Origin of the sequence: Streptomyces sp. NPDC002994, assembly GCF_040611155.1 — a bacterium.
Taxonomy (GTDB): Bacteria; Actinomycetota; Actinomycetes; order Streptomycetales; family Streptomycetaceae; genus Streptomyces.
Genome location: NZ_JBEXNQ010000010.1, coordinates 1 through 55,023 on the forward strand (window position 1 = coordinate 1; position 55,023 = coordinate 55,023).

The window sequence follows — 55,023 nt, forward strand, 5'->3', positions numbered from 1 at the left end:
CTGGGTTTTGTACCTTATCTTCTCGGTGTTGTTGTCGTGTTTTTCTAACAGTTGTTCCCTTGTATCGCCCGTGTTTTGTTTCGTTTCGGGGTGGGTGGGGGGGGGGGGGGGGGGCCCCCCCCCCCCACCCCGGTCCTCAATCGCCGGACGGGCTTGATTTGGCTGGTCCAGGTGGTGACGGCTCGGGTTGGGCCGGGCTGCGGTCCGGGTTGTCCTCAAGCGCCGGACGGGCTTGAGCTGCTGCCGTCAGGTCCCTCTCCAGTACGGTCGCCAGCCTCGCGCCCGCGCCCCTCCTCGCCCGCGCCTGGTCCAGCCGCAGCACCGCCGAACGGCCCCGCAGCGTCAGTGTCATCAGCTGGTTTCCGAACCACGGGCCCGACGTCTTCCGCCAGCCGATCCGCGGCTCCCCGGCCCGCCCGTGCCGTGCCAGGAAGCGGCCGAGGCGCCGCCCCGTCCTGCTCCAGCCGAAGCGGAAACCGAGGCGTATCGAGGCGGGAATGCTGTTGTGGACCGGGGAGCAGGTCAGTTGCAGCACCCGCGCCGACGGGCCGCCCGCTCCGCGCCAGTCCGGTTCGGCGACGTACGCGTGATGCACATCGCCCGACAGCACGCACACCGTGGCCGGGGCCGCCGGTCCCGAACCCGCCTCCGCGATCAGATCCGTCAGCTGGTCGAAGGACGCCGGGAACGCCGCCCAGTGCTCCAGGTCGGAGCGTCTGCGCAGGTCCTCGGCGAAGCGCGCCCACCGGCCGCCCGGCCCGCCCCGCTCGCCCCGGCACAGCGCCGCGTTCCAGCCCTCCGCGTCATGGATGAGCGGCGGCAGGAGCCAGGGCAGCGAGGTCCCGATCAGCAGGTGGTCGTACGAGCCCGGGCCCTCCAGCGCCTGCTCGCGCAGCCACCGCGCCTCGGCGTCGTCGAGCATCGCGCGCCGGTCCTCCTCCAGGACGCGGGCCGCCCGCGTGTCGACCATGAGCAGCCGCACCCGCCCGAAGTCGCGCCGGTAGCTCCAGCGCACGCAGGCCGGGTCGGCGTCGGCCCGCGCTGTGAACTCCCGCAGGCGGTCCGTCCCGTCGGGCAGCGTCCGTACGGCCGCGTACAGCTCGTCGGCCGCGAGCTCGGACGGCGAGAGGTTGCCGAGGTGCTGGTAGACCCAGTACGACATCAGGCCGCTGAGGACCCGCTCCCGCCACCAAGGCGTGGCGCGCATCTCCGTCAGCCACGAAGCGCTGGTGTTCCAGTCGTCTATCACGTCGTGGTCGTCGAAGATCATGCAGCTGGGGACGGTGGAGAGCAGCCAGCGCACCTCCGGGTCCAGCCAGGACTCGTAGTACAGGCGCGTGTATTCCTCGTAGTCCGCGACCTCCGCGCCCGGCGGCTCGCGCAGGTCGCGCCGCGCGGCCAGCCAACTCCGCGTCGCCTTCGATATCTCGTCGGCGTACACCTGGTCGCCCAGCAGGAGCAGCACGTCGGGGCGTATCGCCGTCGGGTCGGCCGCGAGGCTCATGGCGAGCGTGTCCAGTGCGTCGGGGCCCACGGGGTCGTGCTCGCCCTCGGCCGGTGCGGCCCAGCGGCACGAGCCGAAGGAGACACGCACCTCCTCGCTGCCGACAGCGGGTGTACGGATGGTGCTCGGCGGGAAGCGGGATCCTTCCGGCGGCCACACCCGCTGCCCGTCGAGCAGCACTTCGTACGCCGTCTCCGAGCCGGGGCGCAGCCCGGTCACGGTGACCAGCGCGTAGTGGTGCCCGGCGATCTGGAACGTACGGGACGAACCGCCCGAATCGCCCCCCTCGCACCGCACTTCCGCCGTGCACGGCCGGTTCGTCTCGACCCACACGGTCGCGGTGTCACCGGCCTCGCGGTCGACGTACCGCAGTAGTGGTCCCAGGCGCAGCGCGGCCATAAGTCGTCCTCCTCTGTCGCCCCGTACGGTACGGAACGACAGGGGAGGGTGGCGAGGTTCCTGGTCAGCGGTTTCAGCAGTTGTTGAGCACGCCCTGGAGTGCGCTCTTCTCGGCCGAGTCCACGGTCAGGTTCCAGTGGTGCTTCACGTGCACCCACATCCGGGCGTACATGCAGCGGTAGGCGGTGCGCGGCGGGAGCCATTCCGCCGGGTCCAGGTCGCTCTTGGCCTGGTTGACGTTGTCGGTGACGGCGATGAGCTGCGGGCGCGTCAGGTCGTTGGCGAAGGACTGCCGCTGGGCGGTCGTCCAGCTGCTCGCGCCGGAGCGCCAGGCCTCGGCGAGCGCCACGACGTGGTCGATGTCGACGTCGGAGGCGGCGCTCCAGGTGGCGCCGTCGTACTCGGAGTACCAACTGCCGCTGACCGCCGCGCAGCCGGCGTCCTGCTGGACGTTCGTACCGTCGCGCTTGAGGACGACCTCGCGGGTGTTGCAGGTGCCCGACTGGGTGCTCCAGTGCGGGAACAGGTCGCGGCTGTATCCGGAGGACGAGCCTTCGGCCCGTTGGGTCAGCTGGCCGAGGTAGGTGCGGGCGGTGGCGGCGCTCACGGGGGTGGGCGGGGACGCCTGGGCGGTGGGGGCCGTGAGCAGGATGCTCGTGCCCGCGAGGGCGGCGGAAGCGGTGAGGACGGCTATTCGGCGGGCGGCGGGGCGGGCGGTTCGACGGGCGGTTCGACGGGCGGTTCGACGCGCGTAGACACCTGACATGCGAACTCCTCTGATGTGGGGGGCCTGACCGGATGCCCGTCGCCATCCCGGGCTCGGTCATGGTGGCGGCGCCAGATTGCCGGGGGATGGGCGCCAGGTAACAGCGTGACGACATGAGCACGTCACATCAAGGGTTCTGACATCCCGACACCGTTCCTCCACCGCCCTAGAGTTGAGCGGTGCCCGCCCCGCCAGCGAGGTCTCTCGCCGCCGAAGCCCAGGTCCTGCTGCCCGCCAACCTCACGCTCGGAGCTGTTCTCGCCGTGCTGCTCGCGGTCGCGGTGACCGTCGTCGCCTGCGCCCGCCTCTCCGGCGACGGGTCCCGCCGCCGGGGCCGCTCCGTCGCCGTCGCGGGCCTGCGGGCGGCCGTCCAGCTCGCCGCCGTGTCGCTCCTGATCGGCTGGGTCGTACGCTCCGGATGGCTGCTGCTCGCGTTCCTCGCCCTGATGTACGCCGTCGCCGTACGCACCGCGGGACGGCGCGTCACCCCCAACGCCACCTGGTGGTGGGCCGCCCTGCCGATCGGCGCGGGCGTCTTCCCCGTCGTCGCCGCACTCCTGCTCACCGGGCTCGTACCGGCCGTCGGCATCGCGCTCGTTCCCGTCACCGGCATCCTCATCGGCGGCGCGCTGACCGCGACGGTGCTGGGCGGCCGCCGGGCGCTCGACGAGCTCGCGACGCGGCACGGGGAGGTGGAGGCGGGCATGGCGCTCGGCCTCGTCGACCGCGACGCCAGGCTGGAGATCGCCCGCCGCGCCGCCTCCGACGCGTTGTTGCCCGGCCTCGACCAGACCAGGACGGTGGGCCTGGTCACACTCCCGGGCGCCTTCGTCGGCATGCTGCTCGGCGGCGCGTCACCGCTGCTCGCCGGGGTGGTGCAGCTGTTCGTACTGGTCGCGCTGCTCGCGGTGCAGGCGGTCGCGGTCGCGGCGGTGCTGGAACTGGTGGCGCGGGGGCGGCTGCACCGGGACGAGGGGGAGGAAGGGGTGGCTTCCCGGGACCAAGGACCCTGACCGGGTCCGGATCCGGTCGCGTACCCTGTACGGAGCAGAAGGGGAGTAGCTCTTCGCCGGACCGTCGACATACTGCTGAGCACGCCTCAGCCGGCGCCCGGAGGCGGACCCAGGGATCCCGTAGGACTCCAGCCCGCCAGCGAGACCTTCGGCCGCAGTGTTGTTGTTTTTTACGACGCTGCCGTGCCGAAGCGACCCCTGATTCACGCAGGTTTCTCTCGGTGCGGGCAGCCCGACCGATTGAGGAACCCAACCCCCATGATCAGTTTCACCATCATGGCGATCACCTTCGGCACCGTCTTCCTCGCCGAACTCCCCGACAAGACCGCCCTGGCCGGCCTCATGCTCGGCACCCGCTACCGCGCGTCGTACGTCTTCGCCGGCGTCGCCGCCGCCTTCGCCGTGCACGTGGCCCTCGCCATCGCGGCGGGCAGCGTACTGACCCTGCTGCCGCACCGGCTGGTGCAGGCCGTCGTCGGTGTCCTCTTCCTCGCGGGCGCGCTGGTGCTGCTCTTCAAGAAGGACGAGGGCGAGGAGGAGATCAAGGCCCCCGCCGACCAGTCCTTCTGGAAGGTCTCGGGCGCGGGCTTCATGCTCATCCTGGTCGCGGAGTTCGGCGACCTCACGCAGATCATGACGGCCACCCTCGCGGCCCGCTACGACAATCCGGTGTCCGTGGGCCTCGGCGCGGTGCTCGCCCTGTGGGCGGTCGCGGGCCTCGGCATCGTGGGCGGCCGGACGCTGATGAAGTACGTACCGCTGAGCCTGATCACGAAGGTGGCGGCGGCGCTGATGCTGGCGCTGGCGGCGTTCAGCCTGTACGAGGCGATTGCCGGCTGACCGCGCGACCTTCAGTACCTCTGGTGGCGGCGCTCTCTGTGCACCCCCTTGCGGATGCTGGTCGACTGGGTGGCGGGGACGGCAGTCAACCAGAGAGGGAATCCGCCATGGCGGTCATCGTTGTGCACGATCTTCCGGGAGCCACCCAGGCTCAGTACGAGCAGGTCACGAACACCATGACCGGTGGGCGCGGCATGGTGAAGACCAGCTCCGACTGGCCGGTACCCGGTTTGATCTCGCATGTCACCGGGCCTACTCCCACCGGGTGGATCGTGGTGGACGTCTGGGAATCCGCGCAGGCATGGCAGCAGTTCGCGGAGAAACTCATGCCGTTGACGCGTGAGGCCGGGCTTCCGGAGGTCGAGCCGAAGGTGTACGAAGCCGTCAACCTGGTGATCGCCTAGACCGGCCTCGTCGGCCCGAGCAGCGCGATGCGCACCCGCGCACGCTGCTCAGGCGGTGATGTGCAGCCGCACCGTGCCGTCGGGCAGGGCCTCGATCCGTACCTGCGTGAGGTCGTCCACGTGCACCGTCGGCGCGTGGACGGCCGCGCGGGGTCCCACGCCCACCACGCGCATCCCGGCCGCCTTGCCCGCCGTGATGCCCGCCTCCGAGTCCTCGAAGACGACGCAGTCCGCCGGGGCGTGGCCGAGTTCCGCCGCGCCCTTCAGGAAGCCCTCGGGGTCCGGCTTGCTCGCGCCGACCAGCTCGGCCGTGACGCGCGTGGTCGGCATCGGCAGCCCGGCGGCCGTCATGCGGGCCTGGGCCAGCGCCTCGTCGGCGGAGGTGACCAGGGCGTGCGGGAGGGCGGCGATCGCGGCCATGAAGGCCGGGGCGCCGGGGACAGGTACGACGCCGTCGACGTCAGCGGTCTCCTGGGCGAGGAGCTCGCGGTTGTCGGCGTAATTCCGCTCGACGGGGCGGTCCGGGAGGAGCACGGCCATGGTGGCGTACCCCTGGCGGCCGTGTACGACCTTGAGGGCGGCCTCCGGGTCCAGGCCGTGCGCGGCGGCCCAGCGACGCCAGACCCGCTCCACCACCGCGTCGGAATTGACGAGCGTGCCGTCCATGTCCAGCAGGAGCGCGTTGGCGTTCAGAACGGTGGTGGCTGCCGGCATCGGCGTACTCCAGAGCGCGGGAGAAAGAGAACAAGCGGCCCCGCCCGCCGGTCAGGGAAAACGGGCGGAGGCCACTTTGTTCCACCACGATACAAAACGAAACGGGGGAACGCCAGCCCGCCCCCTTCACGGCATCGGCAATGCCTCCGCGACGGCCGGCGGAGAGGGCTTGGGCCGACGCGGTTCGCGGACGCCGGAGGGCGGTGGTCCGCCGTCGGGACCGTTCCAGGTGCCGGCGGTACGGCGGCGGAGCAGCCGGAAGATCAGGAGTAAGGGCAGGAGTGGAAGAAGCGGCAGGGCCAGCAGCAGCCAGTTCTTGTTCATCCTTTGACATTCCGCCTCGGGTGGCGCGAACGCCATAGCCCGTCAGGACCCGTCAGGACCTGTCAGAGCCCGTCAGGGCCCGTCTGACGGCCGTCTCAGGGCTCCTGCGTCTGCGCCTCCAGCGCACGGCGGGTGTTGGGGCCGTAGGTGCCCTCGGGATCGCCCTGGATGTTGTACGACGACTGGTAGTCGCGCAGAGCCTGCTCCAGACGGTCGTTGAACCGGCCGTTGTCGGGGCCGTCGTAGAACTGCGCCTGCGCCAGCCTGTTCTGCAGTTCCACCACCTCGGGCCCCCGGTCGCCCCTGCTCAGCACCGGGCCGTCGGCGGCGGGCTGCTCGGGCGCCTGCTCCACCGCGTCCGCGGTGGCCTCCGCCGTGGGGGCTGCCGCCGCCGAGGCCGCCGTGGTCGGCTCCGACGAGCCGGGCAGGGCGGCCAAGGACGCGTCGGCCGACCGCGACGCCGAGGCGGACGCCACCGCGGATCCCGACGTGGAGGCGGATGCGGAAGGGGCCGGAGCGAACGACGCGGCGCCGGACTCGGTCGCGGACGCCTTCGATGCGGAAGCCTCGGGGGAGCCGCTCGGTGCCGGTGGGCCGGTCGCCAGGTCCGGCAGTGCGAACTCCTGCTCGTCGCTGCCCGAGAACAGCCCGCCGGCGAACGCCGCTGTGCCCACCACCGCGACGACGGCCGCACCCACCGCGAGCCACAGCGCCGGGCCCTTGCGCTGCTGCTCCCGGCGGCGTGCGACACGCCCCTGAGCGGAGCCCAGTGCGTAAACGGCGTCGCTTTCGCCCGCGTCGTCAGGGCTCCCGTACTGCGAGCCCTCCTGCCAACTGCCCGGCTCCGGCCCACTCCCGGGCGGCCCGCTGAGCACCCCCAGGGGCCTCGTCACCGCCACGCCGCCGTCCTGCTCCGGGTAGGGAGGGACCGCTCCCGCCTGCGACTCCGGCTGCCCGTGCAGCGTTACGTACGGACGTATCCGCAGCGGACTGAAATCCTCCGCCGTCGGCTCGCCGCCGCACCCGCACCCGGGTCTGCCGTCGTCGGACGCGGCACCCCGGTCCGTACCGCACTCGGGACATGTGTGTCCGTTCACCGTGGGTCCCCTCCCTCGAACTGCCAGCGATTATGCAGACCGGCCGACCCGATGCCCAGCGGGGTCCCCGGCCCGGCAGGCCTGGGGCAGGCCATTCGGCAGGCCATATCGCCCCACAACGATCAGGATGGAAGAGGTGTACGACTCCCAGGGGACCCGAGGAGTAGTCCATGGCCCAGCAACCGAGCGGCGCCCCCGCCGCGGCCCCGGCCGCCGGCCCCGGCACAGACACAGGCACCGGAGGAAGCCGGCGGACCGTTCTCGTAGCCATCGGAGCGCTGCTGCTCGGCATGCTGCTCGCCGCGCTCGACCAGACCATCGTCTCGACCGCCCTGCCGACGATCGTCAGCGAACTCGGCGGCATGGAACACCTGTCCTGGGTCGTCACGGCGTACATGCTCGCCGCGACCGCCGCCACGCCCCTGTGGGGCAAGCTCGGTGACCAGTACGGCCGCAAAAAGCTGTTCCAGGCCGCGATCGTCATCTTCCTGATCGGCTCCGCACTGTGCGGCGTCGCGCAGGACATGTCGCAGCTCATCGCCTTCCGCGGGGTCCAGGGACTGGGCGGCGGCGGCCTGATGGTGCTGTCCATGGCGATCGTCGGTGACCTCGTGCCGCCGCGCGAACGCGGAAAGTACCAGGGCCTGTTCGGGGCCGTCTTCGGCACGACGAGCGTCCTGGGACCCCTCCTCGGCGGGCTCTTCACCGAACACCTCAGCTGGCGCTGGGTCTTCTACATCAACCTACCCATCGGCGTCGTCGCCCTCCTCGTGATCGCCGCCGTACTGCACATCCCGGTCCGCGCCTCCCGCCACACCATCGACTACCTCGGCACCGCCCTGATCGCCTCGGTCGCCGTCTGTCTCGTCCTCGTCGCCTCCCTGGGCGGCACCACCTGGGCCTGGGGCTCGGCGCAGATCATCGGGCTCGCGGTTCTCGGCGCCGTACTGCTCGTCTGGTTCATCCGCGTCGAACGGCGAGCCGCCGAGCCGGTCCTGCCCTTGAAGCTCTTCAAGCTCAGGACGTTCACGCTCGTCGCGGTCATCAGCTTCATCGTCGGCTTCGCGATGTTCGGCGCGATGGTCTATCTGCCGACGTTCCTCCAGGTCGTCCAGGGCGTCACCCCCACCATGTCCGGCGTGCACATGCTGCCGATGGTGCTCGGCATGCTGCTCACCTCGACCGCGTCCGGCCAGATCGTCAGCCGCACGGGCCGCTGGAAGGTCTTCCCGATCGCCGGTACGGGCATCACCGCCCTGGGCCTGCTCCTCCTGCACCGGCTGACCGAGACCACCGGCGACTGGGAGATGAGCGCCTTCTTCTTCGTCTTCGGCGCCGGACTCGGCCTGGTCATGCAGGTGCTGGTGCTCGTCGCCCAGAACGCTGTGAGATACGAAGACCTCGGCGTCGCCACCTCCGGCGCGACCTTCTTCCGCTCCATCGGCGCGTCCTTCGGTGTCGCGATCTTCGGCACCATCTTCACCAACCGGCTGATCGACAAGCTCGACAACGCCCTGGCCGGCCAGCCGCTGCCACCCGGCATCGGCCCCGACCAAATCGCCGCCGACCCCCGTGACATCGCCCTGCTGCCGCCGGGGCTGCGTCCCCCGGTGCTGCACGCGTACTCGACATCCATCACCGACGTCTTCCTGTACGCCGTGCCGGTCGTCCTCGTCGCCTTCGTGGTCGCCTGGTTCCTGCGGGAGGACAAGCTGCGCAGGTCGGTGACGGCGCCCGACGCGGGCCAGACGCTGGCGTCCAACCCCGTCGAGCGTTCGTCGTACGACGAATGTGTCCGCGCCCTCTCGGTGCTCGCCACGCGTGAAGGGCGCCGCAGGATCTACGAACAGATCACCGCGAGGGCGGGCTACGACCTGCTGCCCGCGGCGAGCTGGCTGCTGCTGCGCATCAAACGCGCGGGCGCCGTCGAACCCGCCCTGCTCGCCGACGTCACTCCCGTTCCGCTGCGGGTCATCACGGACGCGTCCCGGCAGGTGGAGGAACGCGGGCTCGCCCGGCGCGAGGGCCTGCGACTGGTGCTGACCGAGAAGGGGACGGCGGTCGCGGCGCAGCTCGCCACAGCGCGCGAGGAGTCGCTGGCGGAGCTGCTCGGCGACTGGTGGGGCCCGGACCGGCCGACGGATCTGATCAAGTTGGTCCAGGAGTTGAGCGCCGAGCTCAGCGGCACCGACCAGGACCGCCCGTACACCCCGGGGCCCACGCCCGACCACCATCTGTGAAGGCCGTGGTCGTGCGAAACGCCGTGCGGCTCACAGCGACTTGGCGAACCAGTGCTCGGCGTACGGGCCCTGGTTGAACGCCGGGACCTCGACGTACCCATGCCTGGCGTACAACGCGCGTGCCTCCACCAGGTCGTTGCGGGTGTCCAGCCGGATGCGCTTGACCCCGAGCTCGCGCGCCGCCGTCTCGATCGCGGCCAGCAGCAGCCCGCCGCCGCCGCTGCCGCGGAAGGCGGGGCGTACGTACACCCGCGTCAGCTCGGCGGTGTCCGGATCGACCACGCGCAGCCCGGCGCAGGCGGCGGCCTTGCCTTCGTACCGGCCTACGACGAACTCGCCCGTGGGCGGCAGGAGGCGCTCGACGCCGTCGTCGGTGAGCCCCTCGTCGATCTCCCGCGTCGTCGCCGGGCGACCCCAGTAACGGCTGGCCACCTCGTCGTAGTAGTCGCGGCGCAGGGCCGTCGACTCGGGGGTGTCGTAGCGCTCGGGGGTCACGTTCCAGGTCATGGTCATGTCTGTACCGGTACGCCGGACCGTTTGGCCAGCGAATTAGTGGCTACCCGAAGCGCGACAAGCCGTTGCAGGACCAACAGCACCGGGAAGGCAGTCATGTCCACAGTCTGGATCATCGTTCTGATAGCGGTGGTCGTCATTCTCCTGGCCGCCGTGTTCCTCGTCGCCGGACCGGGCAGGCGCGGTGGCGGGCGCGGACTGAAGAGGCGGTTCGGTCCCGAGTACGACAGGGTCGTCGCCCACCACGACGGTGACACCAAAGCGGCTGAGCGCGAGCTCGACGAGCGCGTGAAGCGGCACGGGTCACTCGAACTGCGGCCGCTGACCCCCGAGACGCGCGCGCGGTACGTCGACGCCTGGGCAGCGATCCAGGAGCAGTTCGTCGACTCCCCGCAGCACGCCGTCGTCGAGGCGGACCGGCTGCTGGCGCGGCTCGCGGCCGACCGGGGCTTCCCGGCCGACCAGCAGTACGACGAGCAGGTCTCCGCGCTCTCCGTGCACCACGCGGACAAGGTGCAGGGCTACCGCAGGGTGCACCGCGCGGCGAACACCGACAGCAGTACGGAGCAGATGCGCGAGGCCATGCTCGACGCGCGTGAGCTCTTCGAGACGCTGGTCAGCGCCAAGCCGGCGGACAGCGGCAGGCACCGTCCGCAGCGCGCCGACGACCGCCACGGCCGTAGCCACGCCCCGTGGTCGCTGGGCCGGGGCCACCACCCGAAGGGGAGTGGCGCGTCATGACGTACGACGCCGATCCGGGCACCGGGGCGCGCACTCCCGCGACCACCCCCGCGACCCCTTCCGAGGCCCCGCTGATTCCGCAGGGTGAGCGCGACAAGCTGGCCCTGCGCCTCCAGCAGGCCGTCAACACCTTCGTGGACGGCCCCCGGCGCGCGGTCGAGGAGGCCGACAGCGTCTTCGAGGAAGCCGCCCGCTGCCTGACCGACGCCCTGGCCGACCGGAGCGGCTCGCTCCGCTCGACCTGGGCGGGCACGGACCGGGAGACCGAGGCCGAGACGGAGGAACTGCGGGTCGCCCTGCGCACGTACCGCGAGGCGACGGAGCGCCTGTTGCGGATGTGACGCGGGCCGGAGGGAAGCTGATCAGCCGTTCTTCGGAGCGGCCTGCTGGACCACCTCGAACGACCACAGTGTGGAGCCGGAGGCGGCGGGCTTGGGACGCTCGCCGCCTTCACCCGCGCCCGGACCCTGGTGAGCGGCCTTCATCGGCCCCTCCATCCACGCCTGGAACGACGCCTCGTCGGCCCACCGCGTGTAGACGAGGTACTGCTCGGTCCCCTCGACGGGCCGCAGCAGCTCGAACCACTCGAAGCCGTCGGAGTTCTCCACGGACCCGGCCCGCGCCGAGAACCGCTTCTCCAGCACCTCACGCTGCTCGGCCGGCACAGTCAGCACGTTGATCTTCACGATACTCATGCGCCCATCCTGCCGTACGCCGCCCGTAGTTCCCGGACTTGCGGTTGCCGGAGTCGCGCCCCCATGGCGGAACGGGGATCGTGGAAAGAAAGGCCCTTCGGGCAAAACCGGATGACAGTCAGGCGAATCGGGGGTTCCCTGCGTCTTCCGTACAGGTCAGTGCGAGGCTCTACGCACCGGGCACCGGTGCGGGGACAGGCGGGGAGGGTCGGGCGCGACGTGGCGAATGCGGAGCGGGGCGGACCGGGCGGCGCGGGCGGGGCGATCGGCGCCGGAAACAGGGTCGCGGCGGTGCGGATCGCCCTCTGGGGCGTCGTAGCCGCACTGGCCGGGCGGCAGATCACGATGCTGCTGCGTACGCCGCCGGGCGAGCGCCTCACCGACCTGGAGACCTGGATCGGCGACCAGGGCGTCCTGCACGTCACCGGCTCCCTCTACGACGCCGGCCGCTTCACCGGCACCCCCTTCGCAGGCCTCGTGCTGAAGCCGCTGGCCCGCTCGGCCGAGGAAAGCCTCGGCGTGGCCTGGACCTTCGGGACGCTGCTGCTCGTCGCCGTACTGGGCGTGGTCGTCGCCCGCGCGATGCCGGGGCCCGTCTCCCGGCGAACCGCGCTGCTCGGCGCGCCCGTAGCCATCAGCCTGCTGATGCTGTCGCTGCCTGTGCGCAATACGTTCCACCTCGGCCAGACCAGCATCATCCCCGTCCTCTTCGTTCTCCTCGGCTGCTTCCAGGCGCGCGGTGAACGCAGCTCCGGCGTCCTCATCGGCATCGCCGCGGCCCTTCAGCCCACCGTGCTGCTGTTCGCGCCCCTGCTGTGGCTGACGGGCCGAAGACGCGCCGCGCTCACCACCGGCGCCACGTTCGCCGCCTGCTCGGCCCTGGCGTGGGCCGCGCTGCCGCAGGACTCGTGGGCGTACTGGGTGCACCATGTGGCCGGCGCGGGGCTCGGCGCGCGCCCCGACAGCCTCGCCAACCAGTCGCTGCACGGCGCGCTGCTCCGGTTCGGCCTGGAGGGCCCGCTGGAGATCGCCCTCTTCCTGCTCCTGGCCGCGACCGTCGCCGTACTCGGGCTGCGGCGCGCCGTCCGCTACGCCCGGGACGGCCAGTTGCTTCTCGCCGTCGCCCTGACCGGCTGCGTCGCCGTCGCCGTGTCGCCGACGGCCTGGCAGCACCAGCTGCTGTGGGTGCTGCTCGCGGTGGTCGGCCGGGTCGGGAAGCGGTCGTCGGACCGCAGGGTGTGGCCCGCCGCCGTCGTCCTGGTGATGACGCTGCCCGGCACGATGCTGCTGCCGAACGTCGCGCCGCTCATCCCGGTCCGCGACAACGCCCTTCTGGTGGCGGCGCTCGCGGCGGCCTGCGCGGTGCCCTTCGTGTCGCGCACCTCGCCGTACTGGCTCCGGCCCCTCCCCACCGCCTACGCGAAACCGGCAGCGGGCCGCTGGAGACGGGTGCCGCTGCTGCCGTTCTGGCGCCGGGTCCTCACCCGCCCGAACCTGCTCCTCGAACTCCTGCTGATCCGCGCCGGCTACTCCGCGTACTCCGAGGTGCGCACCGCCGCGGCGGGCGGGCGCACCGCCGCCGAGGAAAACGCGCGGCAGATCGTCTCGGCGGAGCAGTTCCTGCACCTCGACATCGAGCGCCGGATCAACCACGCGGTGGCGGAACTCGACCCGCTGGAAGCCTTCTTCAACTTCTACTACTCGTCGTTCCACTTCTTCGTACCGCTGACGATCCTCGCTCTGCTGTACGTCCGCCGCCCCGCCGACTACCGCTGGGCCCGCAGCTCGCTCGGCTTCGCGACCGTGCTCGCGCTGGTGGGCTTCTGGCTCTATCCGCTGGCCCCGCCGCGCCTGATGCCCGGCCTCGGCTACATCGACACGGTCCACGGCGCGCAGGACCTCGCGAGCCCCGAGTACGGCGCGCTGACGGCGCTGACGAACCAGTACGCGGCGATGCCCTCACTCCACTTCGGCTGGTCGCTGTGGTGCGGCCTGGTGGTCGTCCTGATCGCGCCGAAGCTGTGGATGAAGCTGCTCGGCCTGCTCCACCCCTTCTTCACCGTCTGCGCGATCGTCGCCACCGCGAACCACTGGGTGCTGGACGCGGTCGGCGGGGCGGCGGTGGTCGCGGCGGGCCTCGGTCTGACGTACGTCCTGGCCGGCCCGCGCAAGCTCCTTCAGCCCGCGTCGGCCACCGACCAGCCCGCGTCGGCCGCCGAACGCGAACCGTCGCTCCCCAGAGCCGATATGTGCGAGGGCGGCGAAATGCCGGCGGGCAGTGCCGGATCAGGCTCCGGTACGCCGAAGTAGGTGCCCATCGGCACGACCCCGGCCCACAGCCCCCGCTCCCCGTCGGGCCCGTCGCCGTCCTCGGGCGGCCCGGACGCCACCTTCACCGAGGCCTCGTCGAGCGGCAGCGCGAGCAGTGAAGTGGCCGCCAGTTCCTTGGCGTTGGGGCGGCGGGCGTAGTCCCACTGGCCGGGCGCGCAGTGTTCGGTGACGACGCGCAGGCCGTGCAGGAGTGCGTCGGGGTCGGTGCGCCGCGTGATGAGCCGCGGTACGCCGAAGACCATGGCGCTGCGGTAGTTGACGCCGTGCTCGAAGACGGAGCGGGCGAGAACCAGCCCCTCGACGTGGGTGACGGTGACGCTGATGGTGGTGTCGTGCCCCGGGCTGAGACTGCGGCTGGCGACGGACCCGTGGACGTACAGCGTGCGGGTCTCGAAGTCGACGCCGTACACGGTCGGGACGGCCATGGGCGCTCCCTCGACGACGACCGCGAGGTGGCAGATGAACCCGGCCCGCAGGACGGCGTCGAGTTCGTCGCGTCCGGTACGCCCCTGCTCGCGCAGCCGGCGGTGCCGCGTCCGCTCGGTGACAGTCAGCTGCTGATTCTGTTCCGTAGAGGCCATTTCTCCACCGATTCAGTCGGGTAGGTATGTCCACTCGACTATTTCAGTCGGCCAGGCAAAACGGAATGATCTCCGCAGATGCTGGAGGCAATGACCGGGGGCGGCCCCTGTCGCATCACGTTCCGTGGTTACCATGGCCAAGGCCCAGCGGAACATCACCGTCGTCAACTCTCCCCGGTCCGCCACCACATGTGGCTCTGCTGCCGGCCGGCCAGCCCGCACACCGTCTGAGGGACCCGTGCTATGACAACGCCTGCCGCAGCCCGCCCGCGCCGCGTATCGAAACGGCGGCCGCCCTGGACTGCGCCGGCGGCCGCCCTGGTCGTCGCCTCGGCCGCCGGGGGCACCGCGGTGGCGCTGGCGCCGGACGCGGCACGCTCATGGGTGCTCGGTACGGTCGTCGTCGGCGGCCTGTGCGTCCTCGCGCTCGCCGTCACGGCCACTGTGCTGGCCGGCCGGCTCGCCACCGCCAGGCGGGTGGCCCAGGAGGAGACCACGGCCCTGCGCGAGCGGATCGCCCGCAGCGCCGGGGACACCGCGCACCTGGTGAACGTCACGCTGCCCCGGATGGTCCAGCGCCTGCGCGACGGTTCGGACGTGGAAGAGGCACTCGCGTCCGCCCAGCGGCCTGCGGACCCCCAACTGGATGGCGTGCTGCGGGTCTTCACCACCGAACTGGGTGAAGCGGCCCGGCGCGCGGCAGCGGCGGAGGCCGACCAGCTGGCGACCGTACGGCAGATGAGCCGGGGGGCCGAAGACCTCGACCGCCTGACGACCACCGCACTGCCCGCCGCCGTGGCGGCGCTGCGCCAGGGCGCGTCCGCCGATACGGTCCTCGCCGGCCTGGAGATGCCCGGCGAACGGCGCGTGGTCGCGCTGCTGGAGCAGATGGTGCGGGAACTTGGCGTCAGCGAGCGGCGCGCGGCCGCCGCACAGGCCGCCAGCGCCAAGGCGCTCGGCCGCGTGCAGGCCAAGGCTGTCAGCATGCTGGCCGACCTCCGCGAGATGCAGGACCGGCACGGCGCCGACGTGTTCAGCGACCTGCTCAGGCTCGACCACAGCACCTCGCAACTCGGCCTGCTCACCGACCGCCTGGCCATTCTGATGGGCGGCCGGGCGAGCCGGGCGTGGAACAAGCCGATCGTCATGGAGAGCATCCTGCGGGGCGCGGTCGGCCGTATCGCGGACTTCCGGCGGGTGCGGCTGCACAACGCGAGCACCGCCGCGATAGCCGGGTTCGCCGCCGAGGGCGTCATGCACCTGCTGGCCGAGCTGATGGACAACGCGGCGAACTTCTCGCCGCCCATCGACGAGGTCCACGTGTATGTGGAAGAGCGCAGCGCCGGCATCGTCGTCACCGTCGAGGACAGCGGCCTGCGGATGGCCGACGCGGCGATGCGGCGGGCCGTGGAAGCGGTCTCGGGCAAGTCCACCGACCTGGCCACCCTCCAGGGCACCCGGCTCGGACTGGCGGTGGTCGGGATCCTGGCCGCCAAGTACGGCATCTCCGTGAACTACCGGCCGTCCTCGCGCGGCGGCACGGGCGTGGTGGTGCTGCTCCCGCTCCAGCTGATGGCCCAGCAGCGCGGTCCGGTCCCGGCCGCGGCTCAGACGCGTACGGCAGCAGTCCAGGCGCCCGAGCCCGCGCACGCGCGCGCACTCCCGCCGGTGCCCGTGCGCGCCGCCGACCTCCCGCCGGGTGCCGCGACGGTGGGCGGCCTTCCGGTACGGCCGCCGGGACGCACGATGGCCGACGCGGAGCGGGGCCGGCCCGACGCCGGGGCCGACTCCCCGGACCCCAAGGACATCCCGCCCGCCCCGCGCGGCCGGAACGCCGGCACGAGCTTCGGAGCCTTCCACCAGTCCCAGCGCCGTAAAGACCCACAAGACTCATAAAGATCCGCACCCACCTGACCGATCAACCGGATTGGAGGCACGGGCCGACCGTCGCACCGCGCTGAACCGGCCCATGACCACCGTGCAGACCACCGACACCAGCCTGACCTGGCTCCTGGACAACCTCGTGGAGCACACCCCCGGCACCCGGCACGCCCTGGTGCTCTCCCGCGACGGCCTCAAGCTGTGCCGCAGCAGCAACCTCACGCTCGACCAGGCCGACCAACTCGCCGCCATATCCTCCGGGATGCAGTCCCTCGCCCACGGCGCCTCGGTGGAGTTCGGTGACGGCACCGGTGGCGTCAACCACCTCATGGCGGAGTTCCACGGCGGGCTGCTGCTCATCGTCGAGGCCGGCGAGGGCGCGCACCTCGCCGTCGTGGCCGCGGACGGCGCCGATCCGGGCGTGGTCGGCCACAACATGAGCGAGATGGTCGAGCAGATCGGCGAGCACCTGCGCGCCGAACCCCGCAACAGTGCGCAGGACAGTCCGACGTCATGACCCGCCGCCCCGTCGACACCGGGTCGCCGGACCGCCTCTACACGGTGACCGGTGGCCGCAGCCGCACCGCGGACGCCACGGTGTTCGATCTGGTCACCCTGGTGGTCAGCGAGTGCGCCCCGACGCCGGGCATGCAGTCGGAGCACGTACGCATCCTCACGCTGTGCCGTCACCCCGCCGCAGTGGTGGAGATCGCCGCCGAACTGCGGCTGCCCATCACCGTCGTACGGATCCTCCTTGAGGACCTGCTGGACGCGGGACGGATCACCGCCCGGCGGCCGCGCGCCGCCGCGGCCGCCGCCGACCTGCCCGAATCCGCCCTGCTGAAGGAGGTGCTGCATGGACTCCGCAATCTCTGAGGCGCCGACGCCGACGCCGACGCCGACGCCGACGCCGACGCCTGCGCCTACGCCTGCCCAGGCGCCGGAGCGCACGCCGCTCGCCGATGCCGCCGACACCGGCCTGAAGATCGTCATCGTCGGCGGTTTCGGCGTGGGCAAGACGACGCTCGTCCGGTCCGTGAGCGAGATCCGCCCGCTCAACACCGAGGAGTACATGACGCAGGCGGGCGTCGGCGTCGACGAGACGACGGGGCTCGCCCACAAGACCACCACGACGGTCGCCTTCGACTTCGGCCGGATCAGCCTCAGCGAAACCAAGGTGCTGTACTTGTTCGGCGCTCCCGGGCAGGAACGTTTCTGGTTCCTGTGGGACCGGCTGTTCTCCGGCACCCTCGGCGCGGTCGTCCTGGTCGACACCCGGCGTATGAGCGATTCCTGGTACGCCATCGACCGCCTCGAACACCACAAGACCCCCTTCGTCGTCGCCGTGAACCGGTTCGACGACGACGCCGCGTACTTCTCCCTGGCCGAGATCCGCCAGGCACTCGCCCTGCCCGACCACATCCCCCTGCTCGACTGCGACGCGCGGGTGCGAAGCGACGGCAAACACGTCCTGATCACCCTCGTCGACCATCTCTACAAGCTGGCCCTGGCACAGGAGACGACCCCATGAGCGACGACCTCACCGCCTCCGCTGCCGCCTCCGGGGTTACGCCGCCGCCGGGCTGCCCCGCGCACGAGGGCGGCGCGATCCGGCTCAGCGGCCTCCAGTACCAGCAGACCCCCGCGGAGCTGTACCGGGAGATGCGCCGCGAACACGGGGCGGTGGCCCCCGTACTGCTCGACGGGGACATCCCGGCCTGGTTGGTCCTCGGCTACTCCGAGGTCTCCTACGTGACCACCCACGACGAGCTGTTCGCCCGCGACTCCCGGCGCTGGAACCAGTGGGACAACATCCCGGCCGACTGGCCGCTCCTGCCGTACGTCGGCTACCAGCCGTCGGTCCTGTTCACCGAGGGCCTGGAACACCAGCGTCGCGCCGGGGTCATCAGCGAGGCCCTGGAAGCCGTCGACCAGTTCGAACTCGGCTACAACTGCCGGAAGATCGCCGACGAGCTCATCGACGGCTTCGCGGGCAGCGGCCAGGCCGAGCTCATGTCGGCGTACGCCCATGCCCTGCCGATGCGCGCGGCGGTCCAGATGTGCGGAATGCCGGCCCACGGCACCGACACGGACGACCTGGTGGAGGACCTGCGGATGACCCTGGACGCGGCGGAGGGCGACGACCCGGTCGGCGCGTACGGACGCGTGGGCGCACGCCTCCAGCAGCTGGTCAAGGAGAAGCGGTCGGCGCCCGGCCCGGACATCATCTCCCGCATGTGCGCCCACCCGGCGGGCCTCGCGGACGAGGAGATCGTCCAGGACCTCATCTCCATCATCGCCGCCGCGCAGCAGCCGACCGCGAACTGGATCGGCAACACCCTGCGCCGGCTGCTCACCGACGACCGGTTCGCCCTGAACGTATCCGGCGGGCGGCTCAGCGTCGGTCACGCCCTCAACGAGGTCCTCTGGCTGGAAACCCCCACCCAGAACTTCATCGGCCGCTGGGCCGACCGCGACGTCCAACTCGGCGGCCGCCACATCAAGGCCGGCGACTGCCTCGTGCTCGGCTTCGCCGCCGCCAACACCGACCCGCAGATCTGGCCGGAGGGACACGTCGGCGCGGAGGGCAATTCCTCACACCTCTCCTTCAGCAACGGCGAACACCGCTGCCCCTACCCCGCCCCGCAGCTGGCCGACGTCATGGCGCGCACGGCCATCGAAGCGCTGCTGGAGCGCCTCCCCGACGTCATGCTCGCGGTCGACCCGGAGGAACTCGCCTGGCGCCCCTCCATCTGGATGCGCGGCCTGACCACCCTGCCGGTGTCCTTCACCCCGGCGTCCCACTAGACGAGCTGGGCCCGGCCGTCCCAGCGGCCGCACCCTGTCTCTGTCAGACGATGGTCCGAGGCTTGCCTTGGCCGTCACACGGAAGCCGGCCTTCGCCATAGACCTCGGTGAAGTCCTCACTGATGTCGTCCTCCACCGCCGTCATCGCGGCAGGCGTGACCTGGATGACGCCGCTGAATGGGCGCTCGACGTCACGGATGACGAGCAGCACGGTGGTCAGCAGCGCGGTCAGGACCACAAGGCCCATCGTGACGAGTGCGGTGTTCCGGCGTGGCAGGCACAGAGCCAGGGTGATCACCAGGAACGCGAGCGCGGCGAGCATGAGCCAGTACACGGCACTGGGGATGGCCGGGGTCGACTCCGCAATCCGTGTCTGCCGTGCCTCGGACCGTTCCTTGTCGGCGGAGACGAGCATGCCGAAAGCAGAGGCCCCGTCGCCCATCTGCCGCAGGCCCGCACGGAAATCGGTGCTCCACGTATTGGGCACCTTCGAGCCGCGGCCTTGCGCCATGGCCGGCCACTCCGCGGCTCGCACCGCGCGCACGTAGCAGACGACGTCAGCCTGCAGGCGCTGGCGCTGAGCGGACGGTGCGTAATCAGCGACCTCGAACATGTGGTCCACGACGCCCGCCTCGTTACGAACTGCTTCATCCGCCTTGCCGTTGGACGTCGAAGCCGTCACCAGAACAAACGCGAGTACAAAAACGGTCAAGGTCTGCAACGGCAGCACGAAATCACGGATCGTGAGGGAAGGCGTCTCCTCGGCTTCCAGCCGGCCTCGCAGAAACCAGTGCCCCGCCACTCCCGCGACCAGTGCCAGCCCCGCAACGACGACAGTGGTGATCAAGATACGATCCGCCTCCACAGCTAACCGGCCGTCGCCGTGATCCTGATCACCACTGGCGGCAGGCGCGCCCTGGCCTCGGATTCGACAACGGCACCCAGCCGAGCATCGCTCCAGATCCGCTACGAGTGGTGAAGCCTCACCGGTTCAGAAGCCGATGCGGCCCTGATGGGCCCAGCCCTCGCCGCGTCACGGCCGGGGTGGGCCGACGCCCGGCCGGACAGCGACGCCGGATGCGGCGAGATGGCCGCGCAGCAGGCGACCGTATTCGTCCTCTCCGAGCCGGGTGATCAGCGTGCCAGGGGCGCCCCGACGGGCCACGTACGCGTACGGCACCGCCGCCCTTCGCGCGCCGGGGATCCGCTCGCGTAACGGCTGGCCACGTTGGACGACTACTCAGCAGGCGATGCCCTGGGACCGTAGCCACTCGCACATGGTTTCACCGGTCGTCTTGCCACCGTCGTACGCACGGGGGTCCTTGTAACCGGGGCCGACGGGCTCGTGGTCCTCAAAGACGCCGTCGCCGTCCAGATCACCGCCGTTGGGATCGATCTTCCCACTGGGGTTACGGCAAGCTGATCGGTCGGCCGGATCAGTCGTGCATACCTTCCGGCTGTCCTTAGCGGAGTCGGCGGCCTTCTTGGCCTCCGCCTCCTGCGCCGTGACCTGCGCCTCCAGCGCATCGGTGAGCGAGGGGCTGAACTCCACGGATACGAGGGCCGGTTCACCGGCCGGTTGCCCCGCCGGGGGCTCGGCGGAACCGCACGCCGACAGCGTGAACGGCAGGCCCGTGACCAAGAGGACTGAGCCGGCGAGGACAGCAGCCCGGCGGCGGATGCGGAGCGTTACAGCCATATTGAGCCCAATGAGCGATTGGCGCAGTTAGTCCGCTTCACACTACGGCGATGCCGGAGAGCGGGTCAACGCATTGTCAGCGGATCCCCGGATGGTTGACACGCGAGTAACATGCGCGCAAAATCGCCGCACCGCACGACATTGCCGAACGGTGTTCAGGCTGAGATCCATATCTGCCCGCCCCCGTCCCCACCGCAGCCACCCTCTGTGGTTCCGCCTCCCTTTCACCTCAGAAGGACACCCCCGTGTCGAGACTGCGCTCAATCCTGACCGCCGCCGCTCTCGCGGTCACCGCAACCGTCGCCTCCCCCCTTCCGTCCGCCGTCGGCGACACCACCGACGTCTCTCCGCCCGGCGCCAATGACTGGTCCTGCAAGCCCAGCGCCGAGCATCCGGAGCCGGTCGTTCTCGTGCACGGCACGTTCGAGACCATGGCCAAGAACTGGCCGACGCTCAGCCCCAGGCTGAAGAGCGAGGGCTACTGTGTCTTCGCGCTGAACTACGGCGGCAACGCCATGGGACCCATCGCCGAGTCGGCGAAGGAACTGGATGCGTTCGTCGGCGCGGTGCTCGGGGCGACCGGAGCACGCAAGGTCGACCTGGTCGGCCACAGTCAGGGCGGAATGATGCCCCGCTACTACATCAAGAACCTCGGCGGCGCGACAAAGGTCGACGACCTGGTCGGGATAGTTCCGTCCAACCACGGGACGGAGACCGTGCTCGTCAGACCGGCCGGTCTCGAGAACACGGCATGCCCGGCGTGTGACGAACAACAGGCGGGCTCGGAGTTCCTGACCGACCTGAACGCCAAGGACGAGACGCCGGCGGGCCCTCACTACACCGTTGTCACCACCAGGTACGACGAGGTCGTCACGCCCTACACCAGCGCCTTCCTGGACGGATCGGCCCGCGAGGTCACCAACGTCACCCTCCAGGACGCGTGCCCGCTGAACGTCATCGAGCACGATCAGTCGCCCAACGACCCGGTGGTCCACCAGTGGGTTCTGCACGCGCTGGAGCGCACAGGCCCGGCCGACCAGGCATTCAAGCCCTCCTGTGTCGCCTGACGTCCGGAAGTATTTCGTGCACGCGTCTTGCCACTTCCCGGCTACCCGGCAGTAACCTTTCCCCACCCTCGTACTACGGCACCGGTGCCTTCGGTCTTTCCGCGACCCGGGACGACAGCCTTCCCCAGCTCCCCCGTCCCCCCAGCGCCCCCACGCGCTGTCCCGCTCGCCCGGAACCCGGTGAGGTAACCCGTGAGAAAGCCCCTGATCACGGCCGCTGCGGCCGCCGCCTTCCTGCTCTTTTCGGCCACGACTCCGGCTGGTGCGGCCGGCACGGCATCGACGTACAGCCCCTCCAGCAATCCCGTCCTGTTCGTCCACGGCTACAACGGCAGCGCGTCGAACTGGAACACCATGGTGAGCCGGTTCAAGAACGACGGCTGGCCCGCCTCCCACCTCGACCAGTGGAGCTACGACTCCCGGCAGTCCAACGCCACCACCGCCCAGCAACTCGCCACTGAGGTCGACCGGCTGCTGGCAGCCACGGGAGCCTCGAAGGCCGACGTGGTCACCCACTCCATGGGCGGGCTCTCCTCCCGCCACTACGCAAAGAACCTCGGCGGCGACACGAAGGTCGAAGCATGGGTATCGCTCGGCGGACCCAACCACGGCACCGACACGGCCAACAGCTGCTTCGATACCTCGTGCTACGAGATGCGCATCGGATCGGACTTCCTGACTGCCCTCAACTCCGGTGACGAGACACCAGGACCCCCGCGCTACGCGACCTGGTGGTCACCCTGCGACACGGTGATCAACCCCGACAGCAGCGTCGCCCTCTCCGGCGCCACCAACACCCGCACGGCCTGCCTGAGCCACAACGGACTGCTCACCGACGCCACCGTCTACGCCCAGGCCCGCGACCTGATCAATAGCTGAGAGGTAGCCCCCTCGCCGCGCCGGAGCCCCTTTGGCCACCGGCGCGGGGAGGGTCGACAGCCCTCAGCCGACGGGCGTAAAAGCCACCCGCACGGCCTGCGGCCCCCGCGTGAACACGCCCTGCTCGACGATCTCAGCGCCGTCCGCCGGCCGGATGTCGGGCATCGCGTCCAGCAGCTGGTTCACTCCGGTCTGCACCTCGGCCCTCGCCAACAGGGCCCCGACGCAGAAGTGGCGTCCGAGTGCGAAGGCCAGGTGATCGGCGGCGGCGGAGAAGGCGTTGGTAGCGGTGAGGTCCTGCCGGAAAATATCAAATGTGTCCGCATCGGCGTACCGGCTCTCGTCACGGTTGGCAGAGCCGCTCAGGCACGTGACAGTGGCGCCGGCCGGGATGGTGCCGCCGCTGAGCGTCACGTCCACCGCCGTCTGACGCATGATCATCTGTACGGGCGGAGTGAAGCGCAGCGTCTCGGCGAAGGCCTGGTCGATGAGCGTGCGGTCCTTCTGTACGGCGGCCAACTGCTCAGGGTGCGCCAGCAGATTCGCGAACAGCGCGGCGATCGCCTTGTCGGTGGTCTCGCCCCCGGCCGCGAGCAGCAGGCTGCAGAACGCCTTGATGTCCTCGTCGCTCATCCGTACGCCGTCGACCTCGGCCGCGCACAGCGTGGACAGCAGGTCGGTCCCCGGCGCCTTCCGGCGTTCCTGGATGACCGGAATCATGTACTCGGCGAATTCCACGCGCGTACGCTCGCCCGCCGCCGCCACCTCGGGGTCACCGGCCAGATTGCCGAGGAAGGCGATCACCGTGGTGTACCAGTGGTGGAACTTCGCGTGGTCACCCTTGTCGAGACCGAGCATGTCGGCGATGACGTTCACCGGGAAACGGGTCGCGAACGCGTCGACGAGGTCGACCGATCCCCGATCCCGGAAGGTGTCGATAAGCTCACGCGCATTGCGCTCGATGACCGGCAGGAACATCTCCTGGAGGTCCTTGCCCCGAAACGCGGGAGCCACCAGCGCACGACGCACGGCGTGTTCACGCCCGCTGAGCTGAAGAATGGTCTTCCCGTGCACGGGCTCGATCTGCCAGTCGTAGTTGTCGGTGGTGAACACCGACTCCTTGTCCTTGAAGGCCCGTTCGACGTCCTCGTACCGGGATATGACGTAACTCTGCATCGCCTCGTGCCAGAACAGCGGCGCGGACTCCCGCATGACCTTGTAGGCGGCGTACGGATTCGCGGCGAACTCGGGCGAAAGCAGGTCGGGGACGTGCTGGGCCGTAGGCATTGGTCGGATGCTCCCTCGATCGGTAACGGGCGGACCACCCAACGTTATTGATCATTCACCAGTACGGATAGCCCAGGCCCACGTACGGAGACCGAGGTCCGGTGAGAGGTGGGGGCGGGGCGTTGGGGGGAGTTGGCCCCCACCTCCCATGTCCGGGGGCGTTGCCGCGTCAGTGGCGGCTGACCCGGAGTTCCTTGATGCCGTTCAGCCACGCAGACCGCAGCCGGCGCGGGTCGCCGGCGAGCTTCAGATCAGGCAAGGCGTCCGCGATCGCGTTGAAGATCAGGTTGATCTCCAGCACGGCCAGTGACTTGCCGAGGCAGAAGTGCGGGCCCCCGCCGCCGAAGCCGAGGTGCGGGTTCGGGTCCCGCCTGATGTCGAACTGTTCCGGAGCGTCGAAGACTTCCGGATCGTTGTTGGCGGAAGAGTAGAAGAGCCCCACCCGGTCGCCCTTCTTGATCTGCTGCCCGCCCAGTTCGACATCAGCCGTCGCCGTCCGCTGGAACGAGACCACGGGCGTGGCCCAGCGCACGATCTCCTCGGCGGCTGTCTCCGGACGGTCCCTCTTGTAGAGCTCCCACTGCTCGGGATGCGTGAGGAAGGCATGCATGCCGTGGCTGATCGCGTTGCGAGTGGTCTCATTCCCCGCGACCGCCAGCAGAATCACGAAGAAGCCGAACTCGTCCGAACCCAGATTCCCCTCGCCCTCCGCCGCGACGAGCTGCGACACGATGTCCTTGGCCGGGCACTCCTTGCGGGCGGCGGCGAGATTCATCGCGTACGTGACGATCTCCATGGCCGCCTCGGTGCCGACTTCCTCGGTGATGGCGTACTCGGGATCGTCGTACGCCGCCATCTTGTTCGACCAGTCGAAGATCTTCGTCCGGTCCTCCTGCGGTACGCCGATGAGCTCGGCGATGGCCTGCAAAGGAAGCTCGACGGCGATGTTGGTGACGAAGTCGAAGGTGTTGTCGTCGCCGGCGTTGGCGATCGCGGTCTCGACAATGGACCGGGCGCGGTTGCGCAACGCCTCCTCAAGGGAGCGGATCGCGCGAGGTGTGAAGCCGCGCTGGACGATCTGGCGGACCCTGGTGTGCTCGGGCGGGTCCATATTCAGCATGATCAGCTTCTGGACCTCGATCTGGTCGCGGCTGATCGACTCGTTGAAGCGGATGACGGCGGTGTTGGTGTTGGAGGAGAAGAGCTCCGGGTGTGTGGAGACGTACTTGACGTCGGCGTGCCGCGTGACGGCCCAATAGCCCTCGTCGTCGAAACCGGAGATGCCGGGGGGTTGCGCGCACCACCACACCGGGGCGGTCTGCCGCATCTGTGCGAACTCCGGATGCGGTACGCGGGCTTGGAGCAGGTCGGGGTCGGTGAAGTCGAACCCTTCGGGCAGCGCGGGGCAGTGCATCGGCAGCTCCAATGTCTGACGACCCATCAGAAGTTGAGTTGCCGGGAATGTAGTAACGAGTTCTATAAGAGGCAAGGCTCCGGGCGTCATCTGTTGCGTGGGGAGTGCGCGCACAGCGCGTGCAAGACCCTTGCGCTGCCGGGGCGGCACTCATCAGACTACGCAGATAACTAGAACGCGTACTAGTTGCGCAGCTGCCGTGGGGCGCCGGGGGGACGTCCTGCGGACAAGGAGAGGACGAGCTCATGGCCGCGGAACCCGTCATCGTCGAAGCTGTACGCACCCCCATCGGCAAGCGCGGAGGCGCGCTCGCCAACCTCCACCCCGCCTATCTCCTGGGCGAGACCTACCGCGAACTCCTCGGACGTACCGCCATCCACGCCGACTGCGTCGAGCAGATCGTCGGCGGTACGGTCACCCACGCCGGCGAGCAGTCCATGAACCCGGCGCGCAACGCATGGCTGGCGGTCGGTCTGCCGTACGAGACGGCCGCGACGACGGTCGACTGCCAGTGCGGCTCGTCGCAGCAGGCCAGCCACATGGTCGCCAACATGATCGCCGCCGGGGTCATCGATGTCGGCATCAGCTGCGGAGTCGAAGCCATGTCGCGGGTGCCGCTCGGCTCCGGGTCCAAGCACGGGCCGGGAAAGCCGTGGCCGGACGAGTGGAACGTAGACCTGCCCAATCAATTCGAGGCGGCCGAGCGGATAGCGCGCAAGCGCGGCCTGACGCGTGAACGGGTCGATTCGCTCGGCCTGCTGTCCCAGGAACGGGCTGCCACCGCCTGGGGCGAGGAACGCTTCAAACGCGAAACGTTTGCCGTGCAGGTCCCGACGACAGAGGAGGAGCAAGCGGCAGGCCAGGGCATGTGGCGGCTCGTCGACCGCGACGAGGGCCTGCGTGACACATCGATGGAGGCGCTGGCCCGGCTCAAGCCGGTCATGCCGACCGCCGTGCACACGGCGGGCAACTCCTCCCAGATATCCGACGGTGCGAGCGCGATCATGTGGGCGTCGAAGCGGATGGCGCGCGCCCTCAAGCTGAAGCCGCGCGCACGGATCGTCGCCCAGGCGCTGGTGGGGTCGGACCCGCACTTCCACCTGGACGGGCCGATCGACGCGACGCGGGCGGTGCTCGGCAAGGCGGGCATGTCGCTCAAGGACATCGACATTGTCGAGATCAATGAGGCGTTCGCATCGGTGGTGCTGAGCTGGGCTCAGGTCTTCGAGCAGGACCTGGAGAAGGTGAACGTGAACGGCGGCGCGATCGCGCTCGGCCACCCGGTGGGCGCGACGGGCGCCCGGCTGATCGCCACGGCGCTGCACGAACTGGAGCGCCGGGACAAGGAGTTCGCGCTCATCACGATGTGCGCGGGTGGCGCGCTGGCGACGGGGACGATCATCCAGCGGCTCTAGCCTCGACGGGCGTACAACGCCCAGCGGGAGGCCGCCGGTGGCGGCTGCGGCCGTGTGTCGTGGTTCGGGGCTTGGCGTGCGACTAACCCAGCACTTGGTGAGGCTCAGCGCCCCTCCAGTCCCATTCGCCTCAGCCGTGTCCCTTGTCGCCGTCACGGGACCGTTTCGGCCCGATAGGCCTCGGTGTTCGGTGCGCCACCACCTATCGACATCAGCAACGTGCTTGTGGCTCCGCCGATCACCGGCCGGGGTGGACGCCACACCTGCCCGAGTCGCCCCATTGCACTGTTGCGCCCCGGCCCGCAGGCGGTCCCGGTCTGCGGGTCGACCCGTCGGCCGGCCGTCCACCTGCGTGGGTGCTCGTGTGCGTGGGAATGGGGATGTCACGCCAACGGCCGTTCCCGTCAGCCGCTGAGACTGGGGCCGCACCGCCCCCTAGAGCTCATGCGCACCGCCCACCGAGCCCGTCGGTCGGCAACGAAACAGCAGCCACTCCCCGGACCTTCCCGTGGGCTCCCCCGGGGGCCGCCCCCCAGAAGCATTGCGGCGGAGGTCCGGCGGTCAAGGGTTAAGCGCAGCGCAATCGCCGTAGGCGACGCGACGTAGGAGCGCCCTTGAGGGGCGGGGCTCCGGCGCCACACTTACGTGTGGCGGCCCCCATCGCAGAAGCGATCAACGCTCCGGGGCCGCCAGAGCCCCGATCCCGACCCCGACCCGGATCCTCAGTACCAGCCGTTGGACTGCCAGAAGCTCCAGGCGTCGCACGGGCTGCCGTAGCGCTCGTTCATGTAGTCCAGGCCCCACTCGATCTGGGTGGCCGGGTTCGTCTTCCAGTCCGCGCCCGCGGAGGACATCTTGGAGGCGGGCAGGGCCTGGACCAGGCCGTACGCGCCGGACGAGGCGTTGCTGGCCTGCGGGTTCCAGCCGCTCTCGTGCTCGACGATCTTGTCGAAGCACGCGTACTGGGCGGCGTCCGGGATCATCTGCCTGGCGACGCTCTGCGGGCTTGTGGCAGCGGCAGCGGCCTCCGCCTCTGTGACGCCGCCACCCATGGCCACCACACCCAGTGAGCCGAACAGCACGGCAGCGCCGGCGGCGACGGACTTGGGGCGAGCGATGAGGCGGTTGATGATCGGGAACGACACGCGGCTGCCTAACGTCGGGTACGGGGGATGTCGCCGCGGACGGGCCGGTAGTGACCGGCGTACTGCGCCCGGCGACTGCTCCAATGAAGCAGCCCCGCAGCCGTGCCGCAATCACCCCTCTTACTAGCAGAACCGGTAAATCGGGCATAAAGGCCTTGGGTGCGCTAGTGGGGATCTGCGCAGGTCAGCGCACTCGCGCAGCGGTCTGCGGTGCGGTCGGCGGGCTACTATCCCGCCTAGTTGCGGACCAAGGTCCTGTGGGCCCTCTCACCGCTGGGTCAGTGTTGCGGGCCCTCGAATGTGACCTGGGCCTCGAAGGCCGCGCGGCGCGTGGCCCGGCGCAGTGCCTTGAGGAGGGTCGAGCCGATGGTGAGGGTCAGTACGACCGTGAGCACGGCCCGGCCCAGGTCCCAGCCGAGGGATGTGGCGAGGCAGTACGCGAGGAAGCGGGCCAGGTTCTCGTGGAGCGGGTCGCCGGGCTGGAAGGAGACGCCGGTGGAGAGGCCGCCGATGTACGTCCAGCCCTGGAGGTTCATGACCGTGCCATAGAGGAAGGCGGCTACGCACCCGTACGCCGCCAGCATCACCAGCTCCGCTCGGCCGCGCAGGCGCTCCGCGCCCGGCAGAAGGCCCGCTCCCATCGCGAACCAGCCCATCGACAGCATCTGGAACGGCATCCACGGCCCGACGCCACCCGTGAGCAACGCCGACGCGAACATCGTCACCGCGCCGAGTACGAAGCCGAAGCCGGGGCCCAGGACGCGGCCGCTCAGCACCATCAGGAAGAACATCGGCTCCAGGCCGGCCGTCCCCGCGCCCAGCGGACGCAGCGCCGCGCCGACGGCGGCCAGTACGCCCAGCATCGCGACGGCCTTCGCGTCGAGCCCGGCGTCGGCGATCGTCGCCACGACTACGGCGACCAGGAGGGGGAGGAGGGCGGCCAGCAGCCAGGGGGCGTCCTGGGAGTGGTTGCGGGCGAGCCCGGAGGTGGGGTCGGCGAGCAGTGGCCAGCCGAAGGCGATGACGCCGATCGCGCTGATGAGGAGGAGTGCGGCGACGGAGCGGGGGCCGAGGCGTACGGGCTTTGGGGTGCTCATGCTGTCGTCGTCCCGCCGAGGGCGGCGCGTACCTGCGTGACGGTCAGCCACTGCTGTGGCGCGAGGATCTTCGCCACCTGCGGGGCGAAGGCGGGGGAGGAGACGACGACCTCGGCGGTCGGGCCGTCCGCGACCACCTCGCCGTCGGCGAGGATCACGACGCGGTGCGCCAGTTCTGCGGCGAGCTCGACGTCGTGGGTTGCCAGGATGATCGCGTGCCCTTGGGTGGCCAGGTCGCGCAGCAGGCCGACCAGGCGCGCCTTCGCCGCGTAGTCCAGGCCGCGGGTCGGCTCGTCGAGGAGGAGGAGTGGGGGGCGTCCGGTGAGTACGAGGGCCAGGGCGAGGGCGAGGCGCTGGCCCTCGGACAGGTCGCGGGGGTGCGTGTCGTCCTGGATGCCGGGCAGTAGCTCGGCGACCAGGGCCCGGCAGGTGCCCGGTTCGGCGCCGGCGTCGCTGTCGGCCGCCGTGCACTCGGCGGCGACGGTGTCGGCGTACAGCAGATCCCGCGGCTCCTGCGGGACGAGGCCGACCTCTCGGACCATGTCCTGGGGGCGGGTGCGGTGGGGGGTGCGGCCGCCGACGGTGATGGTGCCGGTGGTGGGCTCGATCATGCCGACGAGGGCGGCGAGGAGGGTGGACTTGCCGGCGCCGTTGCGGCCCATGAGGGCGACGGTTTCGCCCCGGGACACGGTCAGTGTGACGCGGCGGAGGGCCTCTACGCGGGCGCGGCGGATGCCGAGGTTGGTGGCGGTGGCTACGGTTACGGCTGTGCGGGTGCGGGTGCCGGTGGCTTCGGCGGGCAGCGGTTCGGTGTGGGGGCGGCGCAGCAGGCGGGCGAGTTTTTCCCCTACCCGCCCCTTCCCGAAACTGGAGGCTCCGCCCCCAGACCCCCGGTCCTCAAACGCCGGACGGGCTGGATGGTGCCCGGCAGCGGGCCGGCTCGGCGCCTGGTCCCCGGGACGCCCTTCGGGGGTGTCCTCAAGTGCCGGGCGGGCTGGATGGTGCCCGGCAGCGGGCCGGCTCGGCGCCTGGTCCCCAGGACGCCCTTCGGGCGTGTCCTCAAGCGCCGGACCGGCTGGATTCGCGCGCCCAGCGGCACGGTCCCGCGCAGCGGGCATATCCAGCCCCTCCGGCGTTTGAGGAGCCGGGCCCGGGGCGGATCGGTCGGCCAGGCGGCCCCGCAGGGCCGTGGCCCGGCGGCGGGCGTCCCGTACCGAGAGAGGGAGCGGGGTCCACCCCGCCAGGCGGCCCAGAGCCACCACCGGCGGGTGAACGGGCGAGACCGCCATGATGTCGACCGGCGCCCCCATCCGCGGCGCCTCACCCGGCCCCGTCAGCAAGATCACCTGGTCCGCGTACTGAACCACCCGCTCCAGGCGGTGCTCGGCCAGCAGCACGGTCGTACCCAGGTCGTGGACCAGGCGTTGCAGCACCGCCAGCACCTCCTCCGCCGCCGCAGGGTCCAGCGCCGACGTCGGCTCGTCCAGGACGAGGACCTTGGGGTGCGGGGTCAGCACCGAGCCGATCGCGACCCGCTGCTGCTGCCCGCCGGAGAGCGTGGCGATCGGGCGGTCGCGCAGCTCCGCGAGGCCGAGCAGGTCCAGCGTCTCCTCCACCCGGCGCCGCATCACATCCGGCGCGAGGCCGAGCGATTCCATGCCGTACGCCAGCTCGTCCTCGACCGTGTCGGTGACGAAGTGGGCCAGTGGGTCCTGCCCCACCGTCCCCACCACGTCAGCGAGTTCGCGCGGCTTGTGGGTCCGCGTGTCGCGGCCGTCGACCGTCACGCGGCCGCGCAAGGTGCCGCCCGTGAAGTGCGGGACGAGGCCGGAAACAGTGCCCAGCAGAGTCGACTTGCCGACCCCCGACGGGCCGACCAGCAGCACCAGCTCGCCCTCCGGCACGGTGAGGTCGACGCCCTGGATCGCGGGCGACGACGCGGCATCGTCATAGCTGACCGACACATTCTCGAACCGGATCACTGGGGAGTCGCTTTCACGGGGGTCACGGGGGGCACGGGGGTCACGGGGGGAAGGACAGGGGGCGGAGGTACGGGAGCCACGAACGCCGGTAGCAGACCGATCAGTACGGACGCCGCCGGCCACAGCGGGAACTCGGGCGCCACGAGCGGCACGACACCGGGGTGCAGAGCCACCGGGTCGTACGCAGCCGCCCAGATCATCAGCGCCGCCACCGCCGCACCCGACCCCGCCACCAGCCACGCCCGTACGCCCCACTCGTCGGGCCGGTAGCAGGTACGGACGCTGCGCCGGCCACCCAGGCGCAGTCCCGCCAGCGCTGCGACGAGCCCCCCGGCCATGACCGGCAGACCGTACGCCGCACCTTCCGCGGCCAGCAGCCCGTACGACCCGGCGCACACCCCCAGCAGCCCGCCCAGCGTCAGCGCGGTCGTCGTGTGGCGTACGGCGGGCGGGACTTGGGCGGTGCGCCCGTAGCCGCGCGCGTCCATCGACGCGGCCACCGCCACCGACCGCTCCAGCGCGCCCTCAAGGACCGGCAGCCCGATCTGGAGCACTGCGCGCACCCCACCCGTCGGCCGGCCGCGCAGGCGGCGCGCGGTGCGCAGCCGCACCACGTCGGCCACCATGTTCGGCGCGAACGTCATCGCCACGACGACGGCTACCCCCACCTCGTACAGCGCGCCCGGCAGCGACTTGAGCAGCCGGGCCGGATTGGCGAGCGCGTTCGCGGCGCCCACGCAGATGAGGAGCGTGGCCAGCTTCGCCCCGTCGTACAGGGCGAAGACCAGCTGCTCCGCCGTCACGCGCCCACCGATCCGCACGCCCTGCGCCCAGTCGGGCAGGGGTACTTCGGGGAGCGTGAAGAGGGTGTTGCTGCCGGGGATCGGTGAGCCGAGGAACGTCGAGAAGACGAGGCGGATGCCGATGACGAGCAGACCGAGCTTGACGAAGGCCCCGTACGAACGTGCCCACGGCGCATCCGTCCGCCGCGCCGCCACCACGTACCCGGCCACCCCCACCAGCATCCCGAGCAGCAGCGGATTGGTGGTCCGGGACGCGGCGGTGGCCAGGCCGAGCGCCCACAGCCACCAGGCCCCGGCATGCAGGGCGTTGCTGCGGCCGGCCTGCGGCGCACGGAGGGTCATGGGCAGGGAGGTCATCCGCGGCGGCGGCGCGCCTGCCACACGCCGGCGACGCCGAGCGCGAGCACGGCGGCGAGGCCGACGAGGAGTCCGGCGGAGGGTCCGCTGCCGTCGCCATCCCTGTTGCTGTCAGTGGGCGCGCGCGTGGCGGGAGCTTCGTCGCGGCCTGCCACCTGGTCGCCGCAGCCCGTCTTCGGGTACCCGGAGATCGCGCAGAGCAGCGCCGTGCTGTTGTAGCGCAGCGGCTTCGCCACCGAGGCGAGCGCGTCCGCAGCGGTCGCGTCCGCAGCGGTCCGCGCGCAGGCGGTGCGCAGCGCGGGCGGCTGCTCGCCGTCCGGGGCGTCGGCCGCCGTACCGGGGTCGATGACGACGGCGATCCGCTTGGCATCGTCCTCGCCGCCGTCCTTGGAGCTGTCCTTGGCGGGCGTCTTGGTGTCGCAGACGGCGTCGAAGGAGTCCGGTGCGTAGCGCGGCTTCGCGGAGTCCTGCGAGTCCTCGCTCACCGAGAACCGGAAGCCGATCACGTCACCGTCGGCGGGCCGGGCGCCGGCGGGTCCCTGCGTGGCGTACGTCCACTCCCCGCCGTCGCTCTCCCAGAACGACCAGTAGCGGTAACCCGAAGACGTCACCCGGGCGGGCGCGTCCTGGGCGGACGCGGCGTGCGCCGGTCCCGCTGCCCCGCCCAGCACCGCGAGCGCGGTGCTGAGTGCGAGGACGGCGGAGGCCAGCCGCGTACGTACCAGCCGCGTACGTACTACCACTGTCACAGCTGCTGGTTCTTCTTCTTGCGGCCGCTGAACAGGATGCCGGCGCCGACGCTGGCGACGAAGATGACCGCCACGATCCACCAGGTGCTGAAGGCGCCGCCGTCGTCGCTGTCCTTCTTCTCCTCGTCGGCCGTCTCGGCGGCCTCGGGCGCCGGGCCGGTCGCGTTGAGCGCCTTCACGAGGTCGGCGCCGCCGAAGCTCTTCGGGTCGGTGCCGGTCGCGTTCGCGGCGAGGACAAGCTGGGCGTACGCGGCGGGGCCGTTCTCCTTGGCCCAGGCCGCCGAATTCTTCTGCAGCCACTCCAGCGGCTTCTTCGCCTGCTCGGCGCCGCCCTGCGCGGCCAGCGCCACGACGGCGTCCGCCGTGTTGCCGAAGTCGGGCTGCGGCTTCGCGTCCTCGGCGCCGGGCATGGGGGCCGTGTCGAGGTGCCCCGTCTTGGCAAGTACGCCAGTGAGGTACGCGGCGCCGTTCGAGGCGGCCTGCGCGGGCGTCAACTTGCCCGACTTGTCACATTCGGCGGCCTTCTGGCCGTCCTTCTTGCCCTTCGCGTCCAACCCCTGGCCGAGCCCGCCCAGTACACCCGCCGCCGTAGCGTCGGCGTTCGGCGCGAGCTTGCCGGACTTGTCGGGCTGGTACGCGAACGCACCGCCGCCGCCCGTCTTCGCGTCGCACGGGATCGAGAAGGTGACGAGCGCGTCGTACGGCGACTTGCCCTCCTGCGACTTCACCTCGGCCGGCTTCTCGCCCGTCGCGGCCAGCGCGCCGATCACGATCGAGGTGGAGTTGGAGTCGCTCGCGCCACCCGGGTTGTAGCCCCAGCCGCCGTCCTGGTTCTGGACGGACTTCAGCCAGCTGACGCCCTTCTTCACTGCGGCGTCCTGCCCGCCGAGCGCGCTCAGCGCCTGCACGGCCGCGGCGGTCGCGTTGCTGTCCATCATGGTCTTCGACGTGCACGGCTCGGCGGCGTCGGCGCGGAAGGACGGGAAGCCGCCGCTGTCGCACTGCTGGCCGACCAGCCAGTTCACGGCCTTCGCGGCGGGCTTGACGCCCACCGTGTCCTGGGCGAGGAGGGCCAGCGACTGCCGCCAGACACCGTCGTACGTCGGGTCCTTCTCGCCGTAGAGCCCAGAGGGGACCACCGGCGTGGGGGAAGGCGCGGCGACGGCGGCCGTGGTCGTGGCCACCGTCGCGGTCGCGGTCGCGCAGAGTACGGCGGAAGCTGCGAGCACGGTGGCTGCGCTGCGGCGAAGGGTCATGACGGGCGGGGGCCTCTCCTGCTGAGGAGCCGGGCCCGGGCACGCGGAAACCACGCACCAGGCTCCGGCTCCGTATACCTCGACGGTGCCGAGCCAGTAGTCATGCCGGACCGGGCGTTCCGACTCACCGCCCACCAGGGGCGGCTCACGGCTGCGGGTCAGTGCCGGATTCGCACCGGCTTCCCCCAGAACGGCATGCTGACGACTCGCACACTCTACCGGCGGCGCTCCCGACGACCGTGCCCCCTACGTCGCGACGTACGTCACTGGCTCGCCGCCCGCCGCCGCCTCCGCGTGCCCCAGTTTCACCAGGCGGCGCAGGTGGGCCTCCGCCTCCGAGACCGCGATGTTCCTCGACCCGTACGGGATCTGCTCCCACGGGCGGTTCCATTCCATCCGCTCCGCGAGCTGCCAGGGGGTGAGGGGCGTGGCGAGCAGGGAGCGCAGGCCCGCGAGGCGGTCCTCGTGGTGGTCGAGCAGTTCCTGTACGCGGCCGCGAGCGTCGGCGAACGCGTGCTGGTGGGCCGGCAGGACTTCGGCGGGGGCCAGGCGGGCGACGCGTTCGAGGGAGTCGAGGTAGTCGCCCAGGGGATCGGTGACCGTGGTGTCGTCCGGGTCCTCGTACAGGCCGATGTGCGGGGTGATGCCGGGCAGCAGGTGGTCGCCGGAGAAGAGGCGGCCGTTGCCGGGGAGACCGGCCGGGTGGGTTTCCTCCAGGTGGAGGCAGACGTGTCCGGGGGTGTGCCCCGGCGTCCAGATCGCGCGCAGGCGGCGGCCGGTGAGCGGGAGCAGGTCGCCGGGGACGATCTCGCGGTCGGGGAGGGCGGCCCTGAGGCCGGGGAGGGTGCGCATGCGGCCCGAGTCGCGGGCGGCGCGGAGCGGGGCGAGGTGGTCGTCGGGTGCCCCGGCGGCGGTGAGCTTGGCGGTGATGTAGTCGAGCCAGGTGCCGGGCTCCGCGCTGCGGGTACGGCGTACGACCTCGGTGTCGGCGGCGTGCATGGCGATCCACGCACCGGACGCGTCGCGCACCTGGCCGGACAGGCCGTGGTGGTCGGGGTGGTGGTGGGTGATGACCACGCCGCGAATGTCGCCGACGGACGTACCGAGCGCGGCGAGACCGGCCGCCAGCGTGTCCCAGGACGCCGGGTCGTCCCACCCCGTGTCGATCAGTACCGGTCCGTCGTCGGTGTCGAGCACGTGAACCAGGGTGTGGCCGAGCGGGTTGTCCGGGATGGGCACCTCGATGGACCACACGCCACCGCCGTGCTCGGTCACCTGTGACATGGGTCCCCGATCCCTCGCTGATTTCTCGCACGGCAAGACTAGAACGAGTTTCAATAGTCGCCCAAGTCGACCTCTTTGCAAAGGGGCGAGGGGCTTCGGCGCTCATCGCCGAGGCGTCGGGCAGCTGTTCTCCGCGCCTGGCGAGGAGTTCGCACCAGGCGCGGATCTCGCCTTCGTCGGTCAGGGGCTTCGCGGCGTGGGAGTCCACTCCCGGGGGGTCGTTCTGCGCCGAGGCCGCGAACCCTGCGCCGCCGCACACGGTGCGGGCCGGCGGCGCCCCGGCCGCCATCAGGCGCCGGCTGCGCCTGCGGTTGGTGGCTTGGTGGAGGCGTGAAGTTGATCTCCGGCGAATGGTCGCCCGTGGACTCCTGTCGCTGGAACTGGTATCAGTTCTGATAGACCGTCAGAAACCTTGGAAGAGCAGCCGGGCCGCGGGAGGCGTCAGCCATGACTGAGCTTGTGGAGCACCGAAAGCTGTACATAGGCGGGCAGTTGACCGATCCGCTGGGGACCGAGTTCATCGAGGTCGTCTCGCCGCACACCGAACAGGTCATCGGCCGCGTGCCGCACGCGTCCCGCGCCGACGTCGACCGCGCGGTCGCGGCCGCGCGCACGGCGTTCGACGAAGGGCCCTGGCCCCGGATGACGCTCGACGAGCGGATCGCCGTCGTCACGCGGATCAAGGACGCGATCGCCGTACGACACGAGGAGATCGCCCGCAGCATCACCTCCCAGAACGGGACGCCGTACACCGCGAGCGTCATGATGCAGGCGCTGGCCGCCATGATGGTCTGGGACGCCACGATCACGGTCGCGCGCGACTTCCCGTACGAGGAGCGGCGGACCGGCGTGCTCGGGTCGATTCTCGTACGCCGCGAACCGGCCGGGGTCGTCGCGGCCGTCGTGCCGTGGAACGTCCCGCAGTTCACGGCGGCGGCCAAGCTCGCACCCGCGCTGCTGGCGGGGTGTACGGCCGTACTGAAGGTGTCGCCGGAAACGCCGCTCGACGCGTACATCCTCGCCGAGATAGCCACCGAGGCCGGACTGCCCGAGGGCGTCCTGTCGATCATCCCGGCCGACCGCGAGGTCAGTGAGTACCTGGTCGGGCATCCCGGCATCGACAAGGTCTCGTTCACCGGATCGGTCGCGGCGGGCAAGCGCGTCATGGAGGTCGCCGCGCGCAATCTCACCCGCGTCACACTGGAGCTGGGCGGCAAGTCGGCGGCCGTGATCCTCCCCGACGCGGATCTGGCGACGACCGTCGCGGGCATCGTCCCCTTCGCCTGGATGCTCAACGGGCAGGCGTGCGTGGCCCAGACCCGCATCCTCGCCCCGAGCTCGCGCTACGACGAGTTCGCCGAGGCGTTCGCCGCGGCGGCCGGCGGGCTCAAGATCGGCGACCCGTTCGACCCGGCAACCGAGGTCGGCCCCCTCGTAGCCAAACGCCAGCAACAACGCTCCCTGGACTACATCAGGATCGGCCAGGAGGAGCGCGCGAAGATCCTCACGGGCGGTGGGCGTCCGGCCGGCATGGAGCGGGGCTGGTACGTCGAACCGACGCTCTTCGGCGGGGTCGACAACTCGATGCGCATCGCCCGCGAGGAGATCTTCGGCCCGGTCATCTGTCTTCTCCCGTACGACGACGAACGCGACGCGGTGCGGATCGCCAACGACTCCGACTACGGGCTGAGCGGCAGCGTATGGACCGCCGACACCGACCACGGCATCGACATCGCCCGCCGGGTCAGGACCGGAACGTACTCCGTGAACACCTTCAGCATCGACATGCTCGGGCCCTTCGGCGGCTACAAGAACTCCGGCCTGGGCAGGGAGTTCGGCCCCGAGGGGTACGGCGAGTACCTGGAGCACAAGATGATCCACCTGCCCGCCGGCCACGGGGAGGCGTGATGGGGGACCGCTGGCACGTCGAAGTCGACCGGGCGGTGTGCATCGGCTCCGGCATGTGCCTGAACCACGCGCCGGGCGCCTTCACTCTCGACGCCGCCCGCCAGTCGCACCCGGCGGACCCGGACCTCGACGCGAACGAGAAGGTGCTGGCTGCGGCGGAGGGCTGCCCGGTCGAGGCGATCGCGATCACGCTGGTGGGCAGCGGGGAGGTGGTCTTCCCCCCGGAGGACCAGTGAGTTGCCCCGCACGAGCCCCGTGGAGCGCTCTGGTTCCCGTCGCCCCGCTTCGGTGGACACGGTGCCAGGAGGGGACGTGCCGGGGCGCTCCCCGCAGGGCGTTGAACGCAACCGGCGTGAAGAAATCGCAGTGGCCCGGTGTTCGACGACCGAGGAGACGCCCCGGCGCGGCACCGACCCCGAAGCCCCCGCAACCGCACCACAGCATTCGCTCGAACGCCTACGAACGGTTCTTTACCTATGAGTACCGCACGGTCACGACGTGACAGCTGTGACTGTTCTTCCCCCACGGCTGCGTGGAAATCTCAATGCCACCGCAGCCGAGGGGGGACCCATGGACAACCGGTACGAGGTCTTCTGCCTCGCCGACGGACAGTTCTACGAGACCCCGGACCGCCTGTCCCCGGGGAACCTCGGACAGGCGTCATCGACTCCTCTCTTCGAAGCCGCCCAGCGCGAACTCCCGCCCGGATGGCGCCGGTTCGTGTCCGGCGACTGGCTGCACATCAACCCGGTCAACGCCGAGGGTGCGCCGCTGCCCGGCCGGCCGACGCAGGGCTGGAAGATCCACGTGTCGGCCTGTCTCGACAACGCGGAGAAGACCGCGGCCAAGGTGTGGGACTACTGCGTCCCGCGCGCCGTCCCGTTCAAGTTCGTACCGGGTCCGCAGCCGCTCCACCTGCGCAACTCCAAGTACGCCGGGCGCGGCTCCAGCGGCAAGTTCGCCACGCTCTACCCCACCGACGAGAAAGAACTCCACCTCATACTCCGCGAGCTGGGCGACCTGCTCGACGGCGAGCCCGGACCGTACATCCTCACCGACCTGCGCTGGGGCAACGGCCCGCTGTACGTCCGCTACGGCGGATTCGCGCACCGTTACTGCGTCGACGCCACCGGCACCCTCGTCCCGGCGATCGAGAACCCCGAAGGGACTCTCGTCCCCGACCTCCGCGAGCCCGCCTTCCACGTCCCCGAGTGGGTGGAGCTCCCCGCCTTCCTGGAGCCGCACCTCGCGGCCCGTAACGCCACCACCACCAACGACCTGCCGTACCGCATCCAGAGCGCCCTGCATTTCTCCAACGGCGGCGGGGTCTACCTCGGCGAGGACCTGCGCAGCGGTGAGAAAGTGGTCCTCAAGGAGGCGCGGCCGCATGCCGGGCTCGCCGCCGACCGGGCCGACGCCGTAACCCGCCTGGAGCGGGAGCGGGCCGCGCTGGAACGGCTGTCCGGGCTCGGCGTCGCCCCCGAGGCCCGCGACTGGTTCATGCTCGGCGACCACAGCTTCCTGGTGATGGACCACCTGCCCGGCCGCACCCTCAACTCCTTCTTCGCGCAGCGGCACCCGCTGCTCGAACCCGAGCCGGACCCGGCCGCCGTCGCCGACTACACCCGCTGGGCGCTGCGCATCCACCGCGCCGTCGAGGAGGCGGTCGCCGCCGTCCACAGCCGGGGGGTCGTCTTCAACGACCTGCACATGTTCAACATCATGGTCGGGCCGGACGAGGAGTCCGTACGCCTGCTGGACTTCGAGGCCGCCGCGCACGTCGACGAGAACCACCGCCAGGCCATCGCGCACCCCGGCTTCATCGCGCCCCGCGAACGCACCGGCTTCGACGTGGACCTGTACGCCCTCGCCTGTCTGCGGCTGGCCCTCTTCCTGCCGATGACGACCCTGCTGGTCGTCGACCGCGACAAGGCGCACCATCTGGCGCAGATCGTGGCGCGCCAGTTCCCGGACGTACCGCAGGAGTTCCTGGACGCGGCGACCGACGTGATCTGCGGTACGGACCGGGCCGACGGGGCCGACCGGGCCGACCGGGCCCCGACCGAGCCGTACGTGCCGGCGGAGCCCGCCGACTGGCCGCGCAGCCGTGACTCGATCGCCGCGGGCATCCTGGCCGCCGCCAGTCCGGGGCGCGACGACCGGATCTTTCCCGGCGACATCGCCCAGTTCGCGGACGGCGGAGGACTCGGCATCGCCCACGGCGCCGCCGGGGTGCTCCACGCGTTCGGCCAGGCCGGTCTGCCACGGTACGAGGAGGGCGAGGAATGGCTGCTGCGGCAGACCGCCCCGCCGCCGCTCGGCACACCGCTCGGCCTCTACGACGGCCTGACAGGCGTCGCCCACGTCCTCGACGGCCTCGGCCACCGCGAACGCGCGCTGGAACTCGTCCAGCGGGTGCTGGACGAGAAGTGGCAGCGACTCGTACCCGGGCTGTACGGGGGGCTCGCCGGCATCGGTCTCGTACTCGCCGAACTGTCGCGCACCTCCGGGGAAACCTCCCTCCGGGAGCAGGCCCTGACAGCGGCCCAACTGCTGGCCGACCAGCGGCAGTCGAAGACCGGCAAACGCGCCGGGCTGCTCCACGGCGCCACCGGTCCCGCCCTGCTCTTCCTGCGGCTGTACGAGGACACGGGCGCCCCGCAGCTCCTCGACCTGGCCGCCGACGCGCTGCGCGCCGACCTCGCGCGCTGTGTCCAGAGCAGCGCGGGCACGCTGCTCGTCGACGAGGGAACGCGCACCATGCCCTACCTCGGGGCCGGGTCCGTCGGCATCGGCATGGTGATCGACGACTTCCTCGCGCACCGCGAGGACGAGGAGTTCGAGGCGGCGCGAGCCGGCATCGTGCGGGCCGCCCGGTCGCGCTACTACGCCCAGCCCGGGCTGTTCAACGGCCGCGCGGGCATGGCCCTCTACCTGGCCAGGACCACCGCCAGGGAGGCGGAACCCGCCCACCTCGCCGCCCAGCTCGAAGGCCTCGGCTGGTACGCCCTGCCGTACGAAGGGCGACTCGCCTTTCCCGGCGACCAGATGATGCGCCTCTCCATGGACCTCGGCACCGGCGGCGCCGGCGTGCTCCTCGCCCTGGCGGCGGCGCGGGGCACCGGCGCGCACCTGCCCTTCCTCCCGTCGCTCCGGCGGCCCTAGAACCGGTCCGGTTCCGACCCGGAGCCGTACCGCACAAAGAAACCCCGTCCCCACGGGAACGGACAACCGAAGGGAACCACCATGGCACTCCTCGACCTTCAGAGCCTTGAGACCCCCGAGACCGACGGCGGCGGCGACCAGAGCAGCCTGAGCCTGCTGGCGTGCGACAAGCACAGCTCCAACAGCTTCCTGCTGTGTCTGTGACGTTGTCTGTGACGTCGACAGACATCTCCGAGGTGTTCTGACGGAGATACGGCCCCGGGCGGCACCGCCTGCCTCCCGGGGCCGTAAGTCTCCCCGTACGAAGAGGAGGGAACCGAGCGCGCATGGACGAGGGCCGTGACCAACACCGCCTGGCCGACCGGCTGCTGCGCGACTCCCTCCGGCACAGCGCGTTCCCCGGTGCGGCGATCCTGGTCCTCAGCACGGCGGGCGCTGTGGCCGGTCTGGCGCTGCCCGCCCTCCTCGGCCGCACCCTCGACCTGCTGCTCTCCGGGCGTCCTGCCACCGCCTGGCTCACCGCCTGCGCGGCCCTCACCTGCTTGCTGGTGGTCCTCGACGCACTCGACGGCCTGCTGACCGGCACCACCAACGCCCGCTCCACCGCTTGGTTCCGCCGACGTCTGCTCGGCCACGTCCTGGCCGCCGGGCCGCGCTGCACGGACCGGGTCCCGCCCGGCGACATCGTGGCCCGCCTGGTCGGCAACGCGGCCCACGCGGGCGGCGCCCCGGCCGCGCTCGCGGGTACGGTCGCCGCCGTCGTGACACCCGTCGGCGGGCTGGTCGCCCTCGCAATCGTCGACCTGTGGACGGCCGGGGCCTTCCTCGTCGGCATGCCGCTGCTCTTCCTGCTGCTGAAAGCCTTCGTCCGGGAGTCGGGCGACAGCGTCGCGCGCTACCAGGAGAGCCAGGGCGAGATCGCCGCACGGCTCGTGGAGGCGGTGGGCGGCGCCCGGACGATCGCGGCCGCGGGCACGGCCCGGCGCGAACAGGCCCGCATCCTGGAGCCGCTGGCGGGGCTCAGCGCCCAGGGCTACCGGATGTGGCGAGTGCAGGGGCGTTCCACCGCGCAGGCCGCCGTGGTCGTGCCCCTGCTCCAGATCGCCGTACTGGCGGTGGCCGGAACTCGCCTGGCGGCAGGCGAGCTCTCGGTGGGCGGGCTGCTCGCCGCGGCCCGGTACGCCGCGCTCGCGACCGGAATCGGCATGCTGGTCGGGCGGCTGAACGGCCTGGTGCGCAGCCGGGGCGCGGCCCGCCGCCTCGCCGGACTGCTCGCCGTACCGGCCACCGCGTACGGCCGGGCGCAGCTGCCCCCCGGCGAAGGCACCCTGGAGCTGCGCGGCATCACGGTCGCCCGCGGGGACCGCACGGTCCTGGACGGCCTCGACCTGACCCTCCCCGGCGGCACCTCGCTGGCCCTCGTGGGCCGCTCCGGATCCGGCAAGTCCACCCTCGCCACGGTCGCGGGCCGCCTCGCCGACCCCGACGCGGGAACCGTCACGCTCGACGGCGTCCCGCTGAGCGAGCTGCCCCACGACGTCCTGCGCCGCGCGGTCGGGTACGCCTTCGAGCGGCCCGCGCTGCTGGGCGGCACGATAGGCGGGACCATCGCCTTCGGCGGGTACGAACCGGACGCGCCGGCCGTACGGAGAGCGGCCTCGGCCGCCTGCGCCGACACCTTCGTACGCCGCCTCCCGCACGGCTACGACACCCCGTGCGCGCAGGCTCCGCTCTCGGGCGGCGAGGCCCAGCGCCTGGGCCTGGCAAGGGCGTTCGCGCACCCGGGGCGGCTGCTGATCCTCGACGACGCGACCTCCAGCCTCGACACGGTCACCGAGCTGCGGATCGGCGAGGCCCTCACCCGTGACGCCGGGGCCGGCACCCGCCTGCTCATCGCGCACCGGGCATCGACGGCGGCCCGCGCCGACCAGGTGGCCTGGCTCCACGAAGGCCGCATCCGCGCGGTCGGCTCGCACGCGCGGCTCTGGCAACTGGACGACTACCGGGCGGTCTTCGCCGACGGAACGGACGGGGCGGACGGAACGGGCGGGGCGAACAATGACGGTTGACGCCACGACCGACACCCCCCGGCTGCGCGCCGAAGGCCTGCGCTTCCTGAGCCGGCGCCGGCCCGTGCTGTTCGCGCTGGCCGGCTGGTCGCTGCTCGAAGCCGCGCAGACGTTCCTCTTCGGGTACGCCCTCGCCCGCGCCCTCGACCACGGGTTCCTCGCGGGCCGGCCGACCACCGGGCTCGGCTGGCTGGCGGTCGCCGCGGTGGCCGTCGCGGCCGGAGCGTACGGCACCGGGCGGGTCTTCCGGGCCGTGTCGGCGCTGGTGGAGCCGCTGCGCGACGGCCTGGTACGCCGAGTCGTCGCGGGCGCGCTGCGGGACGCCGACCATGCGGCGGTGTCCCGGCTCACGCATCAGGTGGAGATCGCCAGGGACACGTTCGCCGGGCTGGTGATGGTCTCGCGGTCGTTCGTCTTCACGGCGGCCGGGGCGCTGGCCGGTCTTGCCTCACTTGCGCCCGTACTCCTGCTCGTCGTGGTGCCGCCGCTCATCCTGGGGCTCGGCCTGTTCCTGGTGACGCTGCGGCCGTTGGCCCGCCGCCAGGAGACGTTCCTCGCCGCCGACGAGGCGGTCGCGCAGAGCCTGGACGCGACGGCGGCCGGACTGCGGGACATCACCGCGGCGGGGGCGCAGGCGCGGACGGCCGCCGAGGCCGACGACCGGTTCACCGACGAGTTCCGCGCCGCACGCACCCTGGCCCGCTGGGGTGTACTGCGGGTGCTCGCGGTGGCGGTGGGCGGCCGGCTGCCGGTGGTCCTGCTGCTGGTGACAGCCCCGTGGCTGCTGAGCCGCGGGGTGACGCCCGGCGACCTGGTCGGCGCCCTCACGTACCTCATGTACGCCCTGCTGCCCGCCCTCCAGAGCCTGATGCAGGCCCTGGGCACAGCAGGCTCCCGCCTGGCGGTGGTCCTCCGCCGCCTGACGGCCCAGGGGCAGAGCATCCCCGGTCCCGGCAGCGCGCTCCCTGCCACGGCAGCCCAGCCCGTCCGGCGTTTGAGGACCGGGGTCTGGGGCGGAGCCCCAGGTCGGGAAGGGGCGGGGTGGGGAAAGAAACCGCCCCGGCCCACCACCCGCGAGCGGGCCGGGGCCGCAGTGGAGTTGCGCCAAGTGACCTTCGCCTACGGGCCGCACGCCGAGCCGGTGTTCCAGGGGCTGGACGTAACCGTCCCGGCCGGTGGCCACCTCACCGTCGTCGGCCCCAGCGGCATCGGCAAGTCCACGCTGACCGCCCTCGTCGCTGGTCTGCTCGTCCCCGACCGCGGCGAGGTCCTGCTCTGCGGAGAGCCCGTGCACGGCGGCGCGCGCCGACGGGTCCTGGTGCCGCAGGAGGCGTACGTCTTCTCCGGCAGCCTCCGTGACAACCTGACCTATCTGTGCCCGGACCCGCCGCCCGATGCCGCCGTTCTCGCCTCGGCCCGCGCTGTCGGGGCGTACGAGCTGCTCCTGCGGCTCGGCGGCCCGGACGCGACGGTAGTCCCCTCCGGACTCTCGGCGGGGGAGCGGCAGTTGATCGCCCTGGCCCGCGCGCACCTGGCACCCGTGCCCGTCGTCCTGCTCGACGAGGCGACGTGCCATCTGGATCCCGCCGCCGAGGCCCGCGCGGAGCGGGCCTTCGCGGAGCGCCCGGACACCACGCTGATCGTCGTCGCCCACCGGATCAGCTCGGCCCGGCGCGCCGACCGCGTGCTCGTGATGGACGGTACGCACGCTGTCTGCGGCACTCACGACGAGCTGATCCGGCGCTCCGCGCTCTACTGCGACCTGGCCGGCGGATGGTCAGAGCCAGCCGGCGCCCTGGGAGATGCGAATGGCGTCCACCCGGTTGCGGGCCCCGGTCTTGCGGGTGATGGCGGCCATGTAGTTGCGCACAGTCCCGTTGGTCAGATGCAGGCTGTGGGCGATCTCCGTGACGCCCGCCCCCTCGGCGGCGAGTGACAGCACGCTCAGCTCACGCGAGGTGAGCGGGCTCCGGGCGGCCTCGAGGAACTCGTACGCGAGGGAGTCGTCGACGAAACGTTTCCCCGACGCCACCAGCCGTATCCCCTCAAGGAGCCGGCCGGTGGGGGCCTCCTTGCTGACGTACCCCTGAGCCCGGGCCTCGTACGCGCGGCGCAGCACTCCCGGCTTGCCGGCGGGGACGAGGGCCAGCAGCGAGCAGCCGGGATACGTGTCCCGCGCGCCCGACGCCTCCGCGGCGGCGTCGAGGGCCGAGGGGCCCGGTCTCAGCCCCGGCCCTTCCGCGTCGACGACGCACACACGCGGCTCTAACGAGCGCGCTGCGGCCGACGCTTCCACCGATGTGCTGGTGGATATGTCGATGTCGTGCTCCTTTTCGAGCAGTGCGGCCAGTCCCGACCGCATCAGACAGATGTCGTGCACGAGAAGAACGCGAATCATGCGGGTCACTACCTGCTCCCCTGGGTCCCGCTGTGTTGCGCTGCATGAACATGGCACGTCGCCCATTAGTACCCGGGACAGCCGGTGTGAAGGGCACGGAATTGAGCCATTGGGGAGCGTGCGAGGGGCACATCGAGCGCACTGCGGGCGCACACGCGCCTGTTACCTGGGGTAACCCGGGTCCGTCAGGTCGATCAGGCGGCACACCGTCTCGATGTCGATCTTCACCTGAGCGATCGACGCCCGGCCGGAAAGCCACGTGATCAGCGCCGAGTGCCAGGTGTGCTCGATGACCCTGACCGCCGAGAGCTGCTCCGGAGTCGGCTGGCCCTTCAGGTCCATCGCGTCCAGGATGATCGCCGTCGTTTGGCGGGAAACGGTGTCCACTTCGGGGCTGACGCTTCGGTCCGCGAAGGTCAGGGCCCGCACCATCGCGTCCGCCAGCTGCGGTTCCCGCTGGAGGGCCCGGAAGGCGCGCATCAAGGTCTCGGCGACCCGCTCGGACGCGCTCTCGCCGGCCGGCGGCCGCTTGCGGAGCGTGGTGTGCATGTGCTGGAGCTGGTCCTGCATGGTGGCGACCAGCAGATGGACCTTGGAAGGGAAGTAGCGGTACAGCGTGCCCAGCGCGACGCCGGCGGCCTCGGCGACCTCGCGCATCTGCACCGCGTCGAAGCCGCCCCGGCTGGCCAACTGCGCGCTGGCATGCAGGATCCGGCGGCGGCGAGCCTCCTGGCGTTCCGTCAGAGGCGGCGACGAGAGGTTGACTGGGTTGACTTCCGCTGTCATGCGTCCCATTCCATGGCATTTGTCTGTACGCCGGGCGTGGGGGACCGGGGCCCCCGGGTGGCACAGCATGGCAGGGCCCCTGTCGTGGCGCGAATCACCTGATCCGGCCGCTTACGGTTGCGCTACCTGCCGGTAGATTCAGAGCTCGTCGGACGCGTGTGGAACGATCGATACTGAAACTTGTTCTAGGTTAACGCCAGCGGCTACGCTCCGGTGAAAGAGCAGTGATGAAGGGGGCCGGGAGTGACCGCTGAGGCCATAGAGGCGAGCCCCCACGCGGGGGACCCCGTCCAGGGCGACCGCCCGCTGCGCATCGCGCTCCTGACGTACAAGGGCAACCCGTTCTGCGGAGGCCAAGGCGTCTACATACGTCACCTCTCGCGCGAGCTCGCACGCCTCGGCCACAGCGTCGAAGTCCTCGGCTCCCAGCCCTACCCCGTACTCGACGAGGGCGTGCCGCTCACCGAACTGGCCAGCCTCGACCTGTACCGCAGCCCCGACCCCTTCCGGACTCCGAAGCGCGACGAATACCGCGACTGGATCGACGCCCTGGAAGTCGCGACGATGTGGACCGGCGGCTTCCCCGAGCCCCTCACCTTCTCGCTCCGCGCCAAGCGCCACCTGGCCGCCCGCCGGGGCGAGTTCGACGTCATCCACGACAACCAGACACTTGGCTACGGCCTGCTCGGCGACCTCGGCGCCCCCCTGGTCACCACCATCCACCACCCCATCACCGTCGACCGGCAGCTCGACCTCGACGCCGCGACCAGCCGCCGTAAGCGCGCCTCCGTACGCCGCTGGTACGGCTTCACGCGCATGCAGAAGCGCGTCGCGCGCCGCCTGCCCTCCGTGCTCACCGTCTCCGGCTCCTCGGAGCAGGAGATCGTCGAGCACCTCGGGGTACGCCCGGACCGTATCCGCGTCGTGCACATCGGCGCGGACACCGGCCTGTGGTCGCCCGACGCGTCCGTCGCCGAGATCCCGGGGCGGATCGTGACGACGTCCAGCGCGGACGTACCGCTCAAGGGCCTCGTCCACCTCGTCGAGGCGCTCGCCAAGCTCCGCACCGAGCAGCCCGACGCGCACCTCGTCGTCGTCGGCAAGCGCGCCGAGGACGGCCCGGTCGCGCAGGCCATCGAGCGGTACGGGCTCCAGGGCGCCGTCGAGTTCGTCAAGGGCATAAGCGACCAGGAGCTCGTCGACCTCGTACGCAGCGCCCAGATCTCCTGCGTCCCCTCCCTGTACGAGGGCTTCTCGCTGCCCGCCGCCGAGGCGATGGCCACCGGCACCCCGCTCGTCGCCACCACCGGCGGCGCGATCCCCGAGGTCGCCGGAACGGACGGCGAGACCTGCCTCGCCGTACCGCCGGGCGACGCGGGCGCGCTGGCCGCCGCTCTCGGCCGGCTGCTGGGCGACCCCGAACTGCGCCGGCGGCTGGGCGCGGCGGGGCGCAACCGCGTGCTGGAGCGCTTCACCTGGGCCAAGGCCGCCCAGGGCACCGCGGACCTCTACCGTGAGCAGATCGCGTCCCACCGTGCCGTGCGCGGGGGAGCCCGGTCGGTGAGAGTGCGTTGACGCGGACCCCGCACCACCCCGGCCGCCCCGGGGCCCCAGCCATACGCGCCCGGCGGACCGGCGCCGTAACCCACCCCCACCCGGAAGGGCAGACCCCGTGCTGACCGTGGACTTCTCCCGCTTCCCGCTCGCCGCGGGCGATCGCGTACTCGACCTGGGCTGCGGCGCGGGCCGGCACGCCTTCGAGTGCTACCGGCGCGGCGCCCAGGTCGTGGCCCTCGACCAGAACGGCGAGGAGATCCGCGAGGTCGCCAAGTGGTTCGCCGCCATGAAGGAGGCCGGTGAGGCCCCGGCGGGCGCCACCGCCACCGCCATGGAGGGCGACGCGCTCAACCTCCCCTTCCCCGACGCCTCCTTCGACGTCGTGATCATCTCCGAGGTCATGGAGCACATCCCCGACGACAAGGGGGTGCTGGCCGAGATGGTGCGCGTACTGAAGCCGGGCGGGCGCATCGCGGTGACCGTGCCGCGCTACGGGCCCGAGAAGATCTGCTGGGCGCTGAGCGACGCGTACCACGAGGTCGAGGGCGGCCACATCCGCATCTACAAGGCCGACGAGCTGCTCGGCAAGATGCGCGAGGCAGGCCTGAAGCCGTACGGCACGCACCACGCGCACGCACTGCACTCGCCCTACTGGTGGCTGAAGTGCGCGTTCGGCGTGGACAACGACAAAGCGCTGCCGGTCCGGGCGTACCACAAGCTGCTGGTCTGGGACATCATGAAGAAGCCCGCCGCGACGCGGATAGCCGAGCAGCTGCTGAACCCGGTGGTCGGCAAGAGCTTCGTGGCGTACGCGACCAAGCCGCACCTGCCGGCGTCAGCGGTAGCGGCGGCCGCCAAGTGACTGGGCTCTGGCGCGGCCCCGAGCGTACGGAACACCTCGTCCTGCCCGGTGTTCTGACCGCCGACGAGGCCGCCGAGACCGTGGCCGGGATCCTCGCCGCACAGCGCGAGGACGGCGCCATCCCGTGGTTTCGTGGCCACCACCTCGACCCGTGGGACCACACCGAGGCCGCCATGGCGCTCGACGCGGCCGGCGAGCACGACGCCGCCGCACGTGCCTACGAGTGGCTGGCGAGGCACCAGAACGCGGACGGCTCCTGGTACGCGGCGTACGACGACGGTGACGCGGAGCGCGTCACCGACCGGGGCCGCGAGAGCAACTTCTGCGCGTACATCGCCGTCGGGGTCTGGCACCACTACCTCGCGACCGGTGACGACGCGTTCATCGACCGCATGTGGCCGGTTGTCTACGCGGCGACGGAGTTCGTGCTGGGGCTCCAGCAGCCGGGCGGCCAGATCGGCTGGAAGCGGGAAGATGACGGTACGCCCGTCAACGACGCGCTGCTGACCGGCAGTTCCTCCATCCACCAGGCACTGCGCTGCGCGCTCGCGGTTGCCGAGCAGCGCGAAGAGCCGCAGCCGGACTGGGAGCTGGCGGTGGGCGCGCTGCGCCATGCCATTCAGCGCCACCCGGAGCGGTTCCTGGACAAGAGCCGCTACTCGATGGACTGGTACTACCCGATCCTCACGAGCGCGATCACGGGAGTGGACGCCAAGGCCCGTATCGAGGCGGACTGGGACCGGTTCGTCGTCCCGGGGATGGGCGTGCGCTGCATCGTCCCCAACCCGTGGGTGACCGGCGGCGAAAGCTGCGAGCTCGCGCTCGCCCTGTGGGTGATGGGGGAGTCGGACCGGGCGCTGGAGATCCTCCAGTCGATCCAGCACCTGCGGGCACCGGGCGGCATGTACTGGACGGGGTACGTCTTCGAGGGCAACCGGGCCGTATGGCCCGAGGAACTCACCACCTGGACGGCGGGCTCGCTGCTGCTGGCGGTGGCCGCCCTGGGGGGAGACGAGGCGACCACCGCTGTCTTCAGCGGCGAACGGCTGCCGCTGGGCCTGGACCCGGACTGCTGCTGACCGCTGGACTCAGTGGCGGCGCAGAACGTTCGCCAGCGCGTGTCCGGCGAAGAGGTACACGATCGCCGCGAGGCCGTAACCGGCCACGACGCGCGCCCACGCCTCGTCGAAGGTGAACAGGTCCCACGACCAGCCGGCCAGCCAGCGGGCGGCGTCCTGGAGGAAGTTCACCAGGTCGTTCGCCCGGTTCGCGTCGAGTAGGTACATCAGGATCCAGAGGCCGATGATTCCGGCCATGATGTCGGCGACGACGATGATGATCGTCGCCGCCCGGTTACTTCCGCTGCGCTGACTCGGGGACATGTCGAACGTCTTGCCGTTTTCAGCCACCTGAAACGTAGAGTGCGTGGATGACTGATCTGGTGCACGCCCGTTACTGCGACGAAATCGTCCGGCAGACAGACCTGCTGAGGGCCACGCTGGTCGGCGCGGACCTGAGCACGAAGGTGCCGACCTGCCCCGAGTGGACCTTGGGCCACGTCGCGCGGCACGTGGGCGGCGCGCACCGCCGGGTCGAGACGATCGTACGGACGAAGGCTTCCGCGGACGTCCCCGAGGACGAGGTCCCTGACTTCACCGGCCCCGGCGACGCCGAACCGGCCGCCTTGGACGCGTGGTTGGCGCAGGGCGCGCAGAAGGCCGCCGATACGCTGCGGGCGGCCGGGCCCAAGGCCAAGGTGTGGTCCTGGAGCGCGGATCGCAGCGCTGCCTTCTGGGCGCGCCGTATGACGCACGAGACGGTGATCCACCGCGCGGACGCGGCCATCGCCGCCGGCATCACCTTCGAGGTGGCCCACGACGTCGCGGCGGACGCCATCGACGAGTGGCTGGGGATCGTCGCCTGGTCGCAGTCCACCGGCGCCGACGAGGAGGCGAACGCGCTGCGCGGAGCCGGCCGCTCCATCCACCTCCACGCGACGGACGCGCCCGACGCGCTCGACGCCGAGTGGCTGATCGAGTTCGGCGAGGACGGCTTCACCTGGCGCCACGGCCACGAGAGGGCCACGGTGGCCCTGCGCGGCCCGCTCGCCGACGTACTCCAGGCCTTCTACCGGCGGCTGCCCGCCGACAGCGACCGGGTGGAGGTCCTGGGCGACGCGGAACTGCTGGACTTCTGGCTGGCGCGGGCGTCCTTCGGCTGAGCCGACCGCTATGCGGCGTGCGGTACGAAGGCCAGCTGCCGCAGCAGAGGCAGCGTCGGTGCGGCGCCACCGCCCTCGATCTGCTCGACTTCGGCCTCGGTGAGACCGGCCCTCCGGGCCAGTTCGGCCTCCGAGATACCGAGCGCGACGCGGAAGTCGTACACCGCCTGACCGAGGGCGATCGAGGCGCCCGCTTCGATGTACGCAGGGTCGACGCGGTGCTCGTCCGGGATCTTCCACTCGGTGTGGTAGCCGCCGCTCATCCTTTGCTCCTCGGTCGCCTACAGGTCGTCCGGCAGGAGCCGGAAGGCCTTGTGTGCGGACAGGGGCCGGATGGTGCGGAAGTCTTTCCTGTCCAGGGTGAGAACAGCGTCCGTCGCGTACTCCCGCGCCAGCACCGTGATCACGGCGTCGGTGAGGTCCAGTTCGAGATCGTGGTACCGCCGCTGGGTCAAGCGGGCGTCGGACAGCACATCGGCGCCCGTTTCGCCGATCAGGTACCGGCCCGACCGTGCCTGGGTCAGGATCTGGTCGATCACGGCGCCCGCGGCTTGCTGGCCGAAACGTCCGCTCACCAGGTGATCGAGTTCCGCCAGGACGAGCGGCGCGATGACGACGAGTCCTGCCGTGTCCATGACCTCACGGGCCCGTGTGTGATCGGGGCAGCTCCGGTCGATGGATGCGATGATCCCCGAGGTGTCGGCGATGACAATCACGGACGCCTCTCGTCCCACGAGCCGAAGCCGCTGTCCCGCAGGAGGCTGTCCGAGTTCTCGGCGAAGGCCGGGTCACCGCTCTCGAAAACAGGCAGCCCGGCGGGCTCCTCCCAGGTCCGGTTCTGGGCGATGGCCAGACGTACGCCCTCGCGGATCAGTTCGGCCTCGCTTATTCCCTTGAGCGAGGCGATGTTCTTGAGCGCGCGAAGGTCTTCCTCTTCGAGGTACACGGTCGTCCGCTTGAGGCTCATATGCGTATGGTACCTCTGCCATACGCAGCGTCGGGCTTTAGCCGTTCAGGTCGGCCAGTACCCGCAAGGTGTGCGGGTCCGGAGCAGTGATGAGGAGGTCGGTCACCGGGCCCTTGCGCCAGAGCTCCAGGCGCTCCGCGATGCGCTCGCGCGGGCCGACCAGGGAGATCTCGTCGGCGAACGCGTCGGGGACCGCCAGGACCGCCTCCTCCTTGCGGCCCGCGAGGAACAACTCCTGGACGCGGCGCGCCTGCGCCTCGAAGCCCATGCGGGCCATCAGGTCGGCGTGGAAGTTGCGGGCCGCGTGGCCCATGCCGCCGATGTAGAAGCCCAGCATCGCCTTGACCGGCAGCAGGCCTTCGGCGACGTCGTCGCAGACCTGCGCCCGTGCCATCGGCGCGATCATGAAGTCGGCGGGGACGGCGGCAAGCGACGCCGCGTACACGTCGGTGCGCATCGGTGACCAGTAGAGCGGGAGCCAGCCGTCGGCGATGCGGGTCGTCTGGGCGATGTTCCTGGGGCCCTCAGCGCCGAGGAGGAGAGGGAGGCCGGCCCGGAGCGGATGCGTGATCGGCTTGAGCGCCTTGCCGATGCCGGTCGCGTCCGCGCCCCGGTAGGGGAGCGGGTGGAACCGGCCGTCCAGCTCAACGGGGGCTTCGCGCCTGAGCACTTGGCGGATCACGTCGACGTACTCACGGGTCGCGGTCAGCGGGCTGGCGGGGAACGGCCGCCCGTACCAGCCCTCGACGACCTGCGGCCCCGAAAGCCCGAGCCCGAGCATCATCCGGCCGCCGGAGAGGTGGTCGAGCGTGAGGGCGTGCATGGCCGTGGCGGTGGGTGTGCGGGCGGCCATCTGCGCGACGGCGGTGCCGAGCCTGATGCGTGAGGTGTGCGCCGCGATCCAGGTGAGCGGGGTGAACGCGTCGGAGCCCCACGCCTCGGCGGTCCACACGGAGTCGTACCCGAGGCGCTCGGCCTCGCGGGCCAGGTCGAGATGGGCGGGGGCGGGGCCGCGGCCCCAGTAGCCGAGAGCGAGTCCGAGGCGCATCGCTGATCCCGTCTGACGGTTCGTCAGGACATGGTGACCGGGCGACTGTACGACAACGGCCCCCCGCCCGGAAGGGGCGAGGGGCCGTGGCCGTTGCGTTGTGGCGAGCGGGGCCTCAGCCGCGCTGGATGCCGGTGGTGTCCTGAAGGACTCCGCGGCGGCCGTCCTGCGTCTGGGCGACCAGACCGGGACCGCGCTGCTCCACCGCCAGGTACCAGGTGCCGGGCGCGAGCTCGGCGATCGGCGTCGGCGAACCGTCCTCGGCGTACAGCGGACGGGCGACCGGAACCGCGAACCAGAACGGCGCGAAGTCGGCGGCGGCAGTAGCGGGCGCTGCGGCCTGCTGCGCCGGGGCCGCCTGCTGCTGCGCGGCCTGGGGCTGGCCCTGCTGCGGCTGGGGCTGCGCACCGTACGGCTGCGGCTGGCCCGGCTGACCGCCGTAGGGCGGCTGCTGGGCGCCGGGGTAGCCGTAGCCACCGGGGCCCGGCTGACCGGGCTGGCCACCGTACGGCTGCGCGACCTGCGGCTTCGGGGCGGGCATGAGCGGGGCCTTGAGTGCCGGGACGAGCGGGGCGGCAACGGCGCCGACGGCGAGGATCAGCACCGCGAGCAGGCCGAGGATCTGACCGGGGCCGGAGTTGCTGCCGTCGATGATCGTCCAGAAGGCGGTCCAGGCGGCGAACACGGCGAACGCGACGCCGAACTGGCCCAGGTCGATACCGGCGATCTTGCGCTGCTGCGGCATCGAACGGGACACCACGATGAGCGCCGCCGCGATGACGCCGGCGAGGTAGATGCTCATCAGAAGGGCCAGGCTGTCCCAGGCGTTGTAGGAGTCGAGGGAGGCCGGAGGGCAGAACTCGCCCGAGCAAGCCGGCTTGTCGTACGACTTGAAATCGAGGAACGAGGCGATGAACAGCACCACCGCTGCTCCGATCACCACGCCGTCGCCTCGAGTGAGGGAGCGGATGTTCACTTTGAAGGTCCTTAGTGGGTCGACTCGTCGGGGCGGCACAGTGTGAAGCTCGGGGGCAGCTCCCCATCGTACGGATGAATCTATCGTCCCCCCGGGCAGGGTCGGCCGCCCGGTATCAGCCTTACCCGTTGAGGTAACTGCCGATGCCGTCGGCGATTCCCTGCGCCGCCTTCTGGCGCCAGCCCTCGTTCGTCAGCAGGGCAGCGTCCTTCGGATCACGCATATTGCCGCATTCGATGAACACCTTGGGCACAGTCGACAGATTGAGGCCGCCGAGGTCCTTGCGTACGTCCAACGCCGTACCGTCGCCCACGTAGTTGGACGGAGCGCTGCCGGTCGCCTGGACGAACTTGCCCGCGATGCGCGTGCCGAGTTCGCGCGAAGGGCCGACGATCTTCGCGGTGTCCGCGGCGCCGTCCTTCACCAGGGCGGGCAGGATGACGTGGAAGCCGCGGTTGCCGACCGCCGAGCCGTCGGCGTGGACGGAGACGACGGCGTCGGCCTTCGCCTCGTTGCCGATACGGGCCCGCTCGTCCACGCAGGGTCCGTACGGGCGGTCGTCGTTCTGCACAAGCTTCACCGTCGCGCCCTGCTCTTCGAGGAGGGCGCGCAGGCGGCGCGAGACGTCCAGGGTGAATGAGGCCTCGGTGTAGCCGCCGTTGGTCGATGTGCCGGTGGTGTCGCACTCCTTGCGGTGCGTGCCGACGTCGACGAGTTTGTTGATTTCGCGCGTGTGGCGGAAATTGCCCGGATTGTGGCCGGGGTCGACCACCACGACCTTGCCGGCGAGCGGCCCGGTCCCGTCCGGCTTCTCGTCCTTCTTGGTTTCGGAAGGGGAAGCGGTTGCCGCGGGGGGCGACGTGGGCGCCGATGGTTTCGCGTCGGTGGGCGGCGACGCGGACCGGCTCTGGCTCGGCAGCGGAACCACCTTCGGCGGCTCGGCGTCACCGGGACCGCTCATCGCCTGCCACACGAGCCAGCCCGCCAGGGCGGTCGGGACCAGCGCGGCGACCGCGACGGTGACATTCCCGCGGCCGAGGCGGCGAGGAGGGGTGGAGGGAGTGGGGGAAGCGGGGGGCTGGCTGTCGTACGACACCCGGCGATGCTATCCGGGCCGGTCAGATCCCCGGCGAAACGCGGCGCAGGACGCGCAGAGAGTCGGTCACCGAGATTTCGGTGAAGGCGCCGGACGCGAGGGCGCGCTGATGCACGCGATACGGGGCCTGGCCGCCGTCCGCCGGGTCCGGGAAGACGTCGTGGATGACGAGCAGCCCGCCGGTCGCTACGTGCGGGGCCCAGCCCTCGTAGTCGCCGTTCGCGTGCTCGTCGGTGTGTCCGCCATCGATGAAGACGAGCCCGACCTTGCCGCCCCACACGGCCGCGACCTGCGGCGATCGCCCGACGACCGCGATCACGTGGTCTTCGAGGCCCGCCTTGCGCAGCGTGCGGCGGAAGGTGGGGAGGGTGTCCATCAGGCCGACCTCCGGGTCCACGACGGTCGGGTCGTGGTACTCCCAGCCGGGCTGCTGCTCCTCGCTGCCCCGGTGGTGGTCGACGGTCACGGCGACCGTGCCGGCCTCGCGGGCGGCGTCGGCGAGCAGGATCGTGGAGCGCCCGCAGTACGTGCCGACCTCCAGCAGCGGCAGCCCGAGCGCACCGGCTTCGGTGGCCGCGGCGTACAGGGCGAGCCCTTCACGTACCGGCATGAAGCCCTTGGCGGCGGCGAAGGCGTCGAGCGTCTCGGGCTTGGGCGCGGCGGCGGCCATGGGATTCTCCTACTG

The 55,023-nt window shown here is 71.1% G+C and carries 53 protein-coding genes, 2 pseudogenes and 1 riboswitch; of the genes and pseudogenes, 26 read left to right on the top strand and 29 right to left on the bottom strand.

All coding sequences use genetic code 11. The features are described from left to right. Positions 1 to 136: 136 nt before the first annotated feature. On the bottom strand, positions 137 to 1,903 hold the full coding sequence (locus tag ABZX79_RS15280) for an alkaline phosphatase D family protein (RefSeq protein ID WP_355256504.1): 1,767 nt from the start codon (positions 1,901 to 1,903) through the stop codon (positions 137 to 139). Positions 1,904 to 1,976: 73 nt separating this feature from the next. Continuing rightward, entirely contained in the window at positions 1,977 to 2,669 is a 693-nt protein-coding gene (locus ABZX79_RS15285; protein WP_355256507.1) for an HNH endonuclease family protein, read from the bottom strand. Positions 2,670 to 2,848: 179 nt separating this feature from the next. Between ABZX79_RS15285 and ABZX79_RS15290 the strand changes: the two genes are divergently transcribed. From ABZX79_RS15290 to ABZX79_RS15300, 3 genes are all read left to right on the top strand, one after another. Then, entirely contained in the window at positions 2,849 to 3,682 is an 834-nt protein-coding gene (locus tag ABZX79_RS15290; RefSeq protein WP_355256510.1) for an ABC transporter permease, read from the top strand. A gap of 258 nt (positions 3,683 to 3,940) precedes the next feature. After that, a complete protein-coding gene (locus ABZX79_RS15295) occupies positions 3,941 to 4,522 on the top strand; it encodes a TMEM165/GDT1 family protein (RefSeq protein ID WP_355256512.1) in 582 nt (193 codons plus the stop codon). A gap of 107 nt (positions 4,523 to 4,629) precedes the next feature. Further along, positions 4,630 to 4,926, top strand: a complete 297-nt coding sequence (locus ABZX79_RS15300) for a hypothetical protein (RefSeq protein ID WP_355256515.1) — start codon at positions 4,630 to 4,632, stop codon at positions 4,924 to 4,926. 48 nt (positions 4,927 to 4,974) lie between these two features. On the opposite strand, the gene ABZX79_RS15305 is transcribed toward ABZX79_RS15300, so the two are convergent. From ABZX79_RS15305 to ABZX79_RS15315, 3 genes are all read right to left on the bottom strand, one after another. Continuing rightward, positions 4,975 to 5,640 carry an HAD-IA family hydrolase gene (locus ABZX79_RS15305; RefSeq protein WP_355256518.1) on the bottom strand — a complete coding sequence of 222 codons (666 nt, stop codon included), beginning with the start codon at positions 5,638 to 5,640 and terminating at the stop codon, positions 4,975 to 4,977. A 126-nt stretch (positions 5,641 to 5,766) separates the two neighbouring features. Next, the gene (locus tag ABZX79_RS15310; protein ID WP_214968781.1) at positions 5,767 to 5,964 is read right to left on the bottom strand and encodes a hypothetical protein; all 198 of its coding nucleotides are present in this window, start codon (positions 5,962 to 5,964) and stop codon (positions 5,767 to 5,769) included. 95 nt (positions 5,965 to 6,059) lie between these two features. After that, complete coding sequence (locus ABZX79_RS15315) at positions 6,060 to 7,061, bottom strand: peptidoglycan-binding domain-containing protein (protein WP_355256521.1); 1,002 nt, start codon at positions 7,059 to 7,061, stop codon at positions 6,060 to 6,062. Between the two features lie 170 nt (positions 7,062 to 7,231). Here ABZX79_RS15315 and ABZX79_RS15320 point away from each other — a divergent pair, with 170 nt between their 5' ends. Then, the gene (locus ABZX79_RS15320; protein WP_355256524.1) at positions 7,232 to 9,301 is read left to right on the top strand and encodes an MDR family MFS transporter; all 2,070 of its coding nucleotides are present in this window, start codon (positions 7,232 to 7,234) and stop codon (positions 9,299 to 9,301) included. A gap of 30 nt (positions 9,302 to 9,331) precedes the next feature. Here the strand turns inward: ABZX79_RS15320 and ABZX79_RS15325 are convergent, their stop codons facing one another. Continuing rightward, complete coding sequence (locus tag ABZX79_RS15325; RefSeq protein ID WP_355256527.1) at positions 9,332 to 9,808, bottom strand: GNAT family N-acetyltransferase; 477 nt, start codon at positions 9,806 to 9,808, stop codon at positions 9,332 to 9,334. A 102-nt stretch (positions 9,809 to 9,910) separates the two neighbouring features. Here ABZX79_RS15325 and ABZX79_RS15330 point away from each other — a divergent pair, with 102 nt between their 5' ends. After that, the gene (locus ABZX79_RS15330) at positions 9,911 to 10,555 is read left to right on the top strand and encodes a hypothetical protein (RefSeq protein ID WP_355256530.1); all 645 of its coding nucleotides are present in this window, start codon (positions 9,911 to 9,913) and stop codon (positions 10,553 to 10,555) included. Then, entirely contained in the window at positions 10,552 to 10,896 is a 345-nt protein-coding gene (locus tag ABZX79_RS15335; RefSeq protein WP_355256533.1) for a hypothetical protein, read from the top strand. The genes ABZX79_RS15330 and ABZX79_RS15335 overlap by 4 nt, the downstream gene beginning before the upstream one ends. 21 nt (positions 10,897 to 10,917) lie before the next feature. Here the strand turns inward: ABZX79_RS15335 and ABZX79_RS15340 are convergent, their stop codons facing one another. Next, positions 10,918 to 11,250 (bottom strand): antibiotic biosynthesis monooxygenase, encoded by a 333-nt coding sequence (locus ABZX79_RS15340; RefSeq protein WP_215135694.1) that lies wholly within the window; start codon positions 11,248 to 11,250, stop codon positions 10,918 to 10,920. Positions 11,251 to 11,595: 345 nt separating this feature from the next. On the opposite strand from ABZX79_RS15340, the gene ABZX79_RS15345 reads away from it, so the two are divergent. Further along, a complete protein-coding gene (locus tag ABZX79_RS15345) occupies positions 11,596 to 13,560 on the top strand; it encodes a bifunctional glycosyltransferase 87/phosphatase PAP2 family protein (protein WP_355257075.1) in 1,965 nt (654 codons plus the stop codon). On the opposite strand, the pseudogene ABZX79_RS15350 reads toward ABZX79_RS15345, so the two are convergent. Continuing rightward, positions 13,491 to 14,162: pseudogene (locus ABZX79_RS15350) on the bottom strand (pyridoxamine 5'-phosphate oxidase family protein); the annotation flags it as partial. The gene ABZX79_RS15345 and the pseudogene ABZX79_RS15350 sit on opposite strands and share 70 nt — an antisense overlap. Positions 14,163 to 14,405: 243 nt before the next feature. Here ABZX79_RS15350 and ABZX79_RS15355 point away from each other — a divergent pair. The 5 genes from ABZX79_RS15355 (at position 14,406) to ABZX79_RS15375 (ending at position 18,851) form a co-directional block, all read left to right on the top strand. Then, entirely contained in the window at positions 14,406 to 16,058 is a 1,653-nt protein-coding gene (locus ABZX79_RS15355; RefSeq protein WP_355256537.1) for an ATP-binding protein, read from the top strand. A gap of 82 nt (positions 16,059 to 16,140) precedes the next feature. After that, on the top strand, positions 16,141 to 16,560 hold the full coding sequence (locus tag ABZX79_RS15360) for a roadblock/LC7 domain-containing protein (RefSeq protein WP_215135729.1): 420 nt from the start codon (positions 16,141 to 16,143) through the stop codon (positions 16,558 to 16,560). Further along, complete coding sequence (locus ABZX79_RS15365) at positions 16,557 to 16,919, top strand: DUF742 domain-containing protein (protein ID WP_355256540.1); 363 nt, start codon at positions 16,557 to 16,559, stop codon at positions 16,917 to 16,919. The genes ABZX79_RS15360 and ABZX79_RS15365 overlap by 4 nt, the downstream gene beginning before the upstream one ends. Next, positions 16,900 to 17,574: an ATP/GTP-binding protein gene (locus ABZX79_RS15370; protein WP_355256543.1), complete on the top strand. Its 675-nt coding sequence runs from the start codon at positions 16,900 to 16,902 to the stop codon at positions 17,572 to 17,574. Before ABZX79_RS15365 ends, ABZX79_RS15370 begins: the two co-directional genes overlap by 20 nt. Next, positions 17,571 to 18,851: a cytochrome P450 gene (locus tag ABZX79_RS15375; RefSeq protein WP_355256546.1), complete on the top strand. Its 1,281-nt coding sequence runs from the start codon at positions 17,571 to 17,573 to the stop codon at positions 18,849 to 18,851. Before ABZX79_RS15370 ends, ABZX79_RS15375 begins: the two co-directional genes overlap by 4 nt. A gap of 43 nt (positions 18,852 to 18,894) precedes the next feature. On the opposite strand, the gene ABZX79_RS15380 is transcribed toward ABZX79_RS15375, so the two are convergent. After that, entirely contained in the window at positions 18,895 to 19,698 is an 804-nt protein-coding gene (locus ABZX79_RS15380) for a hypothetical protein (RefSeq protein WP_355256549.1), read from the bottom strand. A 165-nt stretch (positions 19,699 to 19,863) separates the two neighbouring features. Between ABZX79_RS15380 and ABZX79_RS15385 the strand changes: the two genes are divergently transcribed. Beyond that, complete coding sequence (locus ABZX79_RS15385; RefSeq protein ID WP_355256552.1) at positions 19,864 to 20,067, top strand: hypothetical protein; 204 nt, start codon at positions 19,864 to 19,866, stop codon at positions 20,065 to 20,067. Positions 20,068 to 20,091: 24 nt separating this feature from the next. Here ABZX79_RS15385 and ABZX79_RS15390 read toward each other — a convergent pair whose 3' ends face one another. After that, positions 20,092 to 20,550 carry a hypothetical protein gene (locus ABZX79_RS15390; RefSeq protein WP_355256555.1) on the bottom strand — a complete coding sequence of 153 codons (459 nt, stop codon included), beginning with the start codon at positions 20,548 to 20,550 and terminating at the stop codon, positions 20,092 to 20,094. Between the two features lie 245 nt (positions 20,551 to 20,795). Between ABZX79_RS15390 and ABZX79_RS15395 the strand changes: the two genes are divergently transcribed. Continuing rightward, positions 20,796 to 21,617, top strand: a complete 822-nt coding sequence (locus ABZX79_RS15395) for an alpha/beta fold hydrolase (protein WP_355256558.1) — start codon at positions 20,796 to 20,798, stop codon at positions 21,615 to 21,617. A gap of 192 nt (positions 21,618 to 21,809) precedes the next feature. Further along, positions 21,810 to 22,496 (top strand): triacylglycerol lipase, encoded by a 687-nt coding sequence (locus ABZX79_RS15400; protein WP_355256561.1) that lies wholly within the window; start codon positions 21,810 to 21,812, stop codon positions 22,494 to 22,496. Between the two features lie 63 nt (positions 22,497 to 22,559). Here the strand turns inward: ABZX79_RS15400 and ABZX79_RS15405 are convergent, their stop codons facing one another. After that, positions 22,560 to 23,783 (bottom strand): cytochrome P450, encoded by a 1,224-nt coding sequence (locus ABZX79_RS15405; RefSeq protein WP_355256564.1) that lies wholly within the window; start codon positions 23,781 to 23,783, stop codon positions 22,560 to 22,562. A 169-nt stretch (positions 23,784 to 23,952) separates the two neighbouring features. After that, a complete protein-coding gene (locus ABZX79_RS15410; protein ID WP_355257078.1) occupies positions 23,953 to 25,197 on the bottom strand; it encodes a cytochrome P450 in 1,245 nt (414 codons plus the stop codon). A gap of 245 nt (positions 25,198 to 25,442) precedes the next feature. On the opposite strand from ABZX79_RS15410, the gene ABZX79_RS15415 reads away from it, so the two are divergent. Further along, positions 25,443 to 26,612 carry a steroid 3-ketoacyl-CoA thiolase gene (locus ABZX79_RS15415; protein WP_355256567.1) on the top strand — a complete coding sequence of 390 codons (1,170 nt, stop codon included), beginning with the start codon at positions 25,443 to 25,445 and terminating at the stop codon, positions 26,610 to 26,612. A gap of 722 nt (positions 26,613 to 27,334) precedes the next feature. On the opposite strand, the gene ABZX79_RS15420 is transcribed toward ABZX79_RS15415, so the two are convergent. The 7 genes from ABZX79_RS15420 to ABZX79_RS15450 form a co-directional block, all read right to left on the bottom strand. Beyond that, positions 27,335 to 27,757, bottom strand: a complete 423-nt coding sequence (locus ABZX79_RS15420) for a transglycosylase SLT domain-containing protein (RefSeq protein WP_355256570.1) — start codon at positions 27,755 to 27,757, stop codon at positions 27,335 to 27,337. A gap of 278 nt (positions 27,758 to 28,035) precedes the next feature. Continuing rightward, a complete protein-coding gene (locus tag ABZX79_RS15425; RefSeq protein ID WP_355256573.1) occupies positions 28,036 to 28,854 on the bottom strand; it encodes an ECF transporter S component in 819 nt (272 codons plus the stop codon). Further along, positions 28,851 to 30,836, bottom strand: coding sequence for an ATP-binding cassette domain-containing protein (locus tag ABZX79_RS15430; RefSeq protein WP_355256576.1), 1,986 nt, complete (start codon positions 30,834 to 30,836; stop codon positions 28,851 to 28,853). The genes ABZX79_RS15425 and ABZX79_RS15430 overlap by 4 nt, the downstream gene beginning before the upstream one ends. Next, entirely contained in the window at positions 30,833 to 31,981 is a 1,149-nt protein-coding gene (locus ABZX79_RS15435) for an energy-coupling factor transporter transmembrane protein EcfT (RefSeq protein WP_355256579.1), read from the bottom strand. The genes ABZX79_RS15430 and ABZX79_RS15435 overlap by 4 nt, the downstream gene beginning before the upstream one ends. A gap of 11 nt (positions 31,982 to 31,992) precedes the next feature. Next, positions 31,993 to 32,721, bottom strand: a complete 729-nt coding sequence (locus tag ABZX79_RS15440; RefSeq protein WP_355257081.1) for an SCO2322 family protein — start codon at positions 32,719 to 32,721, stop codon at positions 31,993 to 31,995. Positions 32,722 to 32,741: 20 nt separating this feature from the next. Next, complete coding sequence (locus ABZX79_RS15445) at positions 32,742 to 34,001, bottom strand: prenyltransferase/squalene oxidase repeat-containing protein (protein WP_355256582.1); 1,260 nt, start codon at positions 33,999 to 34,001, stop codon at positions 32,742 to 32,744. 112 nt (positions 34,002 to 34,113) lie between these two features. Continuing rightward, positions 34,114 to 34,187: riboswitch (cobalamin riboswitch) on the bottom strand. Between the two features lie 60 nt (positions 34,188 to 34,247). Then, positions 34,248 to 35,285, bottom strand: coding sequence for an MBL fold metallo-hydrolase (locus ABZX79_RS15450; RefSeq protein ID WP_355256585.1), 1,038 nt, complete (start codon positions 35,283 to 35,285; stop codon positions 34,248 to 34,250). 447 nt (positions 35,286 to 35,732) lie between these two features. Between ABZX79_RS15450 and ABZX79_RS15455 the strand changes: the two genes are divergently transcribed. The 6 genes from ABZX79_RS15455 (at position 35,733) to ABZX79_RS15480 (ending at position 44,363) form a co-directional block, all read left to right on the top strand. Then, a complete protein-coding gene (locus tag ABZX79_RS15455) occupies positions 35,733 to 37,193 on the top strand; it encodes an aldehyde dehydrogenase (RefSeq protein WP_355256587.1) in 1,461 nt (486 codons plus the stop codon). Continuing rightward, positions 37,193 to 37,429, top strand: coding sequence for a ferredoxin (locus tag ABZX79_RS15460; protein ID WP_355256590.1), 237 nt, complete (start codon positions 37,193 to 37,195; stop codon positions 37,427 to 37,429). Before ABZX79_RS15455 ends, ABZX79_RS15460 begins: the two co-directional genes overlap by 1 nt. A 334-nt stretch (positions 37,430 to 37,763) precedes the next feature. After that, a complete protein-coding gene (lanKC, locus tag ABZX79_RS15465; protein WP_355256593.1) occupies positions 37,764 to 40,358 on the top strand; it encodes a class III lanthionine synthetase LanKC in 2,595 nt (864 codons plus the stop codon). An 81-nt stretch (positions 40,359 to 40,439) separates the two neighbouring features. Next, a complete protein-coding gene (locus ABZX79_RS15470) occupies positions 40,440 to 40,562 on the top strand; it encodes a SapB/AmfS family lanthipeptide (protein WP_214968735.1) in 123 nt (40 codons plus the stop codon). Positions 40,563 to 40,684: 122 nt separating this feature from the next. Further along, a complete protein-coding gene (locus ABZX79_RS15475) occupies positions 40,685 to 42,427 on the top strand; it encodes an ABC transporter ATP-binding protein (RefSeq protein WP_355256597.1) in 1,743 nt (580 codons plus the stop codon). Beyond that, the gene (locus ABZX79_RS15480) at positions 42,417 to 44,363 is read left to right on the top strand and encodes an ABC transporter ATP-binding protein (protein ID WP_355256600.1); all 1,947 of its coding nucleotides are present in this window, start codon (positions 42,417 to 42,419) and stop codon (positions 44,361 to 44,363) included. Before ABZX79_RS15475 ends, ABZX79_RS15480 begins: the two co-directional genes overlap by 11 nt. Here ABZX79_RS15480 and ABZX79_RS15485 read toward each other — a convergent pair. Then, positions 44,289 to 44,891: pseudogene (locus tag ABZX79_RS15485) on the bottom strand (response regulator transcription factor); the annotation flags it as partial. The gene ABZX79_RS15480 and the pseudogene ABZX79_RS15485 overlap by 75 nt on opposite strands. A gap of 96 nt (positions 44,892 to 44,987) precedes the next feature. Continuing rightward, entirely contained in the window at positions 44,988 to 45,611 is a 624-nt protein-coding gene (locus ABZX79_RS15490; protein ID WP_355256603.1) for a TetR family transcriptional regulator, read from the bottom strand. 243 nt (positions 45,612 to 45,854) lie between these two features. On the opposite strand from ABZX79_RS15490, the gene ABZX79_RS15495 reads away from it, so the two are divergent. The 3 genes from ABZX79_RS15495 to ABZX79_RS15505 all read left to right on the top strand — a co-directional run bounded on the left by ABZX79_RS15495 (position 45,855) and on the right by ABZX79_RS15505 (position 49,109). Continuing rightward, positions 45,855 to 47,186 (top strand): glycosyltransferase family 4 protein, encoded by a 1,332-nt coding sequence (locus tag ABZX79_RS15495; RefSeq protein WP_355256606.1) that lies wholly within the window; start codon positions 45,855 to 45,857, stop codon positions 47,184 to 47,186. A gap of 97 nt (positions 47,187 to 47,283) precedes the next feature. After that, positions 47,284 to 48,030 carry a class I SAM-dependent methyltransferase gene (locus ABZX79_RS15500; RefSeq protein WP_355256609.1) on the top strand — a complete coding sequence of 249 codons (747 nt, stop codon included), beginning with the start codon at positions 47,284 to 47,286 and terminating at the stop codon, positions 48,028 to 48,030. After that, complete coding sequence (locus ABZX79_RS15505) at positions 48,027 to 49,109, top strand: prenyltransferase (RefSeq protein WP_355256611.1); 1,083 nt, start codon at positions 48,027 to 48,029, stop codon at positions 49,107 to 49,109. Before ABZX79_RS15500 ends, ABZX79_RS15505 begins: the two co-directional genes overlap by 4 nt. Positions 49,110 to 49,118: 9 nt before the next feature. On the opposite strand, the gene ABZX79_RS15510 is transcribed toward ABZX79_RS15505, so the two are convergent. Continuing rightward, entirely contained in the window at positions 49,119 to 49,412 is a 294-nt protein-coding gene (locus ABZX79_RS15510) for a hypothetical protein (protein WP_355257084.1), read from the bottom strand. A gap of 47 nt (positions 49,413 to 49,459) precedes the next feature. Between ABZX79_RS15510 and ABZX79_RS15515 the strand changes: the two genes are divergently transcribed. Further along, positions 49,460 to 50,251 (top strand): maleylpyruvate isomerase family mycothiol-dependent enzyme, encoded by a 792-nt coding sequence (locus ABZX79_RS15515; protein ID WP_355256614.1) that lies wholly within the window; start codon positions 49,460 to 49,462, stop codon positions 50,249 to 50,251. An 8-nt stretch (positions 50,252 to 50,259) separates the two neighbouring features. Here ABZX79_RS15515 and ABZX79_RS15520 read toward each other — a convergent pair whose 3' ends face one another. From ABZX79_RS15520 to ABZX79_RS15550, 7 genes are all read right to left on the bottom strand, one after another. Next, a complete protein-coding gene (locus ABZX79_RS15520; protein WP_355256617.1) occupies positions 50,260 to 50,514 on the bottom strand; it encodes a helix-turn-helix transcriptional regulator in 255 nt (84 codons plus the stop codon). Between the two features lie 18 nt (positions 50,515 to 50,532). Continuing rightward, a complete protein-coding gene (locus tag ABZX79_RS15525; protein ID WP_355256620.1) occupies positions 50,533 to 50,967 on the bottom strand; it encodes a PIN domain-containing protein in 435 nt (144 codons plus the stop codon). Then, entirely contained in the window at positions 50,964 to 51,218 is a 255-nt protein-coding gene (locus tag ABZX79_RS15530) for a CopG family transcriptional regulator (RefSeq protein WP_355256623.1), read from the bottom strand. Before ABZX79_RS15530 ends, ABZX79_RS15525 begins: the two co-directional genes overlap by 4 nt. A 37-nt stretch (positions 51,219 to 51,255) precedes the next feature. Then, positions 51,256 to 52,266: an LLM class F420-dependent oxidoreductase gene (locus tag ABZX79_RS15535; RefSeq protein WP_355256626.1), complete on the bottom strand. Its 1,011-nt coding sequence runs from the start codon at positions 52,264 to 52,266 to the stop codon at positions 51,256 to 51,258. Positions 52,267 to 52,381: 115 nt separating this feature from the next. After that, entirely contained in the window at positions 52,382 to 53,242 is an 861-nt protein-coding gene (locus ABZX79_RS15540; RefSeq protein ID WP_355256629.1) for a DUF5336 domain-containing protein, read from the bottom strand. Between the two features lie 121 nt (positions 53,243 to 53,363). Then, entirely contained in the window at positions 53,364 to 54,338 is a 975-nt protein-coding gene (locus ABZX79_RS15545; RefSeq protein ID WP_355256632.1) for an N-acetylmuramoyl-L-alanine amidase, read from the bottom strand. A gap of 22 nt (positions 54,339 to 54,360) precedes the next feature. Next, entirely contained in the window at positions 54,361 to 55,008 is a 648-nt protein-coding gene (locus tag ABZX79_RS15550; protein WP_355256635.1) for a class I SAM-dependent methyltransferase, read from the bottom strand. Positions 55,009 to 55,023: the final 15 nt, after the last annotated feature.

Coding starts and splice junctions, on each gene's coding strand:
- ABZX79_RS15425 (WP_355256573.1), bottom strand. CDS start 28,854: ATGAGCACCCCAAAGCCCGTACGCCTCGGCCCCCGCTCCGTCGCCGCA.
- ABZX79_RS15345 (WP_355257075.1), top strand. CDS start 11,596: ATGCTGCTGCGTACGCCGCCGGGCGAGCGCCTCACCGACCTGGAGACC.
- ABZX79_RS15475 (WP_355256597.1), top strand. CDS start 40,685: ATGGACGAGGGCCGTGACCAACACCGCCTGGCCGACCGGCTGCTGCGC.
- ABZX79_RS15300 (WP_355256515.1), top strand. CDS start 4,630: ATGGCGGTCATCGTTGTGCACGATCTTCCGGGAGCCACCCAGGCTCAG.
- ABZX79_RS15340 (WP_215135694.1), bottom strand. CDS start 11,250: ATGAGTATCGTGAAGATCAACGTGCTGACTGTGCCGGCCGAGCAGCGT.
- ABZX79_RS15410 (WP_355257078.1), bottom strand. CDS start 25,197: ATGCACTGCCCCGCGCTGCCCGAAGGGTTCGACTTCACCGACCCCGAC.
- ABZX79_RS15490 (WP_355256603.1), bottom strand. CDS start 45,611: ATGACAGCGGAAGTCAACCCAGTCAACCTCTCGTCGCCGCCTCTGACG.
- ABZX79_RS15535 (WP_355256626.1), bottom strand. CDS start 52,266: ATGCGCCTCGGACTCGCTCTCGGCTACTGGGGCCGCGGCCCCGCCCCC.
- ABZX79_RS15480 (WP_355256600.1), top strand. CDS start 42,417: ATGACGGTTGACGCCACGACCGACACCCCCCGGCTGCGCGCCGAAGGC.
- ABZX79_RS15520 (WP_355256617.1), bottom strand. CDS start 50,514: ATGAGCGGCGGCTACCACACCGAGTGGAAGATCCCGGACGAGCACCGC.
- ABZX79_RS15405 (WP_355256564.1), bottom strand. CDS start 23,783: ATGCCTACGGCCCAGCACGTCCCCGACCTGCTTTCGCCCGAGTTCGCC.
- ABZX79_RS15385 (WP_355256552.1), top strand. CDS start 19,864: ATGGGCCCAGCCCTCGCCGCGTCACGGCCGGGGTGGGCCGACGCCCGG.
- ABZX79_RS15415 (WP_355256567.1), top strand. CDS start 25,443: ATGGCCGCGGAACCCGTCATCGTCGAAGCTGTACGCACCCCCATCGGC.
- ABZX79_RS15370 (WP_355256543.1), top strand. CDS start 16,900: ATGGACTCCGCAATCTCTGAGGCGCCGACGCCGACGCCGACGCCGACG.
- ABZX79_RS15355 (WP_355256537.1), top strand. CDS start 14,406: ATGACAACGCCTGCCGCAGCCCGCCCGCGCCGCGTATCGAAACGGCGG.
- ABZX79_RS15455 (WP_355256587.1), top strand. CDS start 35,733: ATGACTGAGCTTGTGGAGCACCGAAAGCTGTACATAGGCGGGCAGTTG.
- ABZX79_RS15510 (WP_355257084.1), bottom strand. CDS start 49,412: ATGTCCCCGAGTCAGCGCAGCGGAAGTAACCGGGCGGCGACGATCATC.
- ABZX79_RS15550 (WP_355256635.1), bottom strand. CDS start 55,008: ATGGCCGCCGCCGCGCCCAAGCCCGAGACGCTCGACGCCTTCGCCGCC.
- ABZX79_RS15310 (WP_214968781.1), bottom strand. CDS start 5,964: ATGAACAAGAACTGGCTGCTGCTGGCCCTGCCGCTTCTTCCACTCCTG.
- ABZX79_RS15295 (WP_355256512.1), top strand. CDS start 3,941: ATGATCAGTTTCACCATCATGGCGATCACCTTCGGCACCGTCTTCCTC.
- ABZX79_RS15470 (WP_214968735.1), top strand. CDS start 40,440: ATGGCACTCCTCGACCTTCAGAGCCTTGAGACCCCCGAGACCGACGGC.
- ABZX79_RS15450 (WP_355256585.1), bottom strand. CDS start 35,285: ATGTCACAGGTGACCGAGCACGGCGGTGGCGTGTGGTCCATCGAGGTG.
- ABZX79_RS15335 (WP_355256533.1), top strand. CDS start 10,552: ATGACGTACGACGCCGATCCGGGCACCGGGGCGCGCACTCCCGCGACC.
- ABZX79_RS15530 (WP_355256623.1), bottom strand. CDS start 51,218: ATGAGCCTCAAGCGGACGACCGTGTACCTCGAAGAGGAAGACCTTCGC.
- ABZX79_RS15285 (WP_355256507.1), bottom strand. CDS start 2,669: ATGTCAGGTGTCTACGCGCGTCGAACCGCCCGTCGAACCGCCCGTCGA.
- ABZX79_RS15390 (WP_355256555.1), bottom strand. CDS start 20,550: ATGGCTGTAACGCTCCGCATCCGCCGCCGGGCTGCTGTCCTCGCCGGC.
- lanKC (WP_355256593.1), top strand. CDS start 37,764: ATGGACAACCGGTACGAGGTCTTCTGCCTCGCCGACGGACAGTTCTAC.
- ABZX79_RS15460 (WP_355256590.1), top strand. CDS start 37,193: ATGGGGGACCGCTGGCACGTCGAAGTCGACCGGGCGGTGTGCATCGGC.
- ABZX79_RS15325 (WP_355256527.1), bottom strand. CDS start 9,808: ATGACCTGGAACGTGACCCCCGAGCGCTACGACACCCCCGAGTCGACG.
- ABZX79_RS15375 (WP_355256546.1), top strand. CDS start 17,571: ATGAGCGACGACCTCACCGCCTCCGCTGCCGCCTCCGGGGTTACGCCG.
- ABZX79_RS15330 (WP_355256530.1), top strand. CDS start 9,911: ATGTCCACAGTCTGGATCATCGTTCTGATAGCGGTGGTCGTCATTCTC.
- ABZX79_RS15435 (WP_355256579.1), bottom strand. CDS start 31,981: ATGACCCTCCGTGCGCCGCAGGCCGGCCGCAGCAACGCCCTGCATGCC.
- ABZX79_RS15365 (WP_355256540.1), top strand. CDS start 16,557: ATGACCCGCCGCCCCGTCGACACCGGGTCGCCGGACCGCCTCTACACG.
- ABZX79_RS15445 (WP_355256582.1), bottom strand. CDS start 34,001: ATGACCCTTCGCCGCAGCGCAGCCACCGTGCTCGCAGCTTCCGCCGTA.
- ABZX79_RS15320 (WP_355256524.1), top strand. CDS start 7,232: ATGGCCCAGCAACCGAGCGGCGCCCCCGCCGCGGCCCCGGCCGCCGGC.
- ABZX79_RS15515 (WP_355256614.1), top strand. CDS start 49,460: ATGACTGATCTGGTGCACGCCCGTTACTGCGACGAAATCGTCCGGCAG.
- ABZX79_RS15305 (WP_355256518.1), bottom strand. CDS start 5,640: ATGCCGGCAGCCACCACCGTTCTGAACGCCAACGCGCTCCTGCTGGAC.
- ABZX79_RS15280 (WP_355256504.1), bottom strand. CDS start 1,903: ATGGCCGCGCTGCGCCTGGGACCACTACTGCGGTACGTCGACCGCGAG.